Genomic DNA, 57,671 nt, shown 5'->3' with positions numbered 1-57,671 from the left:
GACGGGGTTGTCGGGCGCGTCGACCATGACGATCGTCGCGGCGTTGCCGGTGCCGTCCTGCCGGCCGGTGAAGCCCATCCACGGCCCGCGCTGCCCGCGCACCTCCTCGCCCCCGGCGAAGTCGGGCGCCAGCAGGGTGCCGCCGGTGAACGAGCGCGGCCCGCGCCAGAACAGGCCGCCGTAGCCCGCGTTCTCGCGGCCGCGGGTCGTCGGCGAGCCGATGGGCAGGTCGCGGCCGGAGACGTTGGTCATCGTCGTGTCGAACAGGAGCACCCACGCGTCGTCGCGGTCGGCGGGGACGACGACGGCCAGCGCACGCTCCTCGTCCACGACGTGCTCGCCGCCCTGCGTGTGCCAGGCCAGGGTGTGCGCGAGGTCGACGCGGTCGCCCGCCGGACCCGTCCCGACGTCGAGCCGGGTGAGCGCCTGGTGGTCCATCGACCCGTCGTTGTCGAGCTGCACGTACCCGTGCTCGGACGCCTCCGGGGAGACGAACGTCGGCCCGCCCCAGAAGTTCTCGTCCCCGACCACCGGCAGCGACCAGGCGATGCCCTTGTGCCACACGTGGTCGTGCGGGCGGAACTCGCTGACCAGGTCACCGCCGCGGGTGCGCAGGGGGTGCACGTACGGCTTGGGCGACTCGAGCTGCACGTCGTCCGGCACGTACACGTAGCGGGCGAGCGTCGTGCCGTCGTGCACGACGTCGACGGCGCGGCCGACGTCGTGCAGGGCGCGCAGCGCGGGACGGGCGTCGAGGCGGGGCAGGCGGGTGGTCATCGGGCGGCTCCGGTGGGGACGGTGGCGGAGGTCGGGTCGGCCGACGGGGCGGCGGGCGCGGCGCCGGCCGAGGGTGCGGCGGGCGCGTCGCCGGCCGACGGTGCGGCGGGAGCGTCGGCGGACGCCTCCGCACGCGGCGTGCCGGCGGGCGGGGTCGCGGGCAGCTCGGCGCCGTCGCCGTCGGCCGCCGGGTCGAGGTCGCCCAGCCCCAGGTCGTCGACGAGCACCGGGCGGCCGGTGGCGAGCGAGCGGTTCGCGGCGATGCCGACCGCGACGGCGCGCAGCCCGTCGCGGTACCCCGCGGCCCGTCCCAGCGGGTCGGGACCGAGACGCAGGTCGCGACGGAAGACGTCCATGAGCAGGATCGCGTCGCCGCCACCGTGCCCGCCGATGCCCTGCGGGATGCGCCACTCGCGCGCCGGCTCCCAGTGCCGCTGCACGAGCAGCCGCTCCCCCTCGGGTCGCGCGGCCTGGGCCGCGACCCCCTCGGGCGTCGCGGACGGGTCGAGCACGGCGCGTCCGTCGGCGTCGAGGATCACGGCCCCCCGCTCGACGACCTCGAGCTCGGCGCGTCCCTCGGTGCCGTTGACGACGACCCGGTACCCCTCCCAGGGGCTGTGCGCGTTGAGCGAGTACGTGAGGGTGGCCCCGCCGCGGTAGTCCACGACGAGCGCCATGTTGTCCTCGATCGTGATGCCGGGACCGAAGACGTCCTGGTCGCGGCGGTAGCCGTCGTGGTGCTCGGCGTCGAGGTAGAGGGCCTTGAGGCGCGGGTCGTGGGTCAGGTCGAGCGACCACGGGTCGCCCGTCGTGCCGGTCCCCCGCTCGGGACGCGGGCCCATGCCGCGGGCCGCCGCGTTGTCGTCGCCGTAGAAGCGCAGCCCGCCGGACGCGTAGACGCGCGCCGGGACGTCGTGCAGCCACCAGTTGACGAGGTCGAAGTGGTGGCTCGACTTGTGCACGAGCAGGCCGCCGCTGTTGCGCTTGTCCCGGTGCCAGCGGCGGAAGTAGTCGGCGCCGTGCACGGTGTCGAGCACCCACTCGAAGTGCACGCTCGTGACGCGTCCGATCTCGCCCGACGCGATGACCTCGCGCAGCGAGGAGTTGCGCGGCGCGTACCGGTAGTTGAACGTCATGACGACGTCCCGTCCGGTGCGGGCGACCGCGCGCACGATCGTGCGGCAGCCCTCGACGGTCGTCGTCAGGGGCTTCTCGACGACGACGTCGGCGCCGGCGTCCAGGGCGCGGGCGACGACGCCGGCGTGCGCGTGGTCGGGCGTCGTGACGACGACGACGTCGACGCGCTGCTCGTCGACCATGCGCTCGACGTCGTCGGCGTCGTACTGCGGCAGTCCGGCCGGGCCGCCGAGGCCCAGCGCCTCGCCCACCTGCGCGTCGTAGTACGCCATGCGCCCGGGGTTGGTGTCGCACCAGGCGACGATCTCGCCGACGTCGGCGTGCTCGCCGGTGAGGGCGGCGACGTACATGCCGGCGCGGTGACCCGTGCCGACGACGGCGTACCGGCGGCGGCGGCGCCCGGGCGGCGGCGGGGCGAAGGCGGGCACGACGGCGGGGTCACCCTCGGTCGCGCGGTGGGACGGGGGACGCGGTGCGGTCGGGTTCTGGTCGGACTCGTTCACGGGGGTCCTTCGACGACGTCGGCGATGGCGGGCCGCTCCCCGCGCACGCACGGCTCGGGAAAGCGCAATCCGTAACGCGCACCACACTAGCCGACACCCGCCGGGCGGACACGCGCGCGTCCACCGGCGCGCGTCCGTCGCCCCGTGGGCGATGACACGGCGCACGGCACGGTGCTAGACCGGGAGCGACCCTGCGTCGCCGCCTGCGCGTTCGCGACCGTCCGTCCCCGGCCCGGGCGGGCGGGCGCAGCCGCGGCGCCGGCACCGCCACCCGTGACGGTGCCGGCGAGGGGCCCGCGTCGGGGCGCCGTCCGGTGAGCGGAAGGGTCCACCACAGGGGCGGAGGGTCGTCGTAGGCTCTCCTCGTACAACGTTGTAGTCGCCGCGGTGGAGCGGCGGCACCCCGATCGGAGAGCCATGACTGAGCGCGCCCGCGTCCTGCTGCACCCCGCCTTCCGCACCGGCACGATCGACCGCCGCCTCTTCGGCTCGTTCGTCGAGCACCTGGGCCGGGCCGTGTACACCGGCATCTACGAGCCGGGGCACGAGACGGCCGACGAGCACGGGTTCCGTCGCGACGTCGCCGAGCTCACCCGTGAGCTCGGGGTGACGATGGTCCGCTACCCCGGCGGCAACTTCGTGTCGAACTACGTCTGGGAGGACGGCGTCGGCCCCGTCGAGGACCGCAAGCCGTTCATCGACCTCGCGTGGCGCACCATCGAGCCCAACACGATCGGCACCGACGAGTTCCTGCAGTGGGCCGAGCGCGAGGGCGTCGAGCCGATGATGGCCGTCAACCTCGGCACGCGTGGCGTCGCGGCCGCGGCGGCGCTCGTCGAGTACTGCAACGGCGAGGCCGGCTCGCGCTGGGCCGACCTGCGCATCGCGAACGGCCGCGAGAAGCCCTACGGCGTGAAGCTGTGGTGCCTCGGCAACGAGATGGACGGGCCGTGGCAGATCGGCCACAAGGACGCGCACGAGTACGGCAAGCTCGCCGCCGAGGCCGGCAAGGCGATGAAGCTCGTCGACCCGTCCATCGAGCTGGTCGCGTGCGGCTCGTCGTCCATGACGATGCCGACGTTCGGCGAGTGGGAGCAGACCGTCCTGTCCTACACGTACGACCTGGTCGACCACATCTCCATGCACGCCTACTACGAGGAGATGGACGGCGACCGCGCGTCGTTCCTCGGGTCGGGCACCTCGATGGACCGGTTCATCCGTCGCGTCGTCGCGTCGGCGGACGCGGTCGGGGCGCGCCGCCGCTCGGACAAGAAGATCACCATCTCGTTCGACGAGTGGAACGTCTGGTACCTGCAGACGCGCTTCCCCGGGGAGCAGAACCTGCCGCTGCAGTCCGACGCGCCGCGCATCATCGAGGACGTCTACTCCGGGCTCGACGCGGTCGTCGTGGGCGACCTGCTCGTCACGCTGCTCAACCACGCGGACCGCGTCCCCGTCGCGTGCCTCGCCCAGCTCGTCAACGTCATCGCGCCGATCATGACCGAGCCCGACGGCCCGGCCTGGAAGCAGCCGACGTTCCACCCGTTCGCCACCACCGCGCGCCTCGCCCGCGGTGACGCGCTCGACGTGCGCGTCGAGGCCCCGACGATCACGACGGCCAAGCACGGCGACGTCCCGGCCGTGACCGCGGCCGCCACGTGGGACGGCTCGGAGGCGGACGGGCAGGTCGCGGTGTTCCTCGTCAACCGCACGGCCGAGCCGGTCGAGGTCGAGCTGACGCACCCCGGCGTCGTCCTCTCCCTCGGTGGGGGCCTGCAGGTGACGGCCGACCACGAGCCCGCGGTCCACGGCCCGAGCACGCGGCGAAGGTCGAGGCGGAGCACGTGACGACGCTCGACGCGGCGCCGGTCACCGCGTCCGGCGCGGGCACCACGACGCTCACGCTCGCCCCGAGTCGTGGACGGCCCTCGGCGGCACCGCCCGCACGGCCTGAGCGCAGCACCCGGCGGCGCGCCGCTCCCGCTCCGGCGACGTCCGGGCGGGAGCGGCGTGCCGTCCGTCGTCGTGGGGCGCGCCGGCCGGGCGCCGGTCAGGCCGCTCAGGCGCGCTGGTCCGCCGGGACGGTGAGGCGCTCGACGACCGTGGGGAGCCACCGCGCGGCGAGGTCCTGCGCCCGCACGGTGCCGCCCGCGAGCTCGGCCGTGCGCCGGTCGGCCTCGTACCCCTCGGCGACGAGCAGGAGCACCTGCCGCGCGTCGACGACGAAGCGGCGGCCGACGTGGGCCGCGAGCCGCTCGACCTCGGCCGCGCACTCCGCGACCATCTGCCCCTCGAGCTCGAGGTAGCCCCCGGCGACGGCCGGCTGGCGCAGGGCCAGCAGGCGCAGCTCCGTGCTCACGACCCGCCAGCGGCGGTCGTCGGAGATGCGGTCGAGCAGCGCGGCCACGAACCGGCCGACGTCGGCGACGTCGAGGTCGGCGCCCGGCAGCCCCTGCGCGGACGCGGCCGCGATGCCCTCGCGCAGCTCCGCGAGGTGGCGGGCCTGCTCCCGGCCCGCGAGCGCGAGCAGCAGCTCGTGCTTGCTCGCGAAGTTGGAGTAGAACGCGCCGCGCGTGAAGCCCGCGCGCTCGCACACGGTCTCGATGGACGTGGCGTCGACGCCGTCCTCGGCGAAGAGGTCGAACGCGGCGTCGAGCAGGCGCTCGCGCGTGCGCTGCCGCCGCGCGGACAGGGGCGCGTCCGGCCCGTCGGCGCGGCCGTCCGCCGGCGCCGCGACGTCCTGGTCGCTCATCGGCCCACCTCCGTCCGCGCACGAGGATCCCACGCCCGAGGGTACCGGTCCGATGCACTCCTGTATCCGATGCACTCCTGTATCGCATACAGTCCTGTATCGGCCCGCCTCCAGCCCGGGCCGCGGGACGCCGCCGTCCTCCCCCGTCACCCGTTCCCTGGAGGGACCGTGTCCTCTGCGCTGTACCGGCTCGGCCGGTTCGCGTTCCGCCGCCGCACGACCGTCATCGGGGCGTGGCTCGCGGTGCTCGCCGTGCTCGGCGCGGCCGCGGGCCTGTTCATGACGCAGCTCGACAACGGCGTCTCCATCCCCGGCACGGAGTCGCAGCAGGCGCTCGACCGGCTCGCGGCCACGTTCCCCGAGGCGAGCGGGACCACGGCCCAGGTGCTCGTCGTCGCCCCCGACGGGCAGGACGTCGCCACGGACGACGTGGTCGCGGCCGTCGCCGACGCCGCCGGCGCCTTCCGCGACGTGCCGGGCGTGCGCGCGGTGGCGGACCCGTTCGACACGCAGACGCCCGGCGGGGTCAGGTCAGCGACGACGGGGAGGCGGCCCTCCTGACCGTCTCGCTCGACGGTGAGGGCGTGGCGGTCGGCGACGACGTCAAGGACGAGCTCCGCGCGCTCGCGGACGACCTCGACGCGGCGCTGCCCGAGGGGTACGAGGCCACGATCGGCGGGCAGCTGTACGCGCAGGAGTTCCCCGGCCTGACGGTCACCGAGGCGCTCGGCGTGCTCGTCGCGTTCGTCGTGCTGCTGTTCACGCTCGGCTCGTTCGCGGCCGCGGGCATGCCGCTCGTCAACGCGCTGGTGGGCGTGGGCCTGTCGACCGTGCTCGTCTTCCTCGCGACCGCGGTCACGCCGATCACGTCGACGACCCCGCTGCTCTCGCTCATGCTCGGGCTCGCCGTCGGCATCGACTACGCGCTCTTCATCGTCTCCCGGCACCGGGAGCAGCTCGGCGCCGGGCTGGCGACGGAGGAGTCGGCCGCCCGCGCCAACGCCACCGCGGGCTCCGCCGTCATCTTCGCGGGCCTCACGGTCATGATCGCGCTGGTCGGGCTGGGCGTCGCGGGCATCCCCTTCCTCACGACGATGGGCGTCGCGGGCGCCGTCGCGGTCGGGATCGCCGTGCTCGTGTCGATCACGCTCGTGCCCGCCCTGCTCGGGGTCGCCGGCGAGCGGCTGCGGCCGAGGCCCCGGCGCCGGGGGCGCCAGGCCGGTCTGCCGGCGCACCACAACCGCTTCTTCGCCGGCTGGGTCCGCCTGGCCACGGCCCGCCCGTGGGTCACGGTCGTCCTGACGATGGGCGGCCTCGTCGCCCTCGCGCTGCCGGCCCTCGACCTGCGGCTCGCACTGCCCGACGCGGGCGTGCAGCCCGAGTCGTCGTCGACCCGCGTCACCTACGACCGGGTCTCCGAGCACTTCGGCGCCGGCGCGAACGGGCCGCTCGTCGTCACCGGCAGCATCGTGACGAGCGACGACCCGCTCGGCCTCATGGCGGACGTCGCCGACGAGCTGCGCGCCCTGCCCGGCGTCGCCGACGTGCCGCTCGCGACGCCGAACGCGTCCCTCGACACCGGCATCGTCCAGGTCGTCCCCGAGACCGGGCCGACGGACGAGGCGACCGCCGACCTCGTGCACCGCATCCGCGACATGCGCGACGAGATCCGCGCCGAGCACGGGTTCGACCTGTCCGTCACCGGCTTCACCGCCGTCGGCATCGACGTCTCCGCCAAGCTCGGCGCCGCCCTGCTGCCGTTCGCGGTGTTCGTCGTCGGGCTGTCGCTCGTCCTGCTGACGATGGTGTTCCGGTCGGTCGCCGTGCCGCTCAAGGCGACGCTCGGCTACCTGCTGTCGGTGGCCGCCGCGTTCGGCGTGGTGACCAGCGTGTTCGAGCACGGCGTGCTGGCCGACGCGCTGCACGTGTCGCGGCTCGGACCCGTCATCTCGTTCATGCCGATCGTCCTCATGGGCGTGCTGTTCGGCCTCGCGATGGACTACGAGGTGTTCCTCGTGTCCCGCGTCCGCGAGGACTACGTGCACTCCGGCGACGCGCGCCGGTCGATCGCCACCGGGTTCCTCGGCTCCGCGAAGGTCGTCACCGCCGCGGCGGTCATCATGGTCGCCGTCTTCTTCGCGTTCGTCCCCGAGGGCGACGTCAACATCAAGCCCATCGCGCTGGGCCTGGCGGTCGGCGTCGCGGTCGACGCGTTCGTCGTCCGCATGACCCTCGTGCCGGCCGTCCTGCAGCTGCTCGGCGAGAAGGCGTGGTGGATGCCGCGCTGGCTCGACCGCGCGCTGCCGTCGTTCGACGTCGAGGGCGAGGCCCTGCACCGCGAGCTCGCACTCGCGTCGTGGCCCGGGGACGAGGACGTCGTCCTCGCGGCCCGGCACCTGCGTCCCGCCGTGGCGGACGGCACCGACGAGGTCGCGCTCGCCGTCCGCACCGGCGAGGCGCTCGTCGTCCGCGCGGACGAGCCCGCCCGCGTCACCGGGCTGCTGCTGACGCTCGCCGGGCGGCTCGAGCCCGTCGCGGGCGACCTCAAGGTCGACGGCCTCGTGCTGCCCGTCCGCGCGGCGGCCGCCCGCCGCCGCGCCGGGTACGTCGACCTGCGCACCGAGGGGGTCGCCGGGCTCGCCGCCGCGGTCGCCGAGCACCCCCGCGTCCTCGTCGTCGACCGGGCCGACGCGGTGACCGACGCCGCCGAGCGCACCCGCGTCGCCGCGCTGCTGCGGCGCGCCGTCGACGGCGGGCTCGCGGCCCTCGTCCTCGGGTCCGCCGGACCGGGCGACCCCGGCGACCTCCTGCCCACCGGCACCCCGTGACCACCCTCGCGCCGCAGGACGTCGCGGCCGTCCGCGCCTGACCGGCGAGGAGGAAGGCACCCCCATGAGCACTCCCACCACCCGCACCGCCCGGCGCTGGCCCGCGGTCGTCGTCGCGCTCGCCGCCCCGCTCGCGCTGGCGCTCGTGCTGCTCGCCGGCACGTGGGACCCCGCCGAGCGGCTCGACCGCGTGCAGGCCGCCGTGGTGAACGAGGACGCGCCCGTCACGCTCGACGGGCAGTACACACCGCTCGGGCGTCAGCTCGCCGGTGCGCTGACCGACGGCGAGGGCGCCGCCGCGACCTACGACTGGGTCGTCACCGACGCGGACGACGCCACCGCGGGGCTCGAGGACGGCCGGTACGCCGCCGTCGTGACCATCCCGGCGGACTTCTCCGCGGCCGCGACGTCGTTCGCCGCACCGGACGGCTCGCCGCGGCAGGCGACGGTGTCGGTCACGACGCCGGACCGGTCCACCGCGGTCGACGAGGTCGTCGCGCAGGCCGTCACCGCCACCGCCGCGCAGGTGCTGGGCCGGCAGCTCACGACCACCTACCTGGAGAACGTGCTCGTCGGGTTCTCGACGCTGCAGGAGCAGCTGGGCGAGGCAGCCGACGGCGCGACCCGGCTCGCCGACGGCGCACGCTCGCTCGCGGACGGCAACGCCCAGCTCGCCACGGGCGCGGCGGGGCTGGCCGACGGGTCGGCGCAGCTCGCGTCGGGTGTCGGGCAGCTGCGCGGCGGTGCGGGCGAGCTCGCGACGGGGGCGGGCACGCTCGCCGGCGGGTCGCGGCAGCTCGCCGACGGTGTGGGCGCGTCGGCCGCGGGCGCGCGCGAGCTCGCGGACGGGCTCACACAGCTCGCAGGCGGCACGGCGGCGCAGCCGGGCGGCACGGACGTCCTCGCCGACGGTGCGCGGGACCTCGCGGCCGGGCTCGGTCAGGCGGCCGCGGGGGCGCGCCCGCTGAGCACCGGCGTCGACGCGTTCACCACGGGCGTCGTCGCCGCCGCCGACGGGGTCGCCGGCGTCACGCAGGCGGGGGCGCGGAGCATGGACGCCGCCGTCGAGGCGCTGGACGGCGCGATCACCGCGCTGTGCACGACCGACGCGGACGCCCCGGGCTGCGCCGAGCTGCGCGAGCAGCGGGCGTCGCTGGACGCGGGCCGGGGTGCGCTCGCGGAGGCCGAGGCGCAGGCGGCCGGGCTGCGCGAGCTCGGGCAGGGGCTGTCCGCCCAGCTGCCGGGTGGTCTGCGGGCGCTCGTCGACGGGCTGGACCGGTCCGCGGGGGCCGCGTCGCAGCTGGCCGCCGGTGCGGGGCAGGTCGACGCGGGCGTGCAGCAGCTGAGCACGGGTGCCGGGCAGCTCGCCGACGGCCTCGGGACGCTCGCGGGCGGTGCACGGGACCTCTCGGGCGGTGCGTCGCAGCTCGCCGCCGGCTCGCAGGTGCTCGCGGGGGGCGTCACCGACCTCGGGTCCGGCGCGGACCAGCTCGCGTCCGGCAGCGCGCAGCTGGCCGACGGCGTGCGTGCCGCGACGGACGGTGCCACGCAGGTCGCCGACGGCACGGCAGAGCTCGGCACGGGCCTCGGGGAGGCGGTCGGGCAGCTGCCCGTCACGCCCGAGGACGAGCGCGCGTCGCTCGCGGACGTCGTCGCGACGCCCGTCGTCGCCCCGGCGACGTCGGTGGCCGCGCCGCTGGGCCGCGTCTCGGTGCTCACCGCCGTGGCCCTGTGGGTCGGCGCGCTCGCGCTGCTCCTCGCGTTCCCGTCGCTGCCGCGCCGGGCGGCCGGCTCCACGCGCTCCGCGCTCGGCTCGGCTCTCGCCGCGCTGGCGCTGCCCGCCGCGCTGGGCGCGGTGCAGGGCCTGGTCGTCGGCTCCGTGGTCGGCGGCGTGACCGGTCAGGGCGCGGGCCGCACCGTGGGCCTCGCGCTCGTCGGGCTCGTCGCCGGGGTGGCGCTGGTGGCGTTCCACCAGGCCCTGGCCGCGTGGTTCGGCACACCCGGCCGGGTGCTCGCGGTCGTCGCGGCCTTCGCGTTCCTCGTCGCAGGCCTCGCCGCGACCGTGCCGGCGTGGGTCGGCGACGCGGTCGACTGGCTGCCCCTGGGTCCGGCGGCCGACGCCGTGGCCGGCGTGGTCGGCGACGGGGGGTCGGTCGGCGGCGCGGTCGTCGCCCTCGTCCTGTGGGCCCTCGCCTCGGTGGCCGCGACCGCGGGCGCCGCGGCCCGCGCCCGCGCGTCCTACGGCGCCCGCACCCTCGCCGCCCTGGCCTGACGCCCCGCCGGACCCGGACGTCGTCGGCTCCCGGCCGGCCCGAGGCCTGACGACGTCCGGGGGCATGCCCCGGGGGTCAGCCGGCCGGGACGGGGGGACCGCCTCCCGCGTCGACGTCAGCCGGCCGGGACGGCGGCGGGGCGCGTCGCCCCCGGGGCGACGGCCCGCCACGTGAGGACCGCCGCGGCGGCCGTCACCGGCACCCAGACCAGGCGCTCCGGCAGCGACGGCGACGCCAGGTTCACCGCGCAGCCGACGGTCAGCAGCGCCGTCGTCCCGCGCAGCACCACGCGCCGCAGCCGTGCGCCGCCGGCCCCGGCGGCGACGGCCGCGAGCGCGCCGTACACCGGGACCATCGCCGCGCTGGTCGTCCGCAGGTCGTCGGGGAGGACGCCCGCGTGCCCGCCGCCGTACGCCACCACGCCCCACGGCGCACCTGCCGCGAGCGCCAGCTGGAAGCCCGCCACACCCGCGAGCAGCACGGCCGCAGCCCGCCCCGCGTCCTTCTCCGAGATCCTCATGGCGCCATCACAACATATCTGTCAGATATAGTCGAGACCGTGAGCCGCCGCGCGCAGACCGACGTCGCCGTCCTCGGCGCCCTGACGCTCCAGCCCATGACCGGGTACGCGTTGCGCGCCGCGATCGTCGAGACCCTCGGCCACTTCTGGAGCGAGAGCTTCGGCCAGATCTACCCGACGCTCGCCCGGCTCACGGCGGACGGGCTCGTCACCAAGGACGACGACGGACGGTTCACGATCACGCCCGCCGGGCGCACGCACCTGCGCACCCGCCTCGCCGAGCCGTACGACGTCACGCCGCCGCGCAACCCGCTCCTGCTCCGGCTGTTCTTCGGCCGCACCCTCGGCCGCGACGCGTGCCGCGCCCTCCTGCGCGACACGGGCGCCCGGGCGACGGCGCAGCTCGCCGCGCTGGCCGCGGTCCGCGACGAGATCGCCGCCGAGCCGCCGTCGCCCGACCACCCGTACGCCCTGGTCACGCTCGACTACGGCGAGCGGATGGCGCGCGCGCACCTCGAGTGGGTGGAGGCGTCGCTGCGCGCGCTGGACGCGCCCGGCGGCTGAGCGCCCGTCGCCCGCCGGGCCGGCGACCCGGCGCCCGGCGTCAGCCCCGCCGCGCGGCGGCCCGGTGCTCGACCGCGACCACCGCGAGCGCGAGCAGTCCCGGCACCAGCACCGCGAGCGGCGGGAGCATCCACACGATGACGCCGCACAGGCCCAGGGCGACGACCAGCAGGCCGGAGCCGGTGAGGTCGTCCCCGGCGCGGGCCCCCGCGTCCCGCATCACCTGCCGCCACGACGCGCCCCGGTGCCAGCCGCCGGCCGCGCGCAGCAGCACGACCGCGAGCATCGCCGCCACCGCGAGGGACAGCACGAGCACGCCCGTGCCGCCCGGGAGCACGCCGGTGCCCGCGACGGCGGTGTTGAACCACAGCAGCACGAGCAGCGCGAGCGACGCCAGCGCGTACGGCCACACGCCCCGCAGCGCGGCGACGAACTCGTGCCACAGGTCCGCGACCCGGTCGGTCTCGCCCGTCAGGTGCCGGCGCACGTGCGCGGCGCCGGCGGCCAGCGCGGGCAGCACGGTCACCACCGGCAGGCTCAGCACCGAGACGCCGAGCCCGACCACGAGCACCTCGCTGAACAGCCCGAACCGTCCGCCGCCGAACGCGGCCCTGCGCTCCGGCGCGGTGGGGTCGGGGCGGCGGACGTCGTCGTCGGGGGCGTCGGTCATGGTCACAGCCTCACACGTGGGGAGCGGTCGTCGGCCCGGTCGGGGCCGGGACCCCCGACGCACGGCGGCCGGTCGGCGGCGCCCCCCGGCTGCCGCCGACCGGCCGTCGCCGGTGGTGCGTGGTGCGGGTGCGGACGCTCAGCCCTTGAGGCCCTGCGTCGCGACGCCCTGCACGAGGTAGCGCTGGAACACCAGGAAGAACAGCAGCACCGGCAGCAGCGCGAGCACGGCCATGGCCATCTGCGCGCCGTAGTCGGACACCGTCGTCTGGTCGACGAAGAGGCGCAGCGCCAGCGGCAGCGGGAACGTGTCGGGCGAGCTGAGGTAGATCAGCGGGCCGAAGAAGTCGTTCCAGGACCAGATGAACGCGAAGATCGAGCTGGTCACGAGCGCCGGCTTCATGAGCGGCAGCATGATCGCGGTGAAGATCCGCACGTGCCCGGCGCCGTCGATGCGCGCCGCCTCGTCCAGCTCGCGCGGCAGGTTGCGCATGAACTGCACCATGAGGAAGACGAAGAACGCCTCCGCCGCGAGGAACTTGCCGATCAGCAGGGGCACGTACGTGCCGACCAGGCCGAGCTGGTTGAACACGATGTACTGCGGGATGATCACGACGTGGAACGGCAGCAGCAGCGTGCCGATCATGAGCGTGAAGAACAGCCCGCGGCCCGGGAAGTCGATCCGCGCGAACGCGTAGGCGCTGACCGAGCAGGACAGCGTGATGCCGACCACCGACCCCACCGCCAGCAGCAGCGAGTTGAGGAAGAACTGCCAGAACGAGACGCCGGCGATGCCGGCCAGGGCCTTCGTGAAGTTCGCCAGGCTCGGGTCGGTCGGGATGATGCTGACCGACCCGATGATCTCGCTCGACGGCTTCAGCGTGGACACGAACATCCACACCGCCGGGTAGAGGATCACGGCGACCACGGCCAGCGAGATCACGTGGAACACCACGGAGCGCACGCGGCTGCGGCCCTGGTTGCGGCGGCGCAGGGCCGCGGACTGCTCAGCGGTCGGGAGGCCCTGGCGCCCGGACGTGGCCGGCGACGCCGCCGGTGCGGTCGTGCTCACTTGGACTCCCCCGAGTAGTGCACCCACCGGTTCTGGGTGCGGAACATGACGAAGCTGATGGCGCCGACGACCAGGACGAGCACCCAGGCCATCGCCGACGCGTAGCCCATCTGGAAGTCCCGGAAGCCGCGGAAGTACAGGTAGAGCGTGTAGAAGAGCGTCGACCGGGCGGGACCACCGGTGCCGGACGAGATGATGAACGCCGACGCGAAGATCTGGAACGCGTGGATGGTCTCGAGCAGCAGGTTGAAGAACAGCACCGGCGAGAGCATCGGCAGCGTGATCCTGAGGAACTTGCGCACGGGACCGGCGCCGTCGACCGACGCGGCCTCGTACAGCTCCGTGGGGATCTGCTTGAGACCCGCGAGGAAGATGACCATCGGGGCGCCGAACTGCCAGATCGTCAGCAGGATCAGCATCGGCAGCGTGCGACCCGGGTCGCCGACCCACCCGCCGGCCGGCAGGCCGAGGGTCTGGCCCGCCCGGTCGACGATGCCGTTGTCGATGAACATCGCCTTCCACACGATGGCGATCGACACGCTCGCCCCGATGAGCGAGGGCGCGTAGAACGCCGACCGGTAGAAGCCCTGACCCCGGCGGCTGTTGTTCAGCAGCATCGCGACCGCGAGCGCCGAGACCAGCTTCAGCGGCGTCCCGATGAGGGCGTAGAGGGCGGTGACCCGCCACGCCTGGATGTAGTTCGGGTCCTGGAAGAGCCGCTGGAAGTTCTCGATGCCGACCCACTCCGGCGACGTGAACAGGTTGTAGTTCGTGAACGCCAGGTACAGGGAGGCGATCATCGGTCCCGCGGTGAGCAGGACGAAGCCGAGGAGCCACGGCGCGAGGAACGCGTAGCCGGCTCGGGTCTCGGCGGCCTTCCGGCGGCGGCGCATCGGCGAGGGGGACGCGGGGGTCCGGGTCGCGCGCGCCTCGGCGGTGAGGGTCACGGTGCTGTCCGATCTGTGGGTGCGACGGTCGGGGCCGTCCGGCTCCCGGGGCCCCCACGGGACCCCGGGGGCCCCGGGCACGGGTGCCGGCGTCGGTGCCGGCGGGTGCGGTCCGGGCCGCGCGGTGCGCACGGCCCGGACCGCGGGGGTCACATGGTGGCCATCTCCGCCTCGGCGAACCACTCGCTCGCGAACTGCTCGGGCGTGATGGTGCCGTAGTTGAGGTTCTCGCCGAGCTCGAGCCACTTGGCCTCGATGGTGCCGAAGCCCTTGACCGGGATCGGGGTGGTCTCGGTGACCTCCTCGGCGACGGCCTCCTCGTACGCGATGACCTTGGCGTCGACGGAGCCCTCGGGCGCCTCGACGGCGGCGCGCTGCTCCTCGTCCGCGGGGACGCCCTTCGAGGTGCCGAAGATGCGGCCGACCTCGGGGTCGGTGAGCAGGAAGTTCACCAGCGTGGCCGCGGCCTCGGGGTGCTCGGTGTTCGCGCCGATCGAGTAGAGCATCGACGGCTTGAAGAACAGCGCCTTCTCCCCCGGCTCGACCGACGGGATCTGCGTGATCTCGAGGTTCTCGGTGCCCGAGTCGGCGACGTAGCCGGCGAGGAAGTTGTCCCAGCTGATCTCGGACGCCGACTCGTTCACGGTGAAGCCGCCGAGCGGCTTGAGCGCGACGCCGCGCTCGACCGGGTAGACGGCCTTGTCGGCACGCAGGTCCGCCGTCATCTCGAGGTACTCCACGACGTCGCCCTCGTCGAAGCCGAGCGTCCCGTCCTCCTCGAACGGCGTGACGCCCTTCTGCAGCAGGTACTGGATGAAGAACCAGAACGTGGCCGTGTAGTCGCCGCCGCCGTAGATCGGGTAGCCCTCGGGGGTCGACTGGCCGGCGGCCGCGACGGCCGCGATGAACTCGTTGTACTCGTCGTACGTGTAGGTCTCCGCGTCGGGGAACTCGACCCCCGTCTGCTCCAGCAGGTTCGGGTTGTAGAACATGCCGAGCGTGTTGGTGGACGTCGGGATGCCGATCGTCTTGCCGTCGAGCACGCCGGCCTCGACGAGCGTCTCGTCGAAGCCCGACAGGTCGATCGCGCCGCTGTCGATGTGCTCCTGCAGGTCGAGCAGCTGGCCGCTCTGGTTGAACTCGCGCAGGTAGGACAGGTCGAACTGCATGACGTCGGGCAGGTTGCGCCCGGCGGCCTCGGTGGACCGCTGCGTCCAGTAGTCGGGGAAGGCCGCGAACGAGCCGTTCACCGTGATGTGCGGGTACTCCTCGCTGAAGAGCTCGAGCGCCTCGTTGTAGCGGGCGGCGCGGTCGTCGTTGCCCCACCAGGTGAAGTTGAGGGTGACGGGCGTCGTGTCGGCGGTGCCGCCGGCGGACGGGGCGGCGTCGCCCCCGCTGTCGCTGCCGCCGCAGGCGGCGAGGCCGAGGGCGGCGACGACGGCCACGCCGGTGGCCGTGAGGACGGATCGCTTCATTGCGGTGAGCCTCCTTGCTCGGGGTGAAAGCGCATTCCGCACGCTAGGTGCGCCTCTCGGGGGTGTCAACGCTTCGCGATGAAACGTTACAATCGCGTTGTCCGGGGCGGCAAGCCCGTGCCCGGACGGGCGCCGCGCCACCGCCGGCTCCCGGCACGCACCCGCCCGACGACGCGCACCGAGGTGACCGCCATGACCCGCCGACAGCTCCCGAAGTGGTCCGAGCTGGCGCCGCTCCTGCAGCCCAAGCCGCTGCGGCTCGACCCCACCCGGCGGGCGCTGGAGGACGCGCTCACCATCGCCGACCTGCGTCGCGTCGCCAAGCGTCGCACGCCCCGCTCGGTGTTCGACTACACCGACGGCGCCGCCGAGGCCGAGATCACCCTGCGCCGCGCGCGCCGCCTCTTCCGCGACCTGGAGCTGCGCCCGTCGATCCTGCACGACGTGTCGCACGTGGACACCACGACGGAGTACCTGGGCAAGCCGTCGGCGCTGCCGTTCGCGTTCGCGCCCACCGGGTTCACGCGGATGATGCACCACGAGGGCGAGCGGGCCGTCGTGCGCGTCGCCGAGCGCCGTGACATCCCCTACGCGCTGTCGACCATGGGCACGACGTCCATCGAGGACGTCGCCGCAGAGGCCCCCGACGCGCGCAAGTGGTTCCAGCTCTACGTGTGGAAGGACCGCGGCGCCGGCGAGGACCTCATGGCCCGCGCCAAGGCCGCCGGGTACGAGGCGCTCATGCTCACGGTCGACGTCCCGGTGGCGGGCGCCCGCCTGCGCGACACCCGCAACGGCTTCTCGATCCCGCCGGCCCTGACCGTGAAGACCGTGCTCGACGCCGGCATGCACCCCGCCTGGTGGATCAACCTGCTCACGACCGAGCCGCTCACGTTCGCCTCGCTGAACTCGTGGGGCGGGACGGTCGCCGACCTGCTCGACAAGCTGTTCGACCCCACCATGACGATCGCGGACCTCGAGTGGCTGCGCGCGTCGTGGGACGGGCCCCTCATCATCAAGGGCGTCCAGACCGTCGAGGACGCGCGCCGCGTGACCGACGCGGGCGCCGACGCGGTCGTGCTGTCGAACCACGGCGGCCGCCAGCTCGACAAGGCGCCCGTGCCGCTGCGCCTGCTGCCGGACGTCGTCGACGCCGTCGGGGACCGCACGGAGGTGTGGGTCGACACCGGCATCACCAACGGGTCCGACGTCGTCGCGGCGCTCGCGCTCGGCGCGAAGGCGACGCTGGTCGGGCGCGCCTACCTGTACGGGCTCATGGCGGGCGGCGAGCGCGGCGTCGACCGCGCCGTCGAGATCCTCGGCCGCGAGGTGCGCCGGACCATGGCCCTGCTGGGGGTCAACGACGTCAGCCAGCTCGGCGAGCGGCACGTCCGCCTGCCCTGAGGGAGCACCGTCCCCGAGGGAGCACCGTCGAGCACGGCCGCTCCCGCGGGAACACCACTGGCGCCCCGGCGGGCCCGCGGGGGACGCCTCCAAGGTGGACAGCCCCCGCTTCCACATCCCGGGACGTGCCCACCACGACCCCGCCATCGGACGCGCCACGAGCCCCGGACCGCGCCCGATGACGGGGTCGCGCGCCCGACGTCCCACGACACGAGACGGACCCGAGCCGGACAGGACCGGCGGCCCCCGCTTCCCCATCGCGGGACGCGTCCACCACGACCCCGCCATCTGACGCGCCACGAGCCCCATACCGCGCCCGATGACGGGGTCGCGCACGCGACGCTCCCACGAGGCGGGACGCGCGCGTGCCGCGGTCACGACGAGGGCCCTCCGGGACGACGGGCGCCTGCGGCACGCGCGCCGCCCACGCACCCTGTGAACCGTTTCAGCGCTGGAACTGGAAACCGTTCTCCCCCGTACCGTCCTCGCACCGGCGGGCACCCGCCCGCCACGTCGAAGGGGACGAGATGAGACCGATCCGAGCCGCTGCCGCCACAGCGGCCCTCGCGACCGCCGTGGCCGGGCTCGCGCTGGCGCCCGCCGCGCAGGCAGCACCGGGCTGCCGCGTCACGTACACCGTGACGAACCAGTGGGGCGGCGGCTTCGGCGCCGACGTCCGCGTCGAGAACCTCGGCGACGCGCTGGACGGCTGGACGCTGACGTGGGACTTCGCCGCCGGGCAGACCGTGACGCAGGCGTGGAACGCGGTCGCGACGCAGTCCGGACGCACCGTGACGGCCCGCAACGCGTCGTACAACGCCGCCCTCCCCACCGGCGGCAGCGTCGGGTTCGGGTTCAACGGCAGCTGGTCCGGCTCCAACCCCGTGCCGGCGGCGTTCGGGCTGAACGGCACGGCGTGCACCGGCGCCGTCGCCCCGACGTCGTCGCCGACCACGAGCCCGACGTCCTCCCCGACGTCGTCCCCGACCGCGTCGCCCACCGCGACCCCCACCCCGCAGCCGACCACCGTGCCGAACCCCGCACCCACGACCCCGACCGCCGGTGCCAAGCAGCTCGAGGACCTCGACCGCGGCCTCGTCTCGGTGCGCTCCGGCAGCGGCAACCTCGTGCAGTGGCGCCTGCTCGGGTACGAGGACCGGGCGACGGGCTTCCACGTGTACCGCGACGGCACGCGCATCACGTCGTCCCCGGTCACCGGCTCGACGAACCACCTCGACGCGGGCGCACCCGCCGGTGCCCGCTACACGGTCCGTGCCGTCGTCGGTGGCGTCGAGCAGGCGGCGTCCGCACCGTCGCTGACGTTCGCGAACGGCTACCTCGACGTGCCGGTCTCCCGTCCGTCGGCGGACCACGTCATCAACGACGGGAGCGTCGGTGACCTCGACGGCGACGGCGACCTCGACGTCGTCCTCAAGTGGGACCCGACGAACGCCAAGGACAACAGCCAGTCCGGCACCACGGGCCACGTCTACCTCGACGGCCTGCGCCTGGACGGCACCCGGCTGTGGCGCATCGACCTCGGTCGCAACATCCGCGCCGGCGCGCACTACACGCAGTTCCAGGTGTACGACTACGACGGCGACGGCGTCGCCGAGGTCGCGGTGAAGACGGCCGACGGCACCCGCTCGGGCACCGGGCAGGTCATCGGCAACGCGTCCGCCGACCACCGCAACGGTGACGGCTACGTGCTGTCCGGCCCGGAGTACCTCACGGTGTTCCGCGGGGACACCGGTGCGATCGCGGCCACCACCGACTACGTCCCGCCGCGCGGCACCGTCAGCAGCTGGGGCGACAGCTACGGCAACCGCGTCGACCGGTTCCTCGCCGGCACCGCGTACCTGGACGGGCAGCGTCCGTCGATCGTCATGGCGCGCGGCTACTACACGCGGGCCGTCGTCGCGGCGTGGGACTACCGCGACGGGCGGCTGACCCGCCGGTGGACGTTCGACTCGAACGCGTCCGGCAACGGCGGGTACGCGGGCCAGGGCAACCACTCGCTGTCCGTGGCGGACGTCGACGCGGACGGCCGCGACGAGATCCTGTACGGCGCCGCGGCGATCGACGACGACGGGCGCGGGCTGTGGACCAACGGCACCGGGCACGGCGACGCCGGGCACGTGGGCGACCTCGTCCCGTCGCGCCCCGGGCTGGAGTACTTCAAGGTCACCGAGTCGACGAACCAGCCGAACATGTGGGTCGCGGACGCCCGCACGGGGCAGACGCTGTGGCGCTCGCCGTCCGGCGCGGACAACGGCCGGGGCGTCGCCGGCGACGTGTTCGCGGGCAGCCCGGGCGCCGAGGCCTGGTCGAACGCCGAGCCGGACCTGCGCAACGCCGCGACGGGCGCGGCGGTGGGCCGCAAGCCGTCGTCGGCGAACTTCCTCGCCTGGTGGGACGGCGACCCGGTGCGCGAGCTGCTCGACCAGACGCGCATCGACAAGTACGGCACGGGCGGGGACACGCGGCTGCTCACCGGGTCGGGCGTGCGGGCCAACAACGGCACGAAGGCGACGCCGGTGATCTCGGGCGACATCCTCGGCGACTGGCGCGAGGAGGTCGTCTGGGCGCGGTCGGACGAGGCGGCGCTGCGCATCTACGCGACGCCGCACCCGACGTCGCTGCGGGTGCCGACGCTCCTGCACGACCCGATGTACCGCGTCGCGCTGGCCTGGCAGAACACCGCCTACAACCAGCCGCCGCACCCGTCATTCTTCCTCGGCGACCCGTTCACCGCACCGCCGCAGCAGCGGCTCTACGTGCGCTGACGGACCGGCGTGCCGCGTCCCACCCCTCCGGGACGCGGCACGCCCGGGTGCCGGACCGGCGGCGCGGGCCTAACGTCGACGGCATGCGGACGGGTCAGAAGGTCAGCTGGAACACGTCGCAGGGCCGCACCCACGGGCGGACCGTCGAGCGGCGGACCGAGGACTTCGAGTTCGACGGCCAGCAGTTCCGCGCGTCCGAGGACGACCCGTACTGGATCGTCGAGTCGGAGAAGAGCGGCAAGCAGGCGGCCCACAAGCAGTCCTCCCTGACCCCGGACGACTGACCCCGCCCTTCTGCAGTCCCCCGCCCCGCCCCGTGCCGAGTGCCGAGTTCGGCAGTTCCGCACCCGGTTAGCGACCTGAACCTGCCGAACTCGCACACGAACCACCGAACTCGGCGGGTGGGGGCGACCGCGGGTGGGGTCCCGGACAGCCGGTCAGCACGGGCAGCGCGGCTAGCACGGACAGCGCTGACGGCACGGATCCCGGCCTCCGTCCCCTCCGCCGAGTTCGGCAGTTCCACGGCCAGTCAGCGACCTGGAGCTGCCGAACTCGCGTGCGAAGCGGCGGACTCGACGGGTGGGGCCGGTGGGTGGACGGGGCGGGTCAGGCCGTCGCGGACGGGACCGGGAGCGCCCAGGGGGCTCCGACCGCGGCGAAGCCCTCGCCCCGGTCGGCGACGGCGGCGCACCACGCCTCGACGTCCGCGACCACGGGGTGCGCGTCGACGCCCTCGCCCACCCACGTGACCAGGTCCTCGGGCACCGGGCGCGGGTCGGGGGCCGCGCGGACCGCATCGAGCACCGCCATGAACGCCCCCGTGTCGGCGACGTCGCAGCGCAGGCGGGCGGCCGGGTCGCGGCGCGCGTCGAGCAGGTCGGTGAGCAGGTCACGACGGCCGGTGCGGATCGTCCGAGCGCCGCGCGGCGTGCGGACGTCGAGCTCGTCGGCCTCGTACCGCAGGGTCGCCTCACCCTCGGTGCCGCGCACGACGACGACGGCCGGCGTCCGCTCGCGCGCGCACACGGTGAGCCCGGCGGCGACCGTCCGGCCGTCCGCGGCGCGCACCACGACGGACGACGTGTCGTCCGCCTCGATCGGGTGGGCGCGGAACAGCTCGACGTCGACGGACGCGACGTCCTCGACCCGCGTCGCCCCCGCGACCCGCAGCGCGGTCGCGACCGCGTGCGCGAGGGGGTTCGTCACGACCCCGTCGACGACGGGCACGCCGTCGAGCACGCGCCGCCCCGCCCACGCGGAGCGCGCGTAGTAGGCGCGCGTGCGCACCCAGGTCCCGACGGCGCCGACGGTCGTCACCTCGCCGAGCTCGCCGGACGCGACGAGCCGCGCGAGCTCGTCGGCGGCCCCGGAGCCGAACGTCTGGAACCCGACCTGGCAGCGGTGGCCCGTCTCGCGCACCACGTCGAGCAGCGCCGCGTGCTCGTCGAGCGAGGCCACCGTGGGCTTCTCGAGCAGCACGTCGCAGCCGGCGCGCAGGGCGGCCGACGCGAGCGGCAGGTGCGTGTGGATGGGCGTGGCGAGCACGACGACGTCCGGCGGGGCCTCCCGCAGCAGCGCGTCGAGGTCCGGGTACCAGCGCGCGTCGGCGGGGACGAGGGGCCCGGGCGCACCGGCCTCGGCCTCGGTCAGCGCGGTGCCGGCGACGGGCCGCGGGTCGACGACGGCGGACAGCCGCGCCCGTCCGGCGGCGGCGAGCCCGCGCACGGTCCGCAGGTGCGACGCCCCGTGCCCGTGGACCCCGACGACGGCGACGCGCGGCGACTCGGTCACGCCCATGCCCGCACCGCCAGCTCCGCCGCCTCGTCGGCGCCCAGCGCCCGGTCCACCAGCACGGCCGCGAGGCCGGCCTCGAGCGTCCCGCCGGCGGGGACGTGCGTCACCGCGTCCCACGCCAGCGCCGGTCCGGCCCCCGGGTACTCGGCGACGCGGACGAACCACGGCCGCACCTGCTCGGGCGGTTGCACGAGCAGCAGGGTCGTCGACGCCAGCTCGCGCCGCTGCACGAAGGCCAGCCACGGCGAGCGCGACCCGTGCACCGCCTGCTCCCCGGCGAGCCCCTCACCGAGGACCGAGGTGGTGTCCGCCGCGGCGAGCCGCCAGAACAGGCCGCCGTACCCGGCGTTGGGACGCCCGTTCGTGGCGGGGCTCTCGATCCGCAGGTCGCCGTGCTCGGCGTGCAGGGTGCTCGACCAGCGCAGCACCCACGCCCGCGCGTCGCCCCACGGGTGCGCCTCCAGGGTGCGGTCCTCGCGCAGCAGGGGCTCGCCGCCCTCGTCGAGCCAGAGGACGTCCTCCACGAGCGCCGCCCCCGCCGCACGCCGCGTGCGCGGCACCTGCCGGCCGTGGTTGGGCAGCAGCGTCGGGCCCTCGTCGCGCAGAAACGTGCGCCCGCCCCAGTAGGACGTGCCGTTGACGACGGGCACGGCGAACGACATCCCGTAGTGGTGCCGGTGGTCGACGGGGCTCACGTCGGTGAGCGCGTTCCCGGCGGCCGTGTGCACGGGGTGCAGGTACGGGCGCGGCGCGTGCACGGGCGGCAGGTCGGCACCGGTGACGTACCGCGCGAGCGGCAGCTCGCCGACGTGCGTGGCGGTCGACTCCCCGACCAGCTCGGCGGTGGCCTCGGCGGCGGGGACGCCGTCCTGCAGGCGCCACGCGACGTCGCGCAGGGGTGCGGTGTCGGCGCGCGGCACGCCGTCGTCGGTGGCCCGCGCGAGGCGGACGGACGGCGGCACGGGGCCGGTGCTGGCGCGCACGGCGAGGGTCGGTCGGATCGGGGCGGGGTCCTGCACGGGGTCTCCTCCCGCCAGGACGGGGCGCAGGTGCTCCCACGCCAGCCGTCCCAGCTCGGCCTGGGGCACGGCGGCCGTCGTCAGCGACGGCGTCGCGAAGCGGGCGAGCTCGACGTCGTCGAACCCGACGATGGACAGGTCGCCGGGCACGGCGACGCCCAGCTCGTTGAGCCGGGCGAGCAGGCCGAACGCGACGAGGTCGTTGTAGGCCACCACCGCGGTGGGACGTGCGGCGAGCACGTCCTGGGCGACGGCGTACCCGGCCTCGACGGTGGCGCCGGCGGGCATCTCCGACAGGCGGACGCCGGCCCGGTGGGCGGCGGCGGCGCGCAGCGCCTCGAGGCGGCGCAGGTGGGACGCGCTCTCCGGCGGGCCGGCCAGGTAGAGCAGGTGCCGGTGGCCGAGGCCGAGCAGGTGGTCGACGATCTGCGCGATGCCGTCGGCGTAGTCGATCTCGAGCGTGGGCGTCGTGCCGTCGGGTGCGCGGTTGACGACGACGGCCGGGCGCACCTGGGGCAGCAGGGCGCGCAGCGCGCGCTCGGGCATGCGCGGCGAGACGAGGACGAGCGCGTCGCAGCGGGTGCGGGCGTCGAGGACGACGCGCTCCTCGTCGCCCGCGTGCTCGGCGGTGTCGGCCACCAGGACGCGGTAGCCGGCCTCGCCGGCCGCCCCGGTGACGCCGCGGAGCACCTGCTGGAACATCGGGTTCGCGAGGTCGGGCACGACGACGGCGACGGTCTCGGTGCGTCCGAGGGACAGGCTGCGCGCGACGGTGCTGGGGCGGTAGTGCAGGCGGGCGGCGACCTCCCGCACGCGGGCGGCGAGCGCGGCGTCGACGGTGTCGCGGCCGTTCATCACGCGCGAGACCGTCGCGCGGGACACGCCCGCGGCCGTCGCGACCTCGGCGATGGTCGCCGCGGCGCGGGGCAGGCGTGTCTGCGGCCGTTCTGTCGTCACGTGCGGCCTCCTGCTCGCTCCGGCGGGCCCCCTGGACCGGCGTCTCCGTCGACGCGTCCGAGCCCCCGTCCGACCCGGACACTACACCACAAGAAACCGGTTCCCAACGCTCGGGACGCGTGGTAGCGTCCCGGCCGGGAACCGGTTTCCTCCTCCGATGTCCGCCGCTGCGGTCGGCTCGGGCGAGGGGGCCGCCCCACCGGGAACCCGGGCGACGACGCCCGGGCCACGCCGAGCACGAAGAGGTGATCGACGATGTCCGTGGTCTCCGAGCTGCGCCGCACGGCGCGCTCAGGCCCGAGCCGCGCCCCCGGGCGCGCGCCCCTGCGCCGCGGTGACGGACGCGCCGCCGCCGTCTTCCTCGCCCCCTGGTTCGCCGGCCTGCTGCTCGTCACGGTCGGCCCCATGGTGGCGTCCGCCTACCTGTCCTTCACGGACTACAGCCTGCTGTCGACACCCGAGTGGATCGGCCTCGACAACTTCGCGCGGATGCTCGAGGACACGCGCCTGCACAACTCCCTGCGGGTCACGTTCACCTACGTGCTCGTCGGCGTGCCGCTGCAGCTCGTGGCGGCCCTGGGCCTGGCGCTGCTGCTCGACCGCGGCATGCGCGGCCTGCCGTTCTACCGGTCGGTGTTCTACCTGCCGTCGCTGCTCGGCGGGTCGGTCGCGATCGCGATCCTGTGGCGGCAGGTGTTCGGCGTCGAGGGCCTGGTGAACGCGTTCCTGGCGTTCTTCAACGTGCCCGGCCGCGGCTGGGTCTCCGACCCCGACACCGCGCTGTGGACCCTCGTGCTGCTGCACGTGTGGACGTTCGGCGCGCCGATGATCATCTTCCTCGCCGGTCTGCGGCAGATCCCCACGATGTACTACGAGGCCGCGTCGATCGACGGCGCCGGGCGCGTGCGGCAGTTCCTCCACATCACGCTGCCGCTGCTCACGCCGATCGTGTTCTTCAACCTCGTGCTGCAGGTGATCGGCGCGTTCCAGTCGTTCACGCAGGCGTTCGTCGTCTCGGGCGGGACCGGTGGTCCGGCGGACTCGACGATGTTCTACACGCTCTACCTCTACCAGCGCGGTTTCACCGCCTTCGACATGGGGTACGCGTCCGCGATGGCGTGGCTCCTCGTGCTCATCGTCGCCGCCCTGACGGCGATCAACTTCTTCGCCTCCAAGTTCTGGGTCTTCTACGATGACTGAGGTCCGCGTGCGCACCGAACCGGCTCCCGCCACCCCCGTCCCGGCCGGCACCCTCGCCGACCGCACCCGGGCCCTCGCCGCCGAGGCCCCCGCGACCCACCGTCGCTCCCCGTGGCCCGGACGCGTCCGCTCCGTGCTCAAGCACGCCGGGCTGATCGCCCTCGCCGTGGCGATGATCTACCCGCTGATCTGGCTGCTCGTGAGCTCGATCAAGCCGACGGAGATCATCTTCCGCGACCTGTCGCTCATCCCGGCGCAGACCGACTTCACGAACTACACCGAGGGCTGGAACGCGCTCGGCCGGCCCTTCGGCCACTACCTGATGAACTCGGCGATCATCGTGCTCGGCTCGCTCGTCGGGAACCTCCTGGCCTGCTCGATGGCGGCCTACGCGTTCGCGCGGCTGGAGTTCCGCGGCCGCAAGCTGTGGTTCGCGATCATGCTCATGTCGATCATGCTGCCGATCCACGTGATCATCGTCCCGCAGTACATCCTGTTCTCGCAGGTGGGCTGGATCAACACGTTCTGGCCGCTCATCGTGCCGAAGCTGCTCGCCACGGACGCGTTCTTCGTGTTCCTCATGGTGCAGTTCTTCCGCGGCATCCCGCGGGAGCTCGACGAGGCCGCCCGCCTCGACGGCTGCGGCCACGGGCGCATCTACGCGCGCATCATGATGCCGCTCGCGCTGCCGGCCCTCGCGACCACCGCGATCTTCACGTTCATCTGGACCTGGAACGACTTCTTCAGCCAGCTGATCTTCCTCACCAAGCCGGACATGCACACCGCGCCCGTCGCGCTGCGCACGTTCCTGGACTCCACGGGCCAGAGCTCGTGGGGCCCCATGTTCGCGATGTCGATCGTCTCGATCATCCCGGTCTTCCTCGCCTTCCTGTTCGGCCAGAAGTACCTGGTCAAGGGCATCGCCACGACCGGCATCAAGTAGCACCCGCACCACCGCACCCTCCCCGCCCCGCACGGACACCGCCGTCCTGCCCACCCCAAGGAGAGCCATGCGCACCCCCACCCCGCGTCGACGCCACCGCTTCCGCACCGGAGCGCTCCTGGCCGTCGGAGCCCTCGTCCTCACGGCCTGCGCCGGCAACTCCGGCGGCGACGCCGGCGGCGGCTCCACGGGCGGCGGCGACTCCGACGAGCCCGTCACGATCCGCTGGTCGTGGTGGGGCTCCGACAGCCGGCACGCGCTGACCCAGGAGGTCATCGCCGCGTTCGAGGAGAAGTACCCGCACATCACGGTCGAGGCCGACTACACCGACTGGACGAGCTACTTCGACAAGCTCGCGGTCGGCGTCGCGGGCGGCGACGCCCCGGACGTCATCACGCAGGAGGAGCGGTTCCTCGCCGACTACGCCTCGCGCGGCGTCCTGGCCGACATCAACGAGCTCGACGTCGACACCTCGAAGATCGACGACAACGTGCTCGCCTCGGGCACCATCGACGACAAGCTGTACGGCGTCGCCAGCGGCGTGAACGTCTACTCGGTCGTCGCCGACCCGCAGGCGTTCGCCGACGCCGGCGTCGAGATGCCGGACGACACGACGTGGACGTGGGACGACTACGTCGAGATCGCCAACGAGATCAGCACGAAGAGCGGCGGCACGATCCGCGGCGCCCAGGACTACGGCTTCAACGAGCCGGGCTTCTCGATCTTCGCCCGCCAGCGCGGCGAGCAGCTCTACACCGAGGACGGCACGCTCGGCTTCGAGCCGGAGACGATGGCCGAGTGGTGGCAGCACTCGCTCGACCTGCAGGCCGGCGGCGGCACGCCGGACGCGGCCACGTCGGTCGAGGTCGACGCCGGCGGTCCGGAGCAGTCGCTCATCGGCACGAACAAGGGCGCGATGGCGTGGTTCTGGTCGAACCAGCTCAGCGCGATCCAGAGCGCGTCGGGCCGTCCGCTGCAGCTGCTGCGGGTGCCCGGCGAGTCCGAGGGCGAGCGCACCGGCATGTACTTCAAGCCGGCCATGTACTACTCGATCTCGGCGCGCTCGGAGCACCCGGAGGCGGCGGCGCAGCTCGTCGACTTCCTGCTCAACGACGAGGCGGCCGGCGAGATCCTGCTGTCCGACCGCGGTCTGCCCGCCAACACCGACGTCCGCGCCGCGGTGCAGGACAAGTTCGGCGAGACCGACAAGCTCGCCGCCGAGTTCCTCGCGGACCTCGAGGACGAGATCGTCGACGGCCCGGCCGTGCCGCCCGTCGGCGCCGGTGAGGTCGCGGAGATCATCCGCCGCGTCAACCAGGAGGTCCTGTTCGGGTCGCTGACCCCGCAGGCCGCCGCCGAGCGGTTCGTCCAGGAGGTCGAGGCCGCGATCGGCAGCTGACCGTCCCCGGCCCACGGGCCGGACCAGGCAGGGACCGACGACGGCCCCGGTGCACGCGCACCGGGGCCGTCGCCGTGCCCGGCCGCACACCGGAGCCGAGGCCGGCCGCACACCGGAGCCGGGGCCGGAGCCGCCACCCCCAGGGGATGACCCGGGACGAGGCGGGTGGCAGGCTCGTCGGCGGTCCGCGCGCGTCGCGCGGACGGCGCGCGGGTGGGGACCAGGCGGTGGAGGCGGCATGAGCGGGAGCGCGGGACCGGACGGCCCGGGGGCGGGCGCGTTCGCGTTCGCGAACGGGTTCGTCAACGTCGTCGCGACGCTGCCGACCGGCACCCGCGTCGCGACCGCGGGACGCTGCGGCGGCATGTCCTACGCGTCGCTGGACCACCTGCGGGCCGGTGTCCCCGTGCCCTACTGGCCCGCCCGCCTGTTCGCCCCGGGACGCGTGCCGCCGGACGGGCACCTGGTCGCCGACCTGCTGCAGCGCCGTCAGCTCGACTCGTTCCGCTCGTGGTCGGCGCTGCGGTTCCTCACGTGGTCGGCGCTCCCCGACGAGGACCGGCCGCCGCTGACGGGGGTGCGCGCGCTGACGTGGGCGGAGGTGCCGTCGGTGCTGCGCTCGCTGCACGCCGGCCGGCCGGTCGTCCTCGGGCTGGTCGTCGCGCGGGGCGTCCTGCGCTCGGGCGACAACCACCAGGTCGTCGCGCACCGGGCCGACCGCGACGCGTCGGGCCGCCTGCGCCTGCACGTGCTCGACCCGAACCAGCCGGGCGAGGACGTCACGCTCGTGCCCGCGCCGGACGGCTGGGTGGGGTCGGACGGGCGCCGGTGGCGGGGGTTCTTCCGGCACACGTACACGTCGCGGCGCCCGCCGCCGCTGCCGGGCGCCTCGCGCCGGCCGTCGGCCGCGGTGCACGCCGGGGACGCGCTCGGGCTGCTGCACGTGTGGAGCGGACGCGCGCTCGCCGCGCACGGGACGGCGGCCGTCGTCACGCCCGGGCCGGTCGCCGCGTGGACGGTGACGCCGGCGGACGAGCCGGGTGAGCCGGGCCGGCGGCAGGGCGCGGCGCCGGCGGGGAGCCGGCGCCTGGTCGACGGCGACCACGTCCGGCTCACGCGCACCGGCACGGGGCAGCGGCTGAGCCTGGCGCCGAGCGGTCCGGCGCTGGCGCCGGCCGCGGAGGACGTGTGGCGCGTCGACGTCGACGGCGGCGGGCCGTGGCGCGCCGGGTCCCGCGTGCGCCTGGTGCACGCGGGGACGGGCGGCGCGCTGCGGGTGGAGCGAGGCCGCGCGGACCGGCTGCCGGTCGGGACCGGCGGGGTGGACGACCGGGCGTGGTGGACGGTGGCGGAGCGGCCGGGACCCTGATCCGCGGCTCCACCGCACCCTTGCACGGCTCCGCGTGATTACGTAGTTTCGTAACCATGCCCGCGGAACCGCCTCCCGCCGACCTCCCCACCCGGCTCGAGCAGCTCGAGCAGCGGGTCGCCGCCCTCGAGGCCGCCACCGTGCCGACGGACGCGCCGGCCGCGCCCGCGGCCGACCCCGACGACCGCTTCTGGGCGCTGCACGCCCTGCGCCGCCTCGTGCCCGACGACGGCGGCGTCCTGTTCGCGGGCACGGTGGAGACCGCCGACGGGCGGGCCGAGTGGCAGTGGGGCCGCACCACCGGCGACCTGCTGGCCGCGGACTGGACGGCGCACGCGGCGGCCCTCGGGGCGCTCGGGCACCCGGTCCGGCTGGCGCTGCTGCAGGCCGTCGTCCAGGGCACGCGCACGGTCGCCGAGCTCACCGCGCGGGAGGACACCGGCACGTCCGGCCAGGTCTACCACCACCTGCGCCAGCTGGTCGCCGCCGGGTGGCTGCGCCACCACGGGGGCCGCTACCAGGTGCCCGCGGAGCGCGTCGTCCCGCTGCTCACGGTGCTCGCCGCGACGGAGCGCTGACCACCACCGACGTCCAGGACGCCCGGAGGGCCTCGTGACCACACCACCACCCCTGACCGACCCCACGACCGCCCCGCGCCCTGCCGGCCGCCCGGTCCGACGGCACGCCGTCGTGGCGGGCGCGCTCGCGCTCGTCGTCCTCGTGGTCGGCGTCCTGGTGCGCCCCCGCACGCCGACCCCGGACCCGCGGACCACGGGCGACCCGGCGCTCGCCCGCGCCCTGCGCGAGGCCGTCGCCGGCACGCCGGCCGACCGCCTCGCGGTCGCGCACGTCGAGGCCGGGACGGCGACGTTCGCCGGGCTCGGCGCCGACGAGAGCACCGTGTTCGAGATCGGCTCGGTCAGCAAGGGCCTGACGGGTCTGCTCCTCGCCGACGCGGTCGAGCGCGGCGAGGTGGCGCCGGACGACCCGCTCGGTGCGCACCTCCCGCTCGAGGGCTCACCCGCCGCCGACGTCCGGCTCGGGTCGCTCGCCACGCACAGCTCGGGGCTCCCCCGCATGCCGGGCGGCCTCGCGATGGCAGCACGCAGCATCTGGTCGGGCGTCAGCGGCGCGAACCCGTACGGCGGCTACGGCGTCGACGCGCTCGTCGCGGCCGCACGCGACACCCGCGTGGGCGATCCCGACCCGGAGTACTCCAACCTCGGCGCGGCCCTCACCGGGCAGGCGCTCGCCGCCGCCGCCGGCACGACGTGGCCGGACCTGCTGCGCGCACGCCTCACCGGGCCGCTCGGCATGGACGCCACGACCGCACCGGCGCGCACGCCCGCGGACGACCCGCTCGTGGCGGGCACCGACGCGTCCGGCCGGCCCCAGGAACCGTGGGTCATGGACGGCTTCGCGCCCGCCGGCGGGGTGCGCTCCACCACGGGCGACCTCGCGCTGCTCGTGCAGGCCCTCCTCGACGGCAGCGCGCCCGGCACCGACGCCCTGGAGCCGCGCGCCGACCTGGACGAGGACCGCATCGGCCACTTCTGGGTCACGAGCACGACCTCCGACGGCCGGCGCGTGACGTGGCACAACGGCCGCACGGGCGGGTTCGCCGCGTGGGTCGGCCTCGACCGGGAGGCCGGCCGCGGCGTCGTCGTGCTGTCCGACGTCTCCGCCTCCGTCGACGAGGTGGGTCTGCACCTGCTGGAGGAGGAGCCGACGTGGTGATCCTCGCGTGGACGGCCGTCCTCGTGCCCCTGCTGCTCGTCGCCTCGTGGGCGTGGCAGACCTGCCGCAGCGCGGAGCGCCCCGGCGGGCCGGCGGACCGGGCGGCGCTCGTCACGGGCGTCGCGGAGGCCGTGGCGCTGGTCGCGCTCGCCCGTGCGCTGACCCGGTGGGAGGTCGTGCCGGACGTCCTGTGGTTCGCCCTCGTCGCGCTCGTCGCGGCCGGGGTGGCGGGGACGGTGCGCCGCTGGCCGGGCCTGCCGGGCCTCGACCCGGCGCGACCGGGTCGCCGCCGTGCCGCGCTCGTGACCGAGCTCGCGGTCGCGGCGGCGCTGGTGGCCGTCACGCTCTAGGCCCCCGGCCGCGACGCCGCCGGGGGCCGGCCCCTCGCGTGACCCACGCCCCACGGAGGAACCGTCACGGGGCGACGCGTGCAACCGATGGGAGAGGTGATCACCCGAGTGGACCACTGAAGGAGAACCCCGATGACGAGTGCGAGCACCGCCGAGGCAGCCCCTGCCGCCCGCGGCCGCTGGAGCTGGCGCTGGACCATCGGGCGCCGCCTGGCCGCCGGCTACGCGGTCGTGCTGGTGCTGATGACGCTCGTCGGGTACGAGTCCTTCACCAACACCCGGGAGCTGGTCACCAACAGCGGCTGGGTGGACCACACGCACGAGGTGCTCAGCGGCACGGACGAGGTGCTGTCCGCCCTCAAGGACGCCGAGACCGGGCAGCGCGGGTACCTGATCACCGGTGAGGACGACTACCTCGGCCCGTACACCGACGCACGGACCGCCGTGACGGAGCACCTGCAGACCGTCCGGGAGCTGACGGACGACAACCCGGTGCAGCAGGACCGCCTGGCCCAGCTCGAGCCGCTCGTCGCCGCGAAGTTCGACGAGATGCAGCGGACGATCGACGTGCGCTCCGCGCAGGGGTTCGAGGCGGCCGCGGCGATCGTGCTGTCGGACGAGGGCAAGGCCGTGATGGACCAGATCCGCGGCCTGCTCGACGCGGTGCGCGCCGACGAGGAGGCGCTGCTCACGGAGCGCGCCGCGACCGCGGACGCGACGGCCGACACCACCATGGCCGTCGTCCTGGGCGGCACGCTGCTCGCCGTCGTCCTCGTCCTCGTCCTCGCGACGTACCTGACGCGCAGCATCACGCGTCCCATCAACGCGCTGACCGAGCGCCTGCGGGAGATCGCCGACGGCGACGGCGACCTGACCCAGCAGGTGGACGAGTCGCGCCGGGACGAGATCGGCGCACTGGGGCGTGTCTTCAACCGGTTCGTGGGCAACATCGCGACGCTGGTCCGCCAGATCGGCGAGACCACCTCCACGTCGTCCGCCGCCGCCCAGGAGCTCGCCGCCGTCGCGGCCGAGATGACGCGCCAGTCGACGGACGGCGCCCAGCAGGCGGCGACCGCCGCCGCGGCGGCCGAGCAGGTCTCCTCCAACGTCCAGACGGTGGCGGCGGCGAGCGAGCAGATGGGCGCCTCGATCCACGAGATCGCCCGCAGCGCGTCGCAGGCGAGCGACGCCGGCAGGACCGCCGTCACCACGACGGACGAGGCGAACGCGACGATCAGCCGCCTCGGCGAGTCGTCGGCGGCGATCGGTGGCGTCGTCGCGCTCATCAGCTCGATCGCGGAGCAGACCAACCTGCTCGCGCTCAACGCGACCATCGAGGCCGCGCGGGCGGGCGAGGCCGGCAAGGGCTTCGCCGTGGTCGCCGGCGAGGTCAAGGAGCTGGCCCACCAGACCGCTCAGGCCACCGGTGACATCACCGCCCGGATCACGCAGATCCAGGCCGACGTGGAGGTCGCGGTCGGAGCGATCACCACGACCACCGAGGTCATCGGGCGGGTCAACGACCACCAGAGCAGCATCGCCGGGGCGGTCGAGGAGCAGAGCGCGACGACGTCCGCGATGGCCGGCAACGTGGCGGAGGCGGCGATCGGGGTCACGACGATCGCCGACAACGTCCGCTCCATCGCGCAGAACGCGCAGTCCACGGCCGGCAGCGTCAGCCAGGTGCGGTCCGCGGCGGAGGAGCTGGCGCGCAACGCCCAGCGCGTCGACGAGCTCGTCGGACGCTTCACGGTCTGACCCCCGGCGCGTCGCTCGGCGGCGCCGGGCGCACGGACGGCCCGGCACGCCCCGCCCGCGACCCCGGCACGACCACGGGGGGACGGACACGGCCCCGGTGCTCCGGCACCGGGGCCGTCGTCGTGTGCGCTCAGCGGTCGGGCGACGGACGGCGCGACGTCAGTGCGCCGCGACCGGCGCGCAGCACGACCTGGCCGAACGCGACCGCCGTGCCGACCACGGCCACCACCGGTGCCCACGGGGCGCCCGCGCCGGCGGCGACCGCGGTCACGGCGCCGGCCAGGACGAGGAGGAGGCCGGCCGTGCGGTAGGCGGGGCCCTGCGCCGCGCGGAACCCCTCGGCCCGTCCCGAGAAGCGGCCGCCCGGTGCGGCGAGGGGCAGCCCGACGCCGAGCGCGACGAGCAGCAGCCCGAGCGCCACCCCCATGGCGCGGTCGAGCGGGAACGGCTCCCCCGTGTGCATCGCCAGCACGCCGAGGTGCAGCACCACCGTGACGGGCGCCAGGCCCGCGAGCGTCCAGCCGAGCACGCGGCGCGCTCGCTCGGGCGAGCGGTCCTGGGCCGGCGGCGTGCCCGAGAGGAGCCGCTGGTCGAGCCCGGGCACGACCGCGAAGAGGGCGGTGAGGACGAGGAGCGTGACGGGCGGCAGGGCCGCCGACACCTCCCGGGGGACGACGCTGGCGCCGTGCCGGCCACCGGCCTCGCGCGTGACGACCTCCGACGCCATGTCGGGCCACGCCAGCACGGACGCGACGGCCATGACGGGGACGGCGACGGCGGCCAGCGCGGCCCCCGGCCACGGGGTCCGCCACCACGGGGGGACGTCCTGCGCTACGGCGCGGTCTGCGTGCGGGTGCTCGGTCATCGGTCCCCTGCGGGTCGGGCACCGCCCCGGCACCGCGGTGCGGGTCGGTGACGTGCGGGTCGGTGACGTGCGGGTCATTCGCGTGCGGGTCATTCGCGTGCGGGTCATTCCCGTGCGGGTCGGTCGCGCGGGTCGGTCGGGTGCGGGCCGGTCGCGGCGTCGGCACGCTCCGGACGCAGCCCGTGCAGCAGGAGGATCGCCTCGTCGAGGACGGTCATCTGCAGCCGGTACTGGATCTCGGTCCCGCGCCGGCGGGTCTCCACGAGACCCGCCGCGCGGAGCATGCGCAGGTGCCCCGACAACGTGGACGGCCCGATGCCGAGCGCGTCCCCGATGTCGCCCGCCCGCACGAAGTCGCGTGAGCGCAGGTGCCGCAGGATGTCCCGGCGCGAGCGGTGCGCCAACGCGGCGAACACGCTCTCCTCGCCTTCTCCGTTATTTCGCGACACACCGAAATACTAGCCATGGTGCAGCCCACCCCGCAGCCGACCGCTCGACGTCCCGTCACCGGACTTGTCGTGCCGTCGCTGCCGACCCCCGCACCGACCGGGTGGGACCGCCGGGCGCCGACCGCTCGCGGGCTGCGGTCCCGGGCTGGAAGTCCGTCGCCGAGCAGGTCAACCCGGGGGCACGTCCCACATGCCGGACCTCGCGCCGGACGACCCCGTCATCGCACGCGTCAACGGGGCCGCAGCGCGGCGGATGACGGGGTCACCGGTCGTCCGTCCCACCGTCCGGGACACAGCGCTCGGGCCGCGACGGCACGGACGGCCCGACCGGGAGGGGGTCGGGCCGTCCGTGGGTCGGGTCGTCGCGGAGGGTGGGCGACGTCCCTGGTCCGGGTGGGCGCCCAGCGGCGGGCGCCCACCCGGGCGGTCACCGGCGGACGGTGACCGTGATCGTGCGGCTCTCGGTCACGCCGGCGGCGTTCTCGAGCTCGGCGCGGTACTCGTACCGTCCGGGCGCGCGCCCCGCGAGCGGGGTCGCCGCGCGCTGGGCCTCCCGGCCGTTCGCGGTGAGCTCCTGGGTGTCCACCAGCTCGCCGTCCTCGTACAGCCGGTACGTCGCGGCGTTGGTGCCCCACCACATGTTCATGGTGACCGTGTACCGCCCGTCGCCGTCCCAGTTGTCGTGCGACAGCACGGGCGTCCCGGGCCGCGCCCGGTCGACGACGACCGTCACCGGCGCCGTCGTCGTCGACCCGTGCTGGTTCGTCAGGACGGCGGTGTAGACGTACCGGCCGTCCTTCCTGCCGTCGAGGTCGAACGAGGCGGACTGCGCGGCGGGCGTCGCGTCGACGAGGTCCCGCGCACCGACCGGCACACCGTCCTCGAGCAGCTCGACGCGCTGGGCGTTCTGCCCCCACCACAGGTTCACCGTGACGCGGTAGGCGCCGTCGCCGTCCCAGTTGTCGTGGGACACGGACGCCTTGCCGGGAGCGGCGACCGCCGGCCCGGGGACGCGCTCGCCCGGCCCGGTGTCCTCGCCCGTGTAGGCGATGGACGGCACCGGCGGCGTCGCCATGCCGTGCCCGAGGAAGTACGACGTGTGCGGCGGCTGGTTGTACGACGTGTTCTGCCACGCGACGCCGAGCCGGTACACCGGGTCGGACGTGAGCGTGCGCAGGCGGTGGTCCGTCAGGTCGACGGTCGTGGCGATCCGCAGCGCCGAGGAGTCCTCGAGCCGCGTCACGACCTCCTCGCGCCAGTCGCCGAGCAGGTCGGCCTGGAGCGTGGGGTTGCCCTTGGTGTCGTTGACGCTCAGCGTCCCCTCCGCCCGGTAGACCTCCACCTCGGTCGACGTCTCCCAGTCCCACTTCGAGATGGTCGGCACGCCCTCGCGGGTCTCCTCGGTCCAGTCGTGGTCGAGGACCTCCCGCAGCAGGTCGCCGTCCCACCAGGTGAGGAAGTTCGCCGCGGGGATGCGCTCCGAGATCAGCTCCCCCGACGCGGACCGCAGCTGGCCGGTGCGGGCGTTCCACTGGTTGGTGCCGATCGCCCAGCCCTCGGCGCCGTCGTGGCGCGGGTCGATGTCGCCCATGGCGGCGCGGCCCGTGTCGACCGTCGCCGGGATCGACCACAGCACCTCGCCGGTCGCGGCGTCGCGGTACGTGGCACCGCGGTTGCCCGAGGACGCCATCGACTCGTGCGCCGCGAACACCTCGAGCCCCGGACGCGACGGGTCGAAGTCGGAGACGTGCATCGCGTCGCCGTGGCCGAGCCCGGTCGTGTACAGCGGCTCGCCGTCGTCGTCGACCGTCATGGACCCGAAGACGATCTCGTCCTTCTGGTCGCCGTCGACGTCCGCCACGGACAGGTTGTGGTTGCCCTGGCCGGCGTACTCGTCCCCGACGACGTCGGAGTCGAACACCCAGCGCTGCGTCAGCGAGGCGCCGTCCCAGTCGTACGCGGCCAGCACCGTGCGCGTGTAGTAGCCGCGGCTGAACACCACCGACGGCTTCTCCCCGTCCAGGTACGCGACCCCCGCGAGGAACCGGTCGACCCGGTTGCCGTACGCGTCGCCCCACGCCCCCACGTCACCGCGCGGCGGCGTGTAGTCGACGGTGTCGAGCGCGGCGCCGGTGGCCCCGTCGAAGACCGTGAGGAACTCCGGCCCGGTGAGCACGTAGCCCGACGAGTTGCGGAAGTCCGCCCCGGCGTCGCCGATCACCGTGCCGGCGCCGTCGACCGTGCCGTCGGCGGTCTTCATGACCACCTCGGCGCGGCCGTCGCCGTCGAGGTCGTACACCTGCACCTGCGTGTAGTGGGCGCCGGCGCGGATGTTCGGGCCCATGTCCACGCGCCACAGGCGCGTGCCGTCGAGGCGGTACGCGTCGACGTAGACGGTGCCCGTGTAGCCCGCGCGGGAGTTGTCCTGCGCGTTCGTCGGGTCCCACTTGAGGACGATCTCGTACTGCCCGTCGCCGTCGAGGTCGCCCATGCTGGCGTCCCCGGCCCGGTAGGAGTACGGCTGGCCGTCCTTGGTGTACGCGTCGGCGGGCTTGTCGAGCGGGACGTCGAGGTGCTGCTGGTCCCACACGCCGAACTCGGCCGTGGCCCAGCGCTCGATGCCGTCGACGACGGTGCTGACGCGGTACGTCGCGTCGCCGGTGCCGTCGGCGTCGAGCACGTTCGTGCTGCCCGTGACGGGTTCCCGGGTGATGCGCGCGCCGTCCCGGTACACGTGGAACGGCAGGTCCTGCGGGTCCAGGCCCAGCAGGCGCCAGCCGACGTAGACGCCCTCGTCGGTGGCGACGGCGACCGGCGCGCGGTCCAGCCGCTCCGACTGCCGCACGAGCGTGGTGACCGCCTCCGAGGAGACGGTCGCGGCGCGCGCCGACTCGCCGCCCGCGTTCACCGCGGCCACCTGGTAGTGGTACGGCACGGTGGTGAGGACGTCCGTGTCGTCGTACCCCGCCTCGGCGGCGCGGCCGACGAGCGCGTACGGACCGCCCAGCGTCTCGCTGCGGTACACGTGGTAGAACAGCGCACCCTCGACGGGCTCCCACGCGAGGCGCACGAGGTTCTTGTCCGTCGCGGCGACGTGCACGCCCGTGGGCGCGTCCGTCACCGGGACGTCCTCGTCCACCGTCGTCACGGCGAGGACGTCGGTCGGGACCGACTCCAGGCCCGTGGGGTCGAGCGCGACGACGTGGTACCGGTACGCGACGCCGAGGTCCGCCGTGGTGTCCGTGAACGCCGTGGTCGTGACGTCACCTACCGCACGCGGCTCCTTCTCGCCCGTCGCCTGCCGGTACACCCGGTAGCCGGCGGCGTCGTCGGTGCCCGTCCAGGTCAGGTCGACCGCGACCGCGGCCCCCTCGACGCGCACGTCGCCCGCGAGCGCGGACGGCGCGAGCAGCAGCGGCGTCACCTCGACGCCGTTGAGGCGCGACGACGAGCCGGTCATGACGAGCGTCAGCTGCCCGTCGGTCACGGCGACCGGCTGGCTGACCTTCTCCGAGACGGCACCGCGCCCGGCGTTCGACGCCCCGAAGTCCCGCCCCTCGAGCTGGACGTTGGAGCGGCTCGTGCCGATCCAGTCGCCGTTGTGCGTCTTCACCGCGTACGTGCCGCGGGGCAGGTCGACGACGAACGTGTGCTGCGGGCCGGGCAGCAGGAAGTCGCGCTGCAGGTCGTTCGGCGGCGGCGTGAAGGCCACGCCGCGGTCGCGCCCGGCCATGCCGGCCGGGTCGAGCCAGCCCCAGCCGATCTCCGGCGTGTAGACCGAGCGCTCGTTCACCTCGGTGTACCCGGGCATGACCGGTGCGCCGGCGATCTGCACGTCGAAGCGGAACAGCGCGTCCCGCGTCGTGACGCGCACCGGCTGCGAGGGCGCCGAGTCGCCGCGCCCGTTGGACGCCACGACGCGCAGGTCGTACGACCCGCCCTCCGCGAGACCCGTGACGGCGACCTGCGGCAGCGTCGACGTCGCCGCGAGCGTCCAGGCGTCGTCACCGGCGTCCGCGGCCTTGCGGAACACCTTGTAGACGTCCGCGCCCTCGACCGGCGCCCACGTCAGCTGCACGCCCGAGCTCGAGACGCTGCCGGCGACGACGCCGGTGGGTGCGGCGGGCACGGCGGCCGGCGGCTCGGCCGCCTCGACCTCGTCCGCGAGCGGGAGGTCGAGCGTCGCCAGGTCGGCCGCGACGAGCCGCGCCATCTGGATCGCGCCGTACTCCTGGAAGTGGGTGTCGTCGACCGTGCCCGACGGCCGGTTCGGGTACACCCCGGCAGGCACGTGCAGGAAGACGCTCTTCGCCGCCTCGGGCCCGATCTCGTCGAGGTACGCCCGGCTCGACGCGGACAGGTCGACCAGCGGGGTGCGGGTCTCCGCGGCGAGGGAGGCGGCCGCGTCCACGTAGTCGGGGAAGGACACGTGGAACTTCCCCGTCTCGGCGTCGAACGCCCGGCGGGACACGGGCGTCACGAGGATCGGCGTCGCGCCGCGCTGGCGGGCGCCGTCGACGAAGGTCCGCAGGTAGTTGCGGTAGTCGGCCGGGGCGGCCCACCGGTCGTCGACGCCGTAGGAGTTGTCGTTGTGGCCGAACTGCGCGACGACGTAGTCGCCGGGCCGGACCTGGCGCAGCACCTCGTCGAGGCGGCCCTGGCTGATGAAGTTCTTCGCCGACCGGCCGCCGATCGCCTTGTTCTGGACCGTCACGTCGTCCGAGAGGTACCGGTCGATCATCTGGCCCCAGCCGGCCTGCGGCGCGTAGTCCGCCGTGTACGTCTGGACGGTCGAGTCGCCGGTCACCCAGAGCGTCGGCTCGCTGCCCGGCGTGCGGTCCGCCTGCCGGGTGATCACGAGCTGGTTGAGCTTCGCGGCGGTGCCGGCGAGCTCGAGGTTGAGCTGGCCGTCGACGAGCGCGACGTCGAGCTGCATCTCGAGGAACTGGCCGGCGGGCTTCGCGGTCTGCTGGACCTTCGCCATGCGCTCGACCGTGATCGCGACGTCGGTCGCCTCCTGCGCGTCGCCGGCGATCAGGCCCACCGTGTAGTCGCCGTTCGGCAGGTCGACGACGAGCTCGGTGTCGCCGACGGTGACGAAGTCGGACCGCACGGCGTCGTCTCCCCCGCGATCCGTGCCGGTCACCTGCGACGGGTCGACGAAGCCGATGCGCTGCTCGGCGGAGTACGCCGTGGTGGCGTCGACGCGGACCGCCCCGGGGGTCAGGGCGCCCGGGCCGAGGTCGATCGTCAGCACGCCGTTCTCGGGGAACGTGGGGTCCGTGCCCTCCCCCGCGAGGCTGCTCACGGCGGCCGCCGACGGCGCGGAGAGGCCGTCGGGGCCGATCGCCCGGACCCGGTACCAGTGCGTGCGGGTGGTGTCGACGGCGTCGGTCGTGTGGACCTCGCGCTGTCCGGTGCGGGCGATCTCGGCGTACGTGCCGTCGACGGCGTCGGCGCGCGTGACGACGTAGCCGGTGGCGCCGGCGACCTCGTCCCAGCGCAGGGTCACGGCGCCCGGCACGACGTGCGCCATGCGGACGGACTGCGGTGCGGGCAGGGAGCCGACGGGCTCCTCGGCGGGGGCGGTGGTGGACTGCGGGCTGGGGTCCGCCGTGGCGGCGTGCGCCGGCACGGCGCCGGCGAGCAGCAGCGCCAGCGCGGTGGCGGCGCCGGCCGCGACGGCGGGCGGTCGGGTGCGGGGGCGGCGGGTCCGGTCGTGGGCCCGTGCGGGTCGGGACATGGTCACCTGTCGTCTCGTCGTTGAAACGTGGGGGCGGATCGACGCACACGCCGCGTTCTGAATCGATTCAAGACGCACCGCGTGGCGCGCACCGATCCGGAGGAAGCGGGTGGTCCCGACATTCATACCCCGCCGCGGCACGACGCGTCGAGACCCTGCGGAAAACGCTCACCGTACGGAGGAGCACGCGCCGCCCGAGGATCAGGCGCCCGCCAGCGCCCGCTGGAGCGCCGCCCGCCCGACCGGCCCCCACCCGCTCTTGCCGCCGGGCAGGCCGCGGTCGCCGTTCTGGCCCATGAGCACCAGGAACAGGCTCTTCATCACCGCCAGCCCGCGCGCGCGTCGCACCGTCCCCCGTCCGCCCGCGCGTAGCCCCGGAAGAACCGGTCGACGCCGCCTGCGGGGAGCAGCAGCCAGGCGGCGGCGAGGTCCCACGCGGGGTCGCCGGCGAAGAGCGCGCCGAAGTCGACGACGCCCACCAGCGTGCCGTCCGCGACGACGACGTTGGCGGGGTGCAGGTCGCCGTGCACCCACACGCGCGGGCCCTCCCACGCCGGCGCCGCGACCGCGTCGTCCCACACCGCCCGGACGTCGCCCTCCGCGACGTCCCCGAGGTCCACGGACCCCAGGAAGTGCTCGAACCCCTCCGTGCAGTCCCGGGGATGCGCGCCGAAGCCCACGCCGTCGGGGGCGTCGGCGGGCGCCGGCACGTGCAGCGCCGCGAGGAAGGCCGCCAGCGCGTCGGCCGCGTCGTCCCCGCGCGTGATCGCCCCGTGGTCCAGCGGCGTGCCCGCGACCCACGTCATGACGGTCCAGATCTTCGGGAACAGCGCGGACGGCGCCCCGTCCCGCACGGGGACCGGCACCGCGAGCGGCAGGCGCGGGGCCAGCACGGGCAGCCAGCGGCGCTCCTTGAGCTGGAGGTCCGGGGAGGCGTCCATGCGCTGCACCCGGACGGCGAGGTCGTCCCCCAGCCGCCACATCTGGTTGCCCCACCCGCCTGCGACCTCGCGCAGCGGCAGCCCGGCCAGGTCCGGGTGCTGCTCGCGCAGGAGGGCGCGGACCACGTCGGCACTGGTCCCCGCACCGGGCTCGGTCACGACGAGGGAGAGTACCGAGCACCGCACACCTCCCGTGCGGGTGGCGGGCGACGGGTCGCGCGGTCCCGGCCGGCGACACGGCGACCACCACGTCTCAGGATCCGGCTGTCGCGGCGCGCCCTCGGCGTGCTGCCGTGGAGCCCGCTCGCCGGCCGCTGGCTGTCGGGGCGCGCCCCCGACGGGGCACTGCACGACCGTCCCCCCCCCCCCCGGCACCACGCGCAACCCGGCGGACGGGGGCCGGCACCCACCGGCGGTCACCGACGCGTCGCTGCGCCGCCGATGACGGCGCCCGTGCGGTGCCGCCGCTGACGCGGCCCGTCCTGCGCGCCGCTGACGAGGCCGGTGCAGGTCGGAGGGGACGGCCGCGACGGCCGTCCCCACCGGCGCCGCTGCGTCCGGGCGGTGAGACGGGCCCCGGCCGAGCCCGTCATCGTGCGCGTCATGGCGCCGGGAACGCGCCGGATCACGGGGTCACCCGCGCCGGTGCCCGGCATCCGAGCCGGCCCCCGTCGAGCTGCTCGTCCTCGCGCTCGGCGGGCGGCAGCGGGAGGGAGCAGAGGGGCGGTGCAGGCCGCGTCGCGTCGCGTCCCGGCGGGGTCTCCCGCGCCGCGTCCCGGCGGGGTGTCCCGCGTCGCGTCCCGGCGGGGTGTCCCGCGTCGCGTCCCGGCGGGGTGCCCTGCGTCGCGGTGCGGTGTGGTGTCCTGCGTCGGTGTGCGGTGTCCCGCGGGGCGTCGTCAGACGGCGTCGACCGCACCCGCCGTCGCCCGCGGCGCCACGACGCGCAGCACGTCGACGAACCACGGCGTGGTGACCCCGGCGTCGACGAGCGCGTGCGCCTCCTCCGCCGTCACCCACCGCGTGGCCCCGACCTCGGCCGGGTCGGGCACGAGACCGCCGGCGAGCCGACCGACCACCACGTGGTCGTACTCCGTCTCCACGTGCCCGGAGCCGGCGTCGAGCGCGCGGTAGCGGAACGTGCCGACCTCGTGCGCGTCGACGAGGTCCACGCCGAGCTCCTCACGCACGCGGCGCGCCGCGCTCGCCGCGAGGTCGGCACCGGGCGCCGGGTGCCCGCAGCACGCGTTGGTCCACAGGCCCGGGAAGCGCAGCTTGGCGTCGGCGCGCTGCTGGAGCAGCATGCGGCCCGCGTCGTCGACGACGACCACCGAGAACGCCCGGTGCAGCAGGCCGGGCGCCCGGTGGGCGGCACCGACCTGCGTCTGCCCCGTGGGCGTGCCCTGCTCGTCGACGAGCTCGACGAGGTCCGTCTCCGCCATGCGTCCTCCGTCCGTCGGCCCGATCGGTCCGTCCCGGTCCGCGGCCAGCATCGCATTCCGCGCGCGGACCTGCCCGCACACGACGAGGCCCCGACCCCCTCACGGGGCCGGGGCCTCGTGCGTCACCGGTCAGAGCGGGGCGAGCCCCGTCCCGCCGTCGCCGCGGCTCGCCGCCGGCGGTGCGGGCGGCACGTCGGTGCCCGAGCCGGGGGTCCCGACCGAGGCGCCCACGCCCACGGGCTCCTTGCTGCGCTCGCCGCGCGGCACGCCGCGGAAGTGGAACTCCCCGAGCAGGCCCTCGCCCTCGGCGTCCACGATGACCTGCTCGCCGGACTTGAGGTCGCCGAACAGGATCTTCTCGGACAGGACGTCCTCGATCTCCCGCTGGATCGCCCGGCGCAGCGGCCGCGCACCGAGGACCGGGTCGTAGCCCTTCTCCGACAGCAGGCGCTTGGCCGCGTCGGTGAGCTCGATGCCCATGTCCTTGTCGCGCAGGCGCTTGTCGAGCTTCGCGATCATCAGGTCGACGATCTGGAAGATCTCCGGCTGCGAGAGCTGCGGGAAGACGACCACGTCGTCGACGCGGTTGAGGAACTCCGGACGGAAGTGCGTCTTGAGCTCGTCGTTGACCTTCGCCTTCATGCGCTCGTACGACGTCGACAGGTCGCCGCCGGCCTGGAAGCCGGTCTGGACGCCCTTGGCGATGTCCCGCGTGCCGAGGTTCGTGGTCATGATGATGACGGTGTTCTTGAAGTCGACCACCCGGCCCTGCGAGTCGGTCAGGCGACCGTCCTCGAGGATCTGCAGCAGCGAGTTGAAGATGTCCGCGTGGGCCTTCTCGACCTCGTCGAAGAGGACGACCGAGAACGGCTTGCGACGCACCTTCTCCGTGAGCTGACCGCCCTCGTCGTACCCGACGTACCCGGGGGGCGAGCCGAACAGGCGCGAGACGGTGTGCTTCTCGGAGAACTCCGACATGTCGAGCTGGATCAGCGCGTCCTCGTCCCCGAAGAGGAACTCGGCGAGCGCCTTGGCGAGCTCGGTCTTCCCGACACCCGTGGGGCCGGCGAAGATGAACGACCCACCGGGGCGCTTCGGGTCCTTGAGGCCCGCACGCGTGCGCCGGATGGCCTGCGACAGCGCCTTGATGGCGGCGTCCTGGCCGACGACCCGCTTGTGCAGGTTGTCCTCCATGTGGAGCAGGCGGCTGGACTCCTCCTCGGTGAGCTTGAACACCGGGATGCCCGTGGCGTTGGCCAGCACCTCGGCGATGAGCTCCTCGTCGACCTCGGCGACGGCGTCCAGGTCGCCGTTCTTCCAGGCCTTCTCCTTCTCGACCCGCTTGAGCCCGAGCTGCTTCTCCTGGTCGCGCAGGCGCGCGGCCTTCTCGAAGTCCTGCTCGTCGATCGCGGACTCCTTGTCGCGGCGCGTCTCGGCGATCTGCTCGTCGAGCTCGCGCAGCTCCGGCGGAGCCGTCATGCGACGGATGCGCAGGCGCGCGCCGGCCTCGTCGACCAGGTCGATCGCCTTGTCCGGCAGGTAGCGGTCGTTGACGTACCGGTCGGCCAGCGTCGCGGCGGCGACCAGCGCGGCGTCCGTGATGGACACGCGGTGGTGCGCCTCGTACCGGTCGCGCAGGCCCTTGAGGATCTCGATGGCGTGCTGGAGGTTCGGCTCCGAGACCTGGATCGGCTGGAAGCGGCGCTCCAGGGCCGGGTCCTTCTCGACGTACTTGCGGTACTCGTCGAGCGTCGTGGCGCCGATGGTCTGCAGCTCGCCGCGGGCCAGCATGGGCTTGAGGATCGACGCGGCGTCGATCGCACCCTCGGCGGCACCCGCACCGACGAGCGTGTGGATCTCGTCGATGAACAGGATGATGTCGCCGCGGGTGCGGATCTCCTTGAGCACCTTCTTCAGGCGCTCCTCGAAGTCACCGCGGTAGCGGCTGCCCGCGACCAGGGCGCCCAGGTCCAGCGTGTAGAGCTGCTTGTCCTTGAGCGTCTCCGGCACGTCGCCGCGGACGATGTCCTGCGCGAGCCCCTCGACGACGGCGGTCTTGCCGACGCCGGGCTCGCCGATGAGGACCGGGTTGTTCTTGGTGCGGCGGGACAGCACCTGCATGACCCGCTCGATCTCCTTCTCGCGCCCGATGACCGGGTCGAGCTTGCCGTCGCGCGCGGCCTGCGTGAGGTTGCGCCCGAACTGGTCGAGCACGGCCGAGCCGGACGGCTGGCCCTCGGCCGGGCCGCCCGAGGCGACCGGCTCCTTGCCCTGGTAGCCGGAGACGAGCTGGATGACCTGCTGGCGGACGCGGTTGAGGTCCGCGCCGAGCTTGTTGAGGACCTGGGCGGCGACGCCCTCGCCCTCACGGATGAGGCCGAGCAGGATGTGCTCGGTGCCGATGTAGTTGTGGCCGAGCTGCAGCGCCTCGCGCAGCGACAGCTCCAGGACCTTCTTCGCGCGCGGCGTGAAGGGAATGTGCCCCGACGGCGCCTGCTGGCCCTCGCCGATGATCTCCTGGACCTGCGCGCGGACCGCCTCGAGCGAGATGCCGAGCGACTCCAGGGCCTTGGCCGCGACGCCCTCACCCTCGTGGATGAGACCCAGGAGGATGTGCTCGGTGCCGATGTAGTTGTGGTTGAGCATCCGCGCCTCTTCCTGGGCGAGGACGACCACGCGGCGGGCTCGGTCGGTGAATCTCTCGAACATGTGCACTCCTCACGAGCGGCGTGCCCCGCCAGGACCGCGCGTCAGGGGGTGCGCACGGTGCCGACGAGACGGCGTGTTTCGATGCTAACGGCGGGGTACCCGCCGGACGTCCCGTGTTCGCCGCAGGCGGATACGACACGCCCGCCCGGCGCGTAGCGTCGGTGCCATGCCCCGTTCGATCGCCACGGCCACGACCGTCGACCTGCCCGGCCTGCTGGACTTCGTGCGCCCGCGCCACCACATGCTGCTCGTCACCACCCGCGCCGACGGGCGCCCGCAGGTCTCCCCCGTGAGCGGCGGCGTCGACGAGCAGGGGCGCATCGTGGTCTCCACGTACCCGGGCCGCGCCAAGACCCGCAACGCCGAGCGCGACCCCCGCGTCTCGGTGTGCGTGCTGTCGGACGACTGGAACGGCGCCTGGGTGCAGGTGGACGGCACCGCCGAGGTCCTGCACATGCCCGAGGCCGAGGACGCGCTGGTCGACTACTACCGCTGCATCGCCGGCGAGCACCCCGACTGGGACGAGTACCGCGCGGCGATGCGCCTGCAGGGCAAGAGCCTGATCCGCGTCACGCCCGAGCGCTGGAGCCCGGTCGCGACGGGCGGCTTCCCCGCGGACGTCGCGGCCCGCCTGGACGCCGGCGCCTGACCCGGCGGCCCCGTCGGGGCCGGGCGGTCGCCGCGGTCCGGCGGCTCGCCCCGGTCAGGCGGTCGCGGCGGTCTCGCGCTCGCGACGCGCGTGGCCGATCACGGCGACGACGAGCGCGAGCGCGCCCGCGACGATCATCCCGACCCCGACGCCGGCCTCGCCCACCCGCAGCAGCAGCGCCCCGACGCCGGCTCCGGCGAGGATGAGCACGACCGCGAGCAGGCGGCGCGCCCAGCTGTCGCCCGTGCCGCCCGCGAGCCGGGAGTCGGCGGCCAGGCCCGTGAGGGTCGAGGTGACGACGACGGTCGTGACGTCCTTGACCGCGAGCCGGCGCGCGGCGGCGGCCTGCAGGCCCATCGCGACGGCGAGGAGCGTCGTGACGGCGAGGCCCCAGACCGTGCCCTCCTCGGGGTGCGCCACGATCGAGGCGACGCCGAGCAGCACGGCCAGGACGCCGGTCGTGCCGAACGTCGTGGTCGACAGGTGGCTCCAGCCCTGTGCGGCACGGCGCAGGACGCGGCCCCCGATCGCGGCACCGAGCATGAAGCCCGCCAGCGCGACGAGCGGGCCGGCCACCGGCAGGTCGTCGGCGCCGGCGAGCGCCATGCCGAGGATGACGACGTTGCCCGTCATGTTGGCGGTGAAGACGCGGTCGAGGCCGAGGTAGCCGACGGCGTCGATGATCCCCGTGGTGAAGGTCAGGGCCAGCATGAGCACGAGGTGCAGGCGCGCGGTCGTCACTCGCGCCATGGTCCTCGGCCGCGGGGGGCGACGGCAAAGCGCGACGTGCGGCGTGCGTCACGCCCGGGCGTCACCAGCCGCGCAGCACCGGCTCGGGGCCGGGGTAGGCGGCGAACGTGGCGCGCTCCTCGTCGGTGAAGGGGCGCGGGCTGTGGCTGGCGCGGTCGAGCTGCACCATCCGCGAGCGCGCGCGCAGGGCGACGCCGGCGCCGGGCCCGTCCCCGTCGAGCACCTCGTACGCGAAGTCCACCGACGAGCGGCCGAGCCGCGGCACCCACACCTCGACGACGACGGGGGCGAGGCGGAACCGGATCGGCGCGACGTAGTCGATCTCGTGCTTGACGACGACCAGCAGCGACGCGGTCATCGCCCCGGCCTCGTCGACGCCCATGCGGGGGAACAGCGTGAACCGCGCGTCGTCGAGGTACCGCAGGAAGGCGGCGTTGTTGACGTGCCCGAACAGGTCGACGTCCGACCAGCGCACCTGCATGACGACGCGTCCGCGCACCTCGCCGACAGCCCGCTGCGCACCCGCCGCGTCCGCACCCGCCCCGCCGTCTCCACCCACACCCCCACGGTACCGACCAGTAACCACCCCCCGACCTCCCACCAGTCCGCCCTCCCATCGCCGAGTTCGGTGGTTCCGCGCCCAGTTCGCGACCTGAAGCTGCCGAAGTCGGCACCCGAGTGCCGGACTCGGCGGGGACTGTGGACCGGAGACGCGGCGGAGGTGCGGGAGACCGCGGTCGAGCGCCGACGGACCCTCTCCCGCGCCGCCCCCACCGCCGAGTTCGGTGGTTCCCTGCCCAGTTCGCGACCTGAACCTGCCGAAGTCGGCATGGGAGTGCCGAACTCGGCGGGCGGGGGTCGGAGCGGGGCGGGCGGGGTCAGGGTGGAGCGGAGCGTGGGCAGCCCGACGTGCAGGTGGACGAGAGGGCAGGGCGGGGTGGGAGGGTCGGGGGATGACGAGCGCAGCACCCGACGTCCGCGTCGTCCACCACGGCGACGCGCCCGCCGACGTCGCGGGCGTGCTCCTCGCGCCCGGGGCGAGCGCGACGCGGGAGAACCCGAGCCTCGTCGCGCTGGACCGGGCGCTGTCGCCGCACGTGGCCGTCCGGCGGGTCGACCTGCCGCGCGGGAAGGCCGCCGTGCAGCGCGTGCGGGACGAGGCGGAGGCGTTCGCGGACGAGCTCGGCGTGGGCACGGACCGGCTCGTCGTCGGGGGGCGGTCGTTCGGCGGGCGCATGGCGTCGGTGGCCGTCGCGGAGGGGCTGGCCGCGGCCGGGCTGCTGCTCCTGTCGTACCCGCTGCACCCGCCGGGGCAGCCGGAGCGGCTGCGCATTGCGCACCTGCCGGACGTCACCGTGCCGGTGCTCGCGGTGAGCGGCGACCGCGACCCCTTCGGCACCCCCGACGAGCTGACCACCTACCTGGCCGCGCTCGGCGGTCCGTGGACGCTGGCACTCGTCCGGGGGACGCACTCCCCCGCCGACACGGCCGTCCGGGCAGCGCTGCGCCTCTGGTGGCCGTCCGCCGGGTAGCCTCGCCGCCCGTGCCCCCCCGCGACACCCTCGGCTCCCGTGACCTGCAGCGCGCCGTCGCGCTGACCGAGCGCATCGAACGCGTCTTCGACCAGCGCGTCGTCGGGCAGGAGGGGCTGCGGACGTCGCTCGTCGTCGCGCTCATGTGCGGCGGGCACATCCTGCTCGAGTCCGTGCCGGGCCTGGCGAAGACGACGGCGGCGCAGACGCTCGCGCACGCCGTGTCGGGGTCGTTCCACCGCATCCAGTGCACGCCCGACCTCATGCCGTCGGACATCGTGGGCACGCAGGTCTTCCACTACGGGACCGGGCAGTTCACGACCCAGCTCGGGCCGGTGCACGCGAACGTCGTCCTGCTCGACGAGATCAACCGGTCCAGCGCGAAGACGCAGTCGGCGATGCTCGAGGCGATGCAGGAGAAGCAGACGACCATCGCGGGCGAGGTGCACCGTCTGCCGCAGCCGTTCATGGTGCTCGCGACGCAGAACCCCATCGAGGAGGAGGGCACGCACGTCCTCCCCGAGGCGCAGATGGACCGGTTCCTGCTCAAGGAGGTGCTCGACTACCCCGACCCGGCGGAGGAGGTCGAGATCCTCGAGCGCATCTCCGACGGGCGCATGGCACGCCCGCTCGACGCGCCGCGGCTGACCCTCGACGAGGTGCGCTGGCTGCAGGAGGCGGTCGACCAGGTGTACGTCGACGCCTCGATCCGCCGGTACGTCGTCGACCTGGTCGCCACCACCCGCGGCCGCGGCCCGGTGCAGGTGCCGGGGCACGACCGCCTGGTGCGGATGGGCGCGAGCCCGCGCGGCTCGATCTCGCTCATGCGCGTGGCGCAGGCCGTGGCGCTGCGGGACGGCCGCTCCCACGTCACCCCGGACGACGTCCGGGCGCTGCGGCACGCCGTGCTGCGCCACCGCGTGGTCCGCACGTTCGACGCGCTGGCCGACGACGTGAGCCCGGAGTCGATCGTCGACGCCGTGTTCGCCGCGGTCCCCGTGCCCTGACCCGAGCACCCCGCGACCCATGCCGCACCGCTCCCGCCTCGCGCTCGTGCGCGCGCGCCTCGACCTGCCCACGGTGCGCCGCGCCACCGGGCTCCTCGAGGGACGCCACCGCGCGGTGTGGAAGGGCCACGGCGACGAGGTCGACGACCTGCACGCGTACACGCCCGGGGACGACGTCGGCGACATCGACTGGCGGGCGTCGGCGCGGTCCGCGCAGCCGGTGGTCAAGCGGTACGTGGCGACGTCGAACCTGTCGGTCGTGCTCGTGGTCGACACCGGGCGGCACATGACCGCCACCGCGGCGGGCGGGGAGCGCAAGGACGTCGTCGCGCAGCTCGTCGCGGACGTCGTCGCGCACCTGTCGCACCGCCGCGGGGACCGCGTGGGGCTGGTCGCCGGGGACGCGGGCCGGGTCCTGGAGCTGCCGCCGCGCGCGGGCTCCACGCACCTGGAGGTGCTGCTGCGCCGCGTCGAGCGCACGTTCGACCCGGCGGCCCCCGAGGGCGACCTGGCGCGCCTGCTCGACCGGGTGCTGCGGCGCACGGCGCGGCGCTCGCTCGTCGTCGTCGTCACCGACGAGGCCCGCCCGACGGAGGCCGACGCGCGCGCGCTCGCCCGGGTGCGGACGCGCCACGAGGTGCTGGTCGTGCAGGTCGCGGACGCCGACCTGTTCGGCCCGGGCCTCGGGGCGGCGCCCGGGACGGTGGCGGGGGCGTCGGACGCCCGCGAGCGCGGCCGGCCCGTGCACGCGCCCCGTGCGGTGCGCGCGGTCCGCGACGTGGTGAGCGGCTGGACCCTGCCCGCGTACCTGCGCGGCCGCCGCCGCGTGCAGGAGGCGGTGGCGCAGGCCCGGGTGGAGCGGCACGCGGCCGTCCGCGCCCGGCTGCGTCGGGTGGGCGTCGAGGCCGTCACGGTGGAGTCGACGCACGACGTGCTGGACGAGATGTCCGCGCTGCTGGGGAGGGCCCGCCGTGCCCGCGGGTGAGCTCGTCGAGCCGATGGCGTACGGCTGGTGGTGGCCGCTGGTCGGCGCGCTGCTCGTCGCGGGCGTCGTCGCCTGGTTCTGGTGGGTGCTGCGCTCGACGCGCGGACCGGCCGCCGGGTCGCCACCGCCGGCGGCCGCGGCCGACGCGGCCGCGGCGACGGTGACGGCCCGCCCCGACCCGTACGCGGCGGCGCGCGACGCCGCGCTGGCGCGCCTGCAGGCCGTCGAGGACCGGTACGCGGCCGGGGACCTGGACACGCGCGGCGCGCACCTGGAGCTGCGGTACGTGGTGCGCGAGTTCGCGGCGGCGCGCACGGGCGTGCCGACCGCGACCGTGACGGCGTCCGACGCGCGCGGGGACCGCCGGCTGCGCCGCCTCGCGGGGGCGCTGGAGCAGTCGTCGCGGCCGGCGTTCGCCGCGCGCACCCGCGCCCAGGTGCGCACGTCGCTGCGCGAGGCGCGGAAGCTGGTGCGGACGTGGTGACGGGCGTGGTGACAGGCGCGCTGCCGGGCGTGGTGACGGACGCGGCGACGACGCTGACGACGGCGTGGACCGTCCCCGCGCTGGTCGGGCTCGCGGCCGCCGCGCTCGTCGCGGGTCTGCTGTGGCGCAGCCGCGGCCGGGCGACGGTGTGGGTCGCGAACACCGCGGAGCTGCGGCACGTGCCCGCGCTGCGCTGGTGGCGCCTGCGGTACCACGCGCTGCGCGTCGCCCTCGTGCTCGCCGTGGGGGCGGCGACGTTCGCGGCGGCGGTGCTCGTCGCGCGGCCCGTCGTCGTCGAGGAGCGCACGCGTGAGCTCGCGAACCGCGACATCGTGCTCTGCCTGGACGTCTCCGGCTCGATGGTCGAGTACGACGCCGCGGTGGTGGCGACCTTCGAGCGGCTCGTCGACGAGTTCGAGGGCGAGCGCGTCGCGCTGTCGCTGTTCGACTCGACGTCGCGCACGGTCTTCCCCCTCACGGACGACTACGACCTGGTCCGCGAGCAGCTGCGCGAGGCGCGGCGCGTGCTCGAGCGCGAGGGCGACGCGGACGACGTCGAGGCCTTCTTCCGGGGCACCGAGGGCCTGGAGGGGCAGGCGTCGCTCATCGGCGACGGGCTGGCCACGTGCGCGCTGCTCTTCGACCAGTTCGACACCGAGCGGTCGCGGTCCGTCGTGCTCGCGACCGACAACGAGCCGTGGGGCAGCCCGGTCTACACGCTCGAGGGGGCGGCTGCGCTGACCGCGGAGCGCGGCGGCGTCGTGCACGGCCTCTACCCCGACCGCGACGACGCGACGGGTCCCTCCGGCCCGCGTGCGCGCATGCGCCTGGCCGTCGAGGGCACCGGCGGCGTGTTCGCGCAGGCGTCCGACCCGTCCGCGGTGCCGGCGATCCTCGCGCAGGTGCAGGCCGCCGAGCTCGTCGCGATGGACGCGGACCCCGAGCGGCTCGTCGTCGACGACTCCGACCCGTGGGTCGTCCTGCTGTACGTCGCCGGCCTGGCGGCGCTCGTCCTGGCCTGGCGGGTGCGCGCATGACGTGGCGGACGGTGGTGCCGGTGGGCGTGGTCGTGGCGACCGCGGCGCCCGTGCTGCTGCTGTGCCTGGTGCAGGCGCTGGGTCTGCGGGTCGCACGGGACGGCGGACGGGTGCGCGTCGTGCGGGACGGCGCCCTGCGGGCCGGGCCGTGGACGTGGGCGCGGCGCGCGCTGCTCGTCGTCCTGCTCGCGGTCGTGGCGCTGACCCCGGCCGTGACGACGACCCAGCCCGGCGGGGCGCGCACCGGCGTGCAGGCGTGGTTCGTCGTGGACCGCACCGGGTCGATGGCCGCCGAGGACTGGGGCCCGGGCGACCCGGCGCCGCGCCAGCCGGGCCTGCCGCCCGAGCCGACGGTCCGCCGCCTCGACGGGGTCCGGCACGACGTCGTCTCGCTCGCCACCGACCTGTCCGGCGGGTCGTTCGCCGTCATCGGCTTCGCCGACCAGGCCGGCACGCAGCTGCCCCTGACGGCCGACGTGAACGCGGTGCGTGCCTGGGCGCAGACCGTGACCCAGGAGGTCACCGCGTCGTCCGCGGGCACGCTGCGCGACCGCCCGCTGGACGTGCTGCGTCGCTCGCTGGAGGACGCCGCCGAGCGCGACCCCGGGATGGTGCGCCTCGTGTTCTACCTCTCCGACGGCGAGCAGACCGGCGAGGGCACGGCGGCGTCGTTCGCCGACGTCGCGCCGCTCGTCGACGGCGGCGCGGTCCTCGGGTACGGCACGGCCGCGGGCGCGCGGATGCGGTCGTACGACGGCACGGTCGACCCCGACCCTCCCTACATCGCCGACCCGGCCGGCGGCGACGCGGTCTCGCGCATCGACGAGGACGGCCTGCGGGCGGTCGCCGACCAGCTCGGGGTGCCGTACGTGCACCGCACCGGGCCGACGCCGACGGCCCACCTCGTCGCGGACGTCGACGCGGCCACGGTCGCGGCCGACGGCCGCCGGGACGTCACGGGCACACGGGACGTCGTGTGGTTGTTCGCGCTGGCTGCCGCCCTGCTGCTCGCGGCGGAGGCGTGGACGTGGGCGCGCGCGTCGAGCCGCCGGAGGTCCGCGTGAGCCAGCACCACCGCGTCCGCACCCCCGTCGCGCGCACGCGCAGCCAGCGCCGGGCGGCGGAGGCCGCCGCCCGCCGCGCGGCCCGCGCCGCCGAGCCGCCGCACGTTCGCCGCCGGCGCCGCCTGCTGCGGTGGTCCTGGCTGCCCGCGGCGGTCGTGCTCGGGTTCGCCACGCACCTGCTCGTCGTGAACGTCGTCTACGCGCAGGGCCGCGCCGCCTGGGACGCGCGCCGGGACCAGGACGCGATCGACGTGTTCGACCGGCAGCGCTCGGTCGTCCCCGTCGAGCAGTGGAAGGCCGACTTCAACGCGGGCACCGCGTACCTGCGCCAGGACCGCACCGCCCGGGCGCTCGACGCGCTCGACCAGGCGCTCGTCGGCGTGCCGGACGCGCACCGGTGCGCGGTGCAGACGAACCGCGCGCTCGCCCTGGAGGGCGAGCAGGCGCACCTGGTCCGCAGCGCGCAGGACTCGCTCGAGAAGGCCGAGGAGATCCTGGCGGCGCAGGTCGCGCGCGACGCCGGGGAACCGTACGACGAGGAGCTCGTGGAGCCGCCGTACGACGACGCCGACCCGTACGTCGAGGAGCTGCGCTGGGCGCAGTACCTCCTCGACAGCGCCGCGGACCAGGCCGCCCTGCGCATCGAGGCGCTCGCGGACCCGGCGTGCACGCCCCCGCCGTCGGCCGGCGGTGGTGGTGGCGGTGGCGGCGGTGAGGACGCCCAGGACGCCCGCGACGAGGCCCGGGAGCAGGCGCAGCAGCAGGTGCGCGAGCTCGGCGAGCTGGCGCAGGACGTCGGCGAGGCGGCCACCGCCGCCGAGCAGGGCACGTCGACGCCGTCCCCCGCGCCGGGCTCCGGCACCGACCCCGCCCCCGCCCCGCAGGACGCGGAGGCCCAGCGGCAGGCGGAGCTCGCCGAGCGCAACGAGCAGGCGAACGGCGGCGGCGCCGGGGCGGACCCGGGCCCCGGCGACGCGCCCGGTGACGGCTCGACGGGCGGCGGCACCGAACCCGGGCAGGGCGGCACGGCGCCGGGCGGCCGCCGCTGGTGAGGCATGCTCGACGGGTGACCGGTCCCACCCCCGCCCCCGTCGTCGACCCGCCCGTGCTCGACCACGTCCCCGACGTGCGCCTGCTGGCGCTCGACATGGACGGCTCGCTGCTGGACGACGCCAAGCGCGTGCACCCCACGTTCTGGCCGCTGCTCGACCTGCTGCTCGCCCGCGGCGTGACGGTGTGCCCGGCGAGCGGCCGCCAGTACGCGACCCTGCGCCGCGACCTGGGGCGCGACGACCTCGTGTACCTGGCGGAGAACGGGGCGCTCGTCGTGCGCGAGGGCCGCACCCTCGCCGTCGACGGCCTCGACCTCGCGGTGGCGCGGGACGTCGTGCAGCGCGTGCGGGCCGCCGCCGCCACGCTCGACATCGGCGTCGTCCTGTGCGGCGAGCGCAGCGCGTACGTCGAGCGGACGGACGAGCCGTTCCTCGCGCAGTGCGCGCCGTACTACGCGCTGCTGGAGACGGTCGAGGACCTGACGGCGGTCGACGACACGGTCCTCAAGGTCGCGGTGTACGACTTCGGCGCCGCCGAGACGGGCATCGGCCCGGCGCTCGCGTCGTTCGCCGACGTCGCGCGCGTGCTCGTCTCCGGCGAGCACTGGGCGGACGTCATGAGCCCGACGGCGGACAAGGGCACCGCCCTGCGGGCCGTCCAGGCGGCGCTCGGCGTCGGGCCCGAGCACACGATGGCGTTCGGCGACTTCTTCAACGACGTCGGCATGCTCGCCGCGGCGGACTGGTCGTTCGCGATGGCGAACGGCCACCCCGAGGTGCGCGCCGGCGCGCGGTTCACGGCGCCGTCCAACGCGGAGAACGGCGTGGTCCGCACGGTCGCGTCGGTGCTGCGCCTGGACGTCCCCGGCCTCGACGCCCCCTGAGCCCGGCGCACGCCGAGCACCTCAGCCGCCCCGGGCGTCCCCGCCGGACGCGACCGCCGCACGCAGGAACGCCGCGCACGTGCCGACGTCGCGGAACAGGTGCGCCCGCATGCCGACCGCGCGGGCCGCGTCGACGTTCTCCGGCCGGTCGTCCACGAAGGCGCAGTCCTCGGGCCGCTCGCCGACCGCCTCGGCCGCGACCGCGTAGATCGCCGGGTCCGGCTTCGCCACGCCCACCTCGGCGGAGCACACGACGTGCGCGAACAGGTGGTCCACCCCGTGCCCGGCGAGGTCCGCGCGCAGGCAGTCGTGCGCGTTGGACAGCAGCGCGACCGGGACGCGCGCGGCGACCTCCCGCACCAGGTCGACCATGCGCCCGTCCACGTCGCCCCGGTAGCGGCGCCAGTCGGCGACGACGGCGTCGGCGGCGTCGGCCCCGATCCGGGGCGCCAGGGCCCGTGCGGTGGCGCGGCACCAGTCGTCGAACGTCACGCGTCCCCGCACGCCCAGCTCGTACTCCGGCAGCGCGTGCGCGGTCGCCACGAGCGTGCCGGGTGCGAGCCCCGCACGCCGTTCGACGGCCGCCACCGGTGCGTCGTGCCAGTGCCGCAGCACACCGTCGACGTCGAGCAGGACGACCCGCGCGCCGCGCCGTGCCCCACCGGGTGCAGGTCCGTCCGTCGTCGCCATCCCGTCCTCCGCGTCCTCGCGCCGTCCGCGCCGCGAGGGTACGTCCCGCCCCGCGTCCGGGCCGCGTGCGTCCGCCGACGACCCGCCGACGTGCGCGCCGGGGGCTGCGGGCGTCAGATGGGGACATGCAGACCCGACACATCGCCGACGTCCCCGTGAGCGCGATCGGCCTCGGCGGCATGCCGATGTCCATCGAGGGCCGCCCCGACCGCGAGCGCTCGATCGCCACGATCCACGCCGCGCTCGACGCCGGCGTCACCCTCGTCGACACCGCCGACGCCTACCACCTGCACGCCGACGAGGTCGGCCACAACGAGGAGCTCATCGCCGAGGCGCTGCGCACGTGGCACGGCGACACCGACGCCGTGCTCGTCGCCACGAAGGGCGGCCACCTGCGTCCGGGCGACGGCTCCTGGACGGTCAACGGCCGGCCGGAGTACCTGAGGAAGGCCGCGCAGGAGTCCGCCCGGCGCCTGGGCGTCGAGGCGATCGGCCTCTACCAGTTCCACCGCCCCGACCCGGAGGTGCCGTACGCCGAGTCCGTCGGCGCGATCGCCGAGCTGCTCGACGCGGGCACGATCCGCCTCGCCGGCATCTCGAACGCGAACCCGGAGCAGATCCGCCAGGCGCAGGAGATCCTCGGCGGGCGCCTCGCCTCGGTGCAGAACCAGTACTCCCCGGCGTTCCGGTCGTCCCAGGCCGAGCTCGACCTGTGCGCGGAGCTGGGCATCGCGTTCCTGCCGTGGAGCCCGCTGGGCGGCATCGGCAAGGCCGGCGACCTCGGCGAGTCCTTCGCACCGTTCGCGGAGGTGGCCGAGGCCCACGGCGTCAGCCCGCAGCAGGTCGCGCTCGCGTGGGAGCTCGCGCAGGCGGACGTCGTCGTCCCGATCCCCGGGGCGTCCCGCCCGGCCTCGATCCAGGACTCGGTCCTCGCGGCCGACCTGCAGCTGACGGCCGACGAGCTCGACCGCCTGAACGCGACCGCCTGACCCGCGCACGGGGCTGCGGGGACGGTCTCCCGCGACGACCGTTCCCGCAGCCCGCGCGGTCTCAGCCCTGCAGGTCGTGGCAGCGCAGCAGGACGGCGTGCTCGACGCCCGCGGCGCGGCCGCCCTCGGCGGTCATCATCGGGATGAAGTCGGCCGGCGCGGGGTGCCACGGCAGCCCCGCGAGGTACGCGGCGTGCGCCTCCAGCGACGCGATGCCGCGCCGCAGCGGCTCCCCGGTCACGTCCACCGCGTGCGTGGGCCGCGTGTGCCCGTGCACGAGCAGCCGGCGCACGCCCCACGGCTCCAGCCCCGCGTCGAGCAGGTCCGTGAAGACCCACCGGTTGCCGGCGTCCCGCACGCCGTCCAGCGTCGCGAGGCCCGCAGCGCGGTGGTCGGCCTGGTTGAGCCCCCAGCCGACCTCCTCCTCCCACGTGCCGGTCAGCACCGTGTCCGGGCGGAACCGGCGCACGGCGGCGGCGACGTCCCGCCGCAGCGCGAGCGACGGCTCGAGCACGCCGTCCGGGTGGTCGAGGAGGTCGACCTGCGTCACCCCGACGGCGGCCCCGGCCGCGACCTGCTCACGCGAGCGCAGCGCCCCCGTCTCGGCCGGCGGGGACGCGTCCATCCCCGCCTCCCCGCGCGTGAGCAGCAGGTACGCGACCTCGACGCCGCGGCCCGTCCACCGGGCCACCGCGCAGGAGGCGCCGTACTCCAGGTCGTCGGGGTGGGCGACGACGCACAGCACGCGCCGCAGGTCGTCCTCGGGCAGCGCGGGCAGCACGTCGGCCATGCGGGCGAGCCTAGGCCTCGGGCGACGCCGCGCCCAGGGCGCGCTCGAACGCGGCGCGCACCCGCGGGGAGAACAGCACGAAGCGCACGACGCGGACGCCGGTCGCGTGCGCCGACCCGGCCGTGCCGTCCCGCGTGCCGTGCCCCGTGCCGTCCGCCGCGCCGTCCCCGTGCCCCAGGTCCGCACCGCCGCGACGGCCACGCGCGCGACCTCGTCGGCGTCCCAGCCGTACACGCCCGCCCCGACGGCCGGGAACGCGACGCTCGCGGCGCCCAGCCCGGCGGCCACGTCGAGCGAGCGCACGAAGCACGACGTCAGCAGCCGCGGGTCCGTCTCGCCGGCGTGCCGGTTCAAGCCGACGGTGTGCACGACCCACCGCGCGGGCAGGTCGAACCCCGGTGTGGCGACGGCGTCCCCCACGGGGAGCCCGTCCGGCAGCACCGTGCGGCGCAGCTCTCGGCACGCCGCGAGCAGGCCCGGGCCCGCGGCCGCGTGGATCGCGCCGTCCACACCGCCGCCGCCCAGCAGGGACGTGTTCGCCGCGTTCACGACCACGTCGACGTGCTCGCGCGTGATGTCACCCTCGACCGCCTCGACCCGCATGCGCGTCATCCTCGCCGCCGGACGCAGGCCGCGCAGCAGGGCGAGGACGTCGCGGAGCGTCGTGCACCGGACCGTCGCCGGCGCGCCACGCCCCGGTCACCGCGGTGTCACGTCCGCGTCCCGCGCCGTCGCGACGCGCGGTGACCGGTGCGGCACTCGTCCACAGCCGCCGTCCACACCCCTGTGCTGCACCGGTCGCCGTGCAGGTGGGTGACTGCACACAGGTGTGGACGACCATGTGGACGAACACGGCCCCCTCCTCCACCGGCGGCCGCGGTCACCCTCCCGAGGGGTCGGCTACCGTGCGCGCATGGTGCAGCGCGGCAACCGGGCCGACGTGGAGCTGGTCGAGGACGACGAGCCCTCCGCCCGCGTCGGGGCGACCTCGGACGCCGGCCCGGGCACCGGGCGTCGCACCGCCCGCCCGGGCCGACGCCGGCTCGTGCTCGCGGCCGCCGCGGTGGTCGTCGTGCTCGTGGCCGCGCAGGTCGTGTCGGACGCCCGGGAGCGCGCCGTGCTGGCCGGGCTGCGTGCCCTGCCCGGCGTGCTCGCGCCCGTCCCCGACGCCCTCGACGTGCGGTGGCGCACCCCGGGCGACCGCCTCCCGCTGGCGGTGCTCGGCACCGGCAGCGCGCTGGTCGGCGTGCGTTCGACCCCGGCCGGCACGGAGCTCGCCGCCCTCGACCCGGCGACGGGCGCGGACGCCTGGGCGCTCCCGCTGACCGCGCCGCCCGCCGGGGCCCGGGACGCCCTCGGCACGCCCGTGCCGTGGTGCT

Annotated in this window: 47 protein-coding genes (2 of these 47 only partly in view); 27 read left to right on the top strand and 20 right to left on the bottom strand. The window is 75.3% G+C overall.

The genetic code is table 11. From position 1 onward, the window contains the following. Together GC089_RS02330 and GC089_RS02325 are read right to left on the bottom strand one after the other, a co-directional pair. On the bottom strand, positions 1-777 hold the 5' portion of the coding sequence (locus GC089_RS02330) for a PmoA family protein (RefSeq protein ID WP_155376317.1). It extends 195 nt beyond the left edge of the window; 777 of the gene's 972 nt are visible here — the first part of the coding sequence; the start codon lies at positions 775-777; the stop codon falls past the left edge of the window. After that, positions 774-2,417: a Gfo/Idh/MocA family protein gene (locus GC089_RS02325; protein WP_155376316.1), complete on the bottom strand. Its 1,644-nt coding sequence runs from the start codon at positions 2,415-2,417 to the stop codon at positions 774-776. The genes GC089_RS02330 and GC089_RS02325 overlap by 4 nt, the downstream gene beginning before the upstream one ends. 417 nt (positions 2,418-2,834) lie before the next feature. On the opposite strand from GC089_RS02325, the gene GC089_RS02320 reads away from it, so the two are divergent. Beyond that, positions 2,835-4,265 carry an alpha-N-arabinofuranosidase gene (locus tag GC089_RS02320; RefSeq protein WP_230685005.1) on the top strand — a complete coding sequence of 477 codons (1,431 nt, stop codon included), beginning with the start codon at positions 2,835-2,837 and terminating at the stop codon, positions 4,263-4,265. Positions 4,266-4,476: 211 nt separating this feature from the next. Here GC089_RS02320 and GC089_RS02315 read toward each other — a convergent pair whose 3' ends face one another. Then, entirely contained in the window at positions 4,477-5,169 is a 693-nt protein-coding gene (locus GC089_RS02315; RefSeq protein ID WP_155376315.1) for a TetR/AcrR family transcriptional regulator, read from the bottom strand. 168 nt (positions 5,170-5,337) lie between these two features. Here GC089_RS02315 and GC089_RS18730 point away from each other — a divergent pair, with 168 nt between their 5' ends. The 3 genes from GC089_RS18730 (at position 5,338) to GC089_RS02305 (ending at position 10,269) form a co-directional block, all read left to right on the top strand. Continuing rightward, positions 5,338-5,730 (top strand): MMPL family transporter, encoded by a 393-nt coding sequence (locus GC089_RS18730; protein ID WP_230685298.1) that lies wholly within the window; start codon positions 5,338-5,340, stop codon positions 5,728-5,730. Beyond that, a complete protein-coding gene (locus GC089_RS02310; RefSeq protein ID WP_230685184.1) occupies positions 5,727-7,997 on the top strand; it encodes an MMPL family transporter in 2,271 nt (756 codons plus the stop codon). The genes GC089_RS18730 and GC089_RS02310 overlap by 4 nt, the downstream gene beginning before the upstream one ends. Positions 7,998-8,061: 64 nt before the next feature. Continuing rightward, positions 8,062-10,269, top strand: a complete 2,208-nt coding sequence (locus GC089_RS02305; protein WP_155376314.1) for a YhgE/Pip family protein — start codon at positions 8,062-8,064, stop codon at positions 10,267-10,269. 116 nt (positions 10,270-10,385) lie between these two features. Here the strand turns inward: GC089_RS02305 and GC089_RS02300 are convergent, their stop codons facing one another. Next, a complete protein-coding gene (locus GC089_RS02300; protein WP_155376313.1) occupies positions 10,386-10,790 on the bottom strand; it encodes a hypothetical protein in 405 nt (134 codons plus the stop codon). 39 nt (positions 10,791-10,829) lie between these two features. On the opposite strand from GC089_RS02300, the gene GC089_RS02295 reads away from it, so the two are divergent. Then, a complete protein-coding gene (locus GC089_RS02295) occupies positions 10,830-11,354 on the top strand; it encodes a PadR family transcriptional regulator (protein ID WP_155376312.1) in 525 nt (174 codons plus the stop codon). A gap of 40 nt (positions 11,355-11,394) precedes the next feature. Here GC089_RS02295 and GC089_RS02290 read toward each other — a convergent pair whose 3' ends face one another. The 4 genes from GC089_RS02290 to GC089_RS02275 all read right to left on the bottom strand — a co-directional run bounded on the left by GC089_RS02290 (position 11,395) and on the right by GC089_RS02275 (position 15,517). Beyond that, on the bottom strand, positions 11,395-12,024 hold the full coding sequence (locus GC089_RS02290) for a hypothetical protein (RefSeq protein WP_230685004.1): 630 nt from the start codon (positions 12,022-12,024) through the stop codon (positions 11,395-11,397). 138 nt (positions 12,025-12,162) lie between these two features. After that, a complete protein-coding gene (locus GC089_RS02285) occupies positions 12,163-13,095 on the bottom strand; it encodes a carbohydrate ABC transporter permease (protein ID WP_155376311.1) in 933 nt (310 codons plus the stop codon). Further along, entirely contained in the window at positions 13,092-13,988 is an 897-nt protein-coding gene (locus GC089_RS02280) for a carbohydrate ABC transporter permease (RefSeq protein ID WP_155378877.1), read from the bottom strand. The genes GC089_RS02285 and GC089_RS02280 overlap by 4 nt, the downstream gene beginning before the upstream one ends. Positions 13,989-14,191: 203 nt before the next feature. Then, the gene (locus tag GC089_RS02275) at positions 14,192-15,517 is read right to left on the bottom strand and encodes an ABC transporter substrate-binding protein (RefSeq protein ID WP_155376310.1); all 1,326 of its coding nucleotides are present in this window, start codon (positions 15,515-15,517) and stop codon (positions 14,192-14,194) included. Positions 15,518-15,709: 192 nt separating this feature from the next. Here GC089_RS02275 and GC089_RS02270 point away from each other — a divergent pair, with 192 nt between their 5' ends. The 3 genes from GC089_RS02270 to GC089_RS02260 all read left to right on the top strand — a co-directional run bounded on the left by GC089_RS02270 (position 15,710) and on the right by GC089_RS02260 (position 19,991). Further along, positions 15,710-16,921, top strand: coding sequence for an alpha-hydroxy acid oxidase (locus tag GC089_RS02270; RefSeq protein ID WP_155376309.1), 1,212 nt, complete (start codon positions 15,710-15,712; stop codon positions 16,919-16,921). Between the two features lie 527 nt (positions 16,922-17,448). Beyond that, positions 17,449-19,707: a cellulose binding domain-containing protein gene (locus tag GC089_RS02265; RefSeq protein WP_155376308.1), complete on the top strand. Its 2,259-nt coding sequence runs from the start codon at positions 17,449-17,451 to the stop codon at positions 19,705-19,707. Between the two features lie 83 nt (positions 19,708-19,790). Continuing rightward, positions 19,791-19,991 carry a DUF2945 domain-containing protein gene (locus GC089_RS02260; protein WP_155376307.1) on the top strand — a complete coding sequence of 67 codons (201 nt, stop codon included), beginning with the start codon at positions 19,791-19,793 and terminating at the stop codon, positions 19,989-19,991. A 322-nt stretch (positions 19,992-20,313) separates the two neighbouring features. On the opposite strand, the gene GC089_RS02255 is transcribed toward GC089_RS02260, so the two are convergent. Further along, positions 20,314-21,504 (bottom strand): Gfo/Idh/MocA family protein, encoded by a 1,191-nt coding sequence (locus GC089_RS02255; protein WP_155376306.1) that lies wholly within the window; start codon positions 21,502-21,504, stop codon positions 20,314-20,316. Then, positions 21,495-23,477: a DUF6807 family protein gene (locus tag GC089_RS02250; RefSeq protein WP_230685003.1), complete on the bottom strand. Its 1,983-nt coding sequence runs from the start codon at positions 23,475-23,477 to the stop codon at positions 21,495-21,497. Before GC089_RS02250 ends, GC089_RS02255 begins: the two co-directional genes overlap by 10 nt. A gap of 255 nt (positions 23,478-23,732) precedes the next feature. On the opposite strand from GC089_RS02250, the gene GC089_RS02245 reads away from it, so the two are divergent. From GC089_RS02245 to GC089_RS02210, 8 genes are all read left to right on the top strand, one after another. Beyond that, positions 23,733-24,677 carry a carbohydrate ABC transporter permease gene (locus GC089_RS02245; RefSeq protein ID WP_155376305.1) on the top strand — a complete coding sequence of 315 codons (945 nt, stop codon included), beginning with the start codon at positions 23,733-23,735 and terminating at the stop codon, positions 24,675-24,677. Beyond that, on the top strand, positions 24,670-25,620 hold the full coding sequence (locus GC089_RS02240; RefSeq protein WP_155376304.1) for a carbohydrate ABC transporter permease: 951 nt from the start codon (positions 24,670-24,672) through the stop codon (positions 25,618-25,620). The genes GC089_RS02245 and GC089_RS02240 overlap by 8 nt, the downstream gene beginning before the upstream one ends. 67 nt (positions 25,621-25,687) lie before the next feature. Then, the gene (locus GC089_RS02235) at positions 25,688-27,019 is read left to right on the top strand and encodes an ABC transporter substrate-binding protein (protein WP_155376303.1); all 1,332 of its coding nucleotides are present in this window, start codon (positions 25,688-25,690) and stop codon (positions 27,017-27,019) included. Between the two features lie 238 nt (positions 27,020-27,257). Continuing rightward, positions 27,258-28,388 (top strand): hypothetical protein, encoded by a 1,131-nt coding sequence (locus GC089_RS02230; RefSeq protein WP_155376302.1) that lies wholly within the window; start codon positions 27,258-27,260, stop codon positions 28,386-28,388. 56 nt (positions 28,389-28,444) lie between these two features. Further along, complete coding sequence (locus tag GC089_RS02225; RefSeq protein ID WP_155376301.1) at positions 28,445-28,966, top strand: helix-turn-helix domain-containing protein; 522 nt, start codon at positions 28,445-28,447, stop codon at positions 28,964-28,966. Positions 28,967-29,000: 34 nt separating this feature from the next. Further along, positions 29,001-30,125, top strand: a complete 1,125-nt coding sequence (locus GC089_RS02220; RefSeq protein ID WP_230685001.1) for a serine hydrolase — start codon at positions 29,001-29,003, stop codon at positions 30,123-30,125. Continuing rightward, the gene (locus GC089_RS02215) at positions 30,119-30,475 is read left to right on the top strand and encodes a hypothetical protein (protein ID WP_155376300.1); all 357 of its coding nucleotides are present in this window, start codon (positions 30,119-30,121) and stop codon (positions 30,473-30,475) included. The genes GC089_RS02220 and GC089_RS02215 overlap by 7 nt, the downstream gene beginning before the upstream one ends. 132 nt (positions 30,476-30,607) lie before the next feature. Further along, on the top strand, positions 30,608-32,233 hold the full coding sequence (locus tag GC089_RS02210) for a methyl-accepting chemotaxis protein (RefSeq protein ID WP_155376299.1): 1,626 nt from the start codon (positions 30,608-30,610) through the stop codon (positions 32,231-32,233). A 130-nt stretch (positions 32,234-32,363) separates the two neighbouring features. On the opposite strand, the gene GC089_RS02205 is transcribed toward GC089_RS02210, so the two are convergent. The 6 genes from GC089_RS02205 to GC089_RS02180 all read right to left on the bottom strand — a co-directional run bounded on the left by GC089_RS02205 (position 32,364) and on the right by GC089_RS02180 (position 44,379). Next, positions 32,364-32,993 carry a hypothetical protein gene (locus tag GC089_RS02205; protein ID WP_155376298.1) on the bottom strand — a complete coding sequence of 210 codons (630 nt, stop codon included), beginning with the start codon at positions 32,991-32,993 and terminating at the stop codon, positions 32,364-32,366. A 209-nt stretch (positions 32,994-33,202) separates the two neighbouring features. Beyond that, positions 33,203-33,514, bottom strand: a complete 312-nt coding sequence (locus GC089_RS02200) for a helix-turn-helix transcriptional regulator (protein WP_155376297.1) — start codon at positions 33,512-33,514, stop codon at positions 33,203-33,205. Between the two features lie 460 nt (positions 33,515-33,974). After that, the gene (locus GC089_RS19720) at positions 33,975-39,290 is read right to left on the bottom strand and encodes a fibronectin type III domain-containing protein (protein ID WP_304515654.1); all 5,316 of its coding nucleotides are present in this window, start codon (positions 39,288-39,290) and stop codon (positions 33,975-33,977) included. 320 nt (positions 39,291-39,610) lie between these two features. Then, positions 39,611-40,390, bottom strand: a complete 780-nt coding sequence (locus tag GC089_RS02190; RefSeq protein WP_230685000.1) for a phosphotransferase — start codon at positions 40,388-40,390, stop codon at positions 39,611-39,613. A gap of 737 nt (positions 40,391-41,127) precedes the next feature. Further along, complete coding sequence (gene idi / locus GC089_RS02185) at positions 41,128-41,670, bottom strand: isopentenyl-diphosphate Delta-isomerase (protein ID WP_155376296.1); 543 nt, start codon at positions 41,668-41,670, stop codon at positions 41,128-41,130. Positions 41,671-41,799: 129 nt separating this feature from the next. Continuing rightward, positions 41,800-44,379 (bottom strand): ATP-dependent Clp protease ATP-binding subunit, encoded by a 2,580-nt coding sequence (locus GC089_RS02180; RefSeq protein ID WP_155376295.1) that lies wholly within the window; start codon positions 44,377-44,379, stop codon positions 41,800-41,802. A 166-nt stretch (positions 44,380-44,545) separates the two neighbouring features. Here GC089_RS02180 and GC089_RS02175 point away from each other — a divergent pair, with 166 nt between their 5' ends. Then, positions 44,546-45,028: a PPOX class F420-dependent oxidoreductase gene (locus GC089_RS02175; protein ID WP_155376294.1), complete on the top strand. Its 483-nt coding sequence runs from the start codon at positions 44,546-44,548 to the stop codon at positions 45,026-45,028. Between the two features lie 54 nt (positions 45,029-45,082). Here GC089_RS02175 and GC089_RS02170 read toward each other — a convergent pair whose 3' ends face one another. Then, positions 45,083-45,778 (bottom strand): DUF1275 family protein, encoded by a 696-nt coding sequence (locus GC089_RS02170; RefSeq protein WP_155376293.1) that lies wholly within the window; start codon positions 45,776-45,778, stop codon positions 45,083-45,085. Positions 45,779-45,839: 61 nt separating this feature from the next. Further along, positions 45,840-46,337, bottom strand: a complete 498-nt coding sequence (locus GC089_RS02165) for a thioesterase family protein (protein WP_230684999.1) — start codon at positions 46,335-46,337, stop codon at positions 45,840-45,842. Between the two features lie 394 nt (positions 46,338-46,731). Between GC089_RS02165 and GC089_RS02160 the strand changes: the two genes are divergently transcribed. From GC089_RS02160 to GC089_RS02125, 8 genes are all read left to right on the top strand, one after another. Then, positions 46,732-47,310: an alpha/beta family hydrolase gene (locus GC089_RS02160; protein WP_155376292.1), complete on the top strand. Its 579-nt coding sequence runs from the start codon at positions 46,732-46,734 to the stop codon at positions 47,308-47,310. An 11-nt stretch (positions 47,311-47,321) separates the two neighbouring features. Continuing rightward, positions 47,322-48,317, top strand: coding sequence for a MoxR family ATPase (locus GC089_RS02155; RefSeq protein ID WP_230684998.1), 996 nt, complete (start codon positions 47,322-47,324; stop codon positions 48,315-48,317). 19 nt (positions 48,318-48,336) lie between these two features. Continuing rightward, on the top strand, positions 48,337-49,302 hold the full coding sequence (locus tag GC089_RS02150) for a DUF58 domain-containing protein (protein ID WP_155376290.1): 966 nt from the start codon (positions 48,337-48,339) through the stop codon (positions 49,300-49,302). Next, a complete protein-coding gene (locus GC089_RS02145; protein WP_155376289.1) occupies positions 49,289-49,786 on the top strand; it encodes a hypothetical protein in 498 nt (165 codons plus the stop codon). The genes GC089_RS02150 and GC089_RS02145 overlap by 14 nt, the downstream gene beginning before the upstream one ends. 5 nt (positions 49,787-49,791) lie before the next feature. Further along, complete coding sequence (locus tag GC089_RS02140; protein ID WP_196250788.1) at positions 49,792-50,823, top strand: VWA domain-containing protein; 1,032 nt, start codon at positions 49,792-49,794, stop codon at positions 50,821-50,823. After that, a complete protein-coding gene (locus GC089_RS02135) occupies positions 50,820-51,887 on the top strand; it encodes a hypothetical protein (protein ID WP_155376287.1) in 1,068 nt (355 codons plus the stop codon). Before GC089_RS02140 ends, GC089_RS02135 begins: the two co-directional genes overlap by 4 nt. Then, a complete protein-coding gene (locus GC089_RS02130) occupies positions 51,884-52,939 on the top strand; it encodes a hypothetical protein (RefSeq protein WP_155376286.1) in 1,056 nt (351 codons plus the stop codon). The genes GC089_RS02135 and GC089_RS02130 overlap by 4 nt, the downstream gene beginning before the upstream one ends. A gap of 95 nt (positions 52,940-53,034) precedes the next feature. Next, on the top strand, positions 53,035-53,823 hold the full coding sequence (locus GC089_RS02125) for an HAD hydrolase family protein (protein ID WP_155378874.1): 789 nt from the start codon (positions 53,035-53,037) through the stop codon (positions 53,821-53,823). A 21-nt stretch (positions 53,824-53,844) separates the two neighbouring features. Here GC089_RS02125 and GC089_RS02120 read toward each other — a convergent pair whose 3' ends face one another. After that, positions 53,845-54,513 (bottom strand): HAD-IA family hydrolase, encoded by a 669-nt coding sequence (locus GC089_RS02120; RefSeq protein ID WP_155376285.1) that lies wholly within the window; start codon positions 54,511-54,513, stop codon positions 53,845-53,847. A gap of 125 nt (positions 54,514-54,638) precedes the next feature. On the opposite strand from GC089_RS02120, the gene GC089_RS02115 reads away from it, so the two are divergent. Then, positions 54,639-55,502: an aldo/keto reductase gene (locus GC089_RS02115; RefSeq protein WP_155376284.1), complete on the top strand. Its 864-nt coding sequence runs from the start codon at positions 54,639-54,641 to the stop codon at positions 55,500-55,502. 61 nt (positions 55,503-55,563) lie between these two features. Here the strand turns inward: GC089_RS02115 and GC089_RS19855 are convergent, their stop codons facing one another. After that, positions 55,564-56,895, bottom strand: a complete 1,332-nt coding sequence (locus GC089_RS19855; protein ID WP_370514054.1) for a macro domain-containing protein — start codon at positions 56,893-56,895, stop codon at positions 55,564-55,566. 310 nt (positions 56,896-57,205) lie between these two features. On the opposite strand from GC089_RS19855, the gene GC089_RS02100 reads away from it, so the two are divergent. Then, positions 57,206-57,671 carry the 5' portion of a PQQ-binding-like beta-propeller repeat protein gene (locus tag GC089_RS02100; RefSeq protein WP_155376283.1) on the top strand. Its footprint extends 1,001 nt past the window's final position, so the window shows 466 of its 1,467 coding nt (coding positions 1-466); its start codon is at positions 57,206-57,208; the stop codon falls past the right edge of the window.

The sequence above is a fragment of the Cellulomonas sp. JZ18 genome (genome assembly GCF_009720485.1).
GTDB lineage: Bacteria > Actinomycetota > Actinomycetes > Actinomycetales > Cellulomonadaceae > Cellulomonas.
The sequence above is the reverse complement of the archived record's forward strand: the minus strand, read 5'-3'. Positions and strand labels throughout refer to the sequence as shown.

Bases quoted from the DNA above. Each gene is read 5' to 3' on its own strand.
- GC089_RS02320 (WP_230685005.1), top strand. From the start codon at position 2,835: ATGACTGAGCGCGCCCGCGTCCTGCTGCACCCCGCCTTCCGCACCGGC.
- GC089_RS02315 (WP_155376315.1), bottom strand. From the start codon at position 5,169: ATGAGCGACCAGGACGTCGCGGCGCCGGCGGACGGCCGCGCCGACGGG.
- GC089_RS02305 (WP_155376314.1), top strand. From the start codon at position 8,062: ATGAGCACTCCCACCACCCGCACCGCCCGGCGCTGGCCCGCGGTCGTC.
- GC089_RS02300 (WP_155376313.1), bottom strand. From the start codon at position 10,790: ATGAGGATCTCGGAGAAGGACGCGGGGCGGGCTGCGGCCGTGCTGCTC.
- GC089_RS02290 (WP_230685004.1), bottom strand. From the start codon at position 12,024: ATGACCGACGCCCCCGACGACGACGTCCGCCGCCCCGACCCCACCGCG.
- GC089_RS02280 (WP_155378877.1), bottom strand. From the start codon at position 13,988: ATGCGCCGCCGCCGGAAGGCCGCCGAGACCCGAGCCGGCTACGCGTTC.
- GC089_RS02275 (WP_155376310.1), bottom strand. From the start codon at position 15,517: ATGAAGCGATCCGTCCTCACGGCCACCGGCGTGGCCGTCGTCGCCGCC.
- GC089_RS02270 (WP_155376309.1), top strand. From the start codon at position 15,710: ATGACCCGCCGACAGCTCCCGAAGTGGTCCGAGCTGGCGCCGCTCCTG.
- GC089_RS02265 (WP_155376308.1), top strand. From the start codon at position 17,449: ATGAGACCGATCCGAGCCGCTGCCGCCACAGCGGCCCTCGCGACCGCC.
- GC089_RS02260 (WP_155376307.1), top strand. From the start codon at position 19,791: ATGCGGACGGGTCAGAAGGTCAGCTGGAACACGTCGCAGGGCCGCACC.
- GC089_RS02255 (WP_155376306.1), bottom strand. From the start codon at position 21,504: ATGGGCGTGACCGAGTCGCCGCGCGTCGCCGTCGTCGGGGTCCACGGG.
- GC089_RS02245 (WP_155376305.1), top strand. From the start codon at position 23,733: ATGTCCGTGGTCTCCGAGCTGCGCCGCACGGCGCGCTCAGGCCCGAGC.
- GC089_RS02240 (WP_155376304.1), top strand. From the start codon at position 24,670: ATGACTGAGGTCCGCGTGCGCACCGAACCGGCTCCCGCCACCCCCGTC.
- GC089_RS02235 (WP_155376303.1), top strand. From the start codon at position 25,688: ATGCGCACCCCCACCCCGCGTCGACGCCACCGCTTCCGCACCGGAGCG.
- GC089_RS02230 (WP_155376302.1), top strand. From the start codon at position 27,258: ATGAGCGGGAGCGCGGGACCGGACGGCCCGGGGGCGGGCGCGTTCGCG.
- GC089_RS02225 (WP_155376301.1), top strand. From the start codon at position 28,445: ATGCCCGCGGAACCGCCTCCCGCCGACCTCCCCACCCGGCTCGAGCAG.
- GC089_RS02210 (WP_155376299.1), top strand. From the start codon at position 30,608: ATGACGAGTGCGAGCACCGCCGAGGCAGCCCCTGCCGCCCGCGGCCGC.
- GC089_RS02205 (WP_155376298.1), bottom strand. From the start codon at position 32,993: ATGGCCGTCGCGTCCGTGCTGGCGTGGCCCGACATGGCGTCGGAGGTC.
- GC089_RS19720 (WP_304515654.1), bottom strand. From the start codon at position 39,290: ATGTCCCGACCCGCACGGGCCCACGACCGGACCCGCCGCCCCCGCACC.
- idi (WP_155376296.1), bottom strand. From the start codon at position 41,670: ATGGCGGAGACGGACCTCGTCGAGCTCGTCGACGAGCAGGGCACGCCC.
- GC089_RS02180 (WP_155376295.1), bottom strand. From the start codon at position 44,379: ATGTTCGAGAGATTCACCGACCGAGCCCGCCGCGTGGTCGTCCTCGCC.
- GC089_RS02175 (WP_155376294.1), top strand. From the start codon at position 44,546: ATGCCCCGTTCGATCGCCACGGCCACGACCGTCGACCTGCCCGGCCTG.
- GC089_RS02170 (WP_155376293.1), bottom strand. From the start codon at position 45,778: ATGGCGCGAGTGACGACCGCGCGCCTGCACCTCGTGCTCATGCTGGCC.
- GC089_RS02160 (WP_155376292.1), top strand. From the start codon at position 46,732: ATGACGAGCGCAGCACCCGACGTCCGCGTCGTCCACCACGGCGACGCG.
- GC089_RS02150 (WP_155376290.1), top strand. From the start codon at position 48,337: ATGCCGCACCGCTCCCGCCTCGCGCTCGTGCGCGCGCGCCTCGACCTG.
- GC089_RS02135 (WP_155376287.1), top strand. From the start codon at position 50,820: ATGACGTGGCGGACGGTGGTGCCGGTGGGCGTGGTCGTGGCGACCGCG.
- GC089_RS02125 (WP_155378874.1), top strand. From the start codon at position 53,035: ATGGACGGCTCGCTGCTGGACGACGCCAAGCGCGTGCACCCCACGTTC.
- GC089_RS02120 (WP_155376285.1), bottom strand. From the start codon at position 54,513: ATGGCGACGACGGACGGACCTGCACCCGGTGGGGCACGGCGCGGCGCG.
- GC089_RS02115 (WP_155376284.1), top strand. From the start codon at position 54,639: ATGCAGACCCGACACATCGCCGACGTCCCCGTGAGCGCGATCGGCCTC.
- GC089_RS19855 (WP_370514054.1), bottom strand. From the start codon at position 56,895: ATGCGGGTCGAGGCGGTCGAGGGTGACATCACGCGCGAGCACGTCGAC.